The 47,173-nt window shown below is 73.2% G+C and carries 41 protein-coding genes and 1 tRNA gene; 11 read left to right on the plus strand and 31 right to left on the minus strand.

Features of this window, described 5'->3' with window-relative positions; translation table 11 throughout:
• Nucleotides 1–188 precede the first annotated feature (188 nt).
• The 8 genes from ACIPYS_RS37930 to arc all read right to left on the minus strand — a co-directional run bounded on the left by ACIPYS_RS37930 (nt 189) and on the right by arc (nt 10,229).
• Nucleotides 189–1,502 (minus strand): FKBP-type peptidyl-prolyl cis-trans isomerase, encoded by a 1,314-nt coding sequence (locus ACIPYS_RS37930; RefSeq protein WP_093862733.1) that lies wholly within the window; start codon nt 1,500–1,502, stop codon nt 189–191.
• A 323-nt stretch (nt 1,503–1,825) separates the two neighbouring features.
• Nucleotides 1,826–2,818: an FKBP-type peptidyl-prolyl cis-trans isomerase gene (locus ACIPYS_RS37935; protein ID WP_093862732.1), complete on the minus strand. Its 993-nt coding sequence runs from the start codon at nt 2,816–2,818 to the stop codon at nt 1,826–1,828.
• Between the two features lie 215 nt (nt 2,819–3,033).
• Complete coding sequence (gene pafA, locus ACIPYS_RS37940) at nt 3,034–4,395, minus strand: Pup--protein ligase (protein ID WP_093862731.1); 1,362 nt, start codon at nt 4,393–4,395, stop codon at nt 3,034–3,036.
• Between the two features lie 122 nt (nt 4,396–4,517).
• Nucleotides 4,518–5,285 carry a proteasome subunit alpha gene (gene prcA, locus ACIPYS_RS37945; protein WP_093862730.1) on the minus strand — a complete coding sequence of 256 codons (768 nt, stop codon included), beginning with the start codon at nt 5,283–5,285 and terminating at the stop codon, nt 4,518–4,520.
• A gap of 31 nt (nt 5,286–5,316) precedes the next feature.
• The gene (prcB, locus tag ACIPYS_RS37950) at nt 5,317–6,156 is read right to left on the minus strand and encodes a proteasome subunit beta (RefSeq protein ID WP_093862729.1); all 840 of its coding nucleotides are present in this window, start codon (nt 6,154–6,156) and stop codon (nt 5,317–5,319) included.
• 184 nt (nt 6,157–6,340) lie between these two features.
• Nucleotides 6,341–6,559, minus strand: a complete 219-nt coding sequence (locus tag ACIPYS_RS37955; RefSeq protein WP_030299936.1) for a ubiquitin-like protein Pup — start codon at nt 6,557–6,559, stop codon at nt 6,341–6,343.
• 174 nt (nt 6,560–6,733) lie between these two features.
• Nucleotides 6,734–8,245, minus strand: coding sequence for a depupylase/deamidase Dop (gene dop / locus ACIPYS_RS37960; protein ID WP_093862728.1), 1,512 nt, complete (start codon nt 8,243–8,245; stop codon nt 6,734–6,736).
• Nucleotides 8,246–8,462: 217 nt separating this feature from the next.
• Nucleotides 8,463–10,229, minus strand: coding sequence for a proteasome ATPase (gene arc / locus ACIPYS_RS37965; RefSeq protein WP_400754932.1), 1,767 nt, complete (start codon nt 10,227–10,229; stop codon nt 8,463–8,465).
• 290 nt (nt 10,230–10,519) lie between these two features.
• Between arc and ACIPYS_RS37970 the strand changes: the two genes are divergently transcribed.
• Nucleotides 10,520–10,816 (plus strand): ferredoxin, encoded by a 297-nt coding sequence (locus ACIPYS_RS37970; RefSeq protein WP_375983339.1) that lies wholly within the window; start codon nt 10,520–10,522, stop codon nt 10,814–10,816.
• Between the two features lie 217 nt (nt 10,817–11,033).
• Here ACIPYS_RS37970 and ACIPYS_RS37975 read toward each other — a convergent pair whose 3' ends face one another.
• The 3 genes from ACIPYS_RS37975 to ACIPYS_RS37985 form a co-directional block, all read right to left on the minus strand.
• A complete protein-coding gene (locus ACIPYS_RS37975; protein ID WP_400754936.1) occupies nt 11,034–11,639 on the minus strand; it encodes a hypothetical protein in 606 nt (201 codons plus the stop codon).
• 130 nt (nt 11,640–11,769) lie between these two features.
• Nucleotides 11,770–12,729, minus strand: coding sequence for a tRNA (adenine-N1)-methyltransferase (locus ACIPYS_RS37980; protein WP_093862724.1), 960 nt, complete (start codon nt 12,727–12,729; stop codon nt 11,770–11,772).
• Between the two features lie 137 nt (nt 12,730–12,866).
• Nucleotides 12,867–14,087 carry a site-2 protease family protein gene (locus ACIPYS_RS37985; protein WP_400754940.1) on the minus strand — a complete coding sequence of 407 codons (1,221 nt, stop codon included), beginning with the start codon at nt 14,085–14,087 and terminating at the stop codon, nt 12,867–12,869.
• A 182-nt stretch (nt 14,088–14,269) separates the two neighbouring features.
• Between ACIPYS_RS37985 and ACIPYS_RS37990 the strand changes: the two genes are divergently transcribed.
• Together ACIPYS_RS37990 and ACIPYS_RS37995 are read left to right on the plus strand one after the other, a co-directional pair.
• On the plus strand, nt 14,270–15,178 hold the full coding sequence (locus tag ACIPYS_RS37990) for a RecB family exonuclease (RefSeq protein ID WP_400754943.1): 909 nt from the start codon (nt 14,270–14,272) through the stop codon (nt 15,176–15,178).
• Nucleotides 15,179–15,850 (plus strand): response regulator transcription factor, encoded by a 672-nt coding sequence (locus ACIPYS_RS37995; protein WP_030299918.1) that lies wholly within the window; start codon nt 15,179–15,181, stop codon nt 15,848–15,850.
• A gap of 91 nt (nt 15,851–15,941) precedes the next feature.
• Here ACIPYS_RS37995 and ACIPYS_RS38000 read toward each other — a convergent pair whose 3' ends face one another.
• The 3 genes from ACIPYS_RS38000 to metH form a co-directional block, all read right to left on the minus strand.
• Nucleotides 15,942–17,549, minus strand: a complete 1,608-nt coding sequence (locus tag ACIPYS_RS38000) for an ABC transporter substrate-binding protein (protein ID WP_159425042.1) — start codon at nt 17,547–17,549, stop codon at nt 15,942–15,944.
• Between the two features lie 284 nt (nt 17,550–17,833).
• Nucleotides 17,834–18,541, minus strand: coding sequence for an HAD family hydrolase (locus ACIPYS_RS38005; RefSeq protein WP_400754947.1), 708 nt, complete (start codon nt 18,539–18,541; stop codon nt 17,834–17,836).
• A 141-nt stretch (nt 18,542–18,682) separates the two neighbouring features.
• A complete protein-coding gene (gene metH, locus ACIPYS_RS38010; protein ID WP_162497196.1) occupies nt 18,683–22,192 on the minus strand; it encodes a methionine synthase in 3,510 nt (1,169 codons plus the stop codon).
• Between the two features lie 145 nt (nt 22,193–22,337).
• Between metH and ACIPYS_RS38015 the strand changes: the two genes are divergently transcribed.
• Nucleotides 22,338–23,438: a hypothetical protein gene (locus ACIPYS_RS38015; RefSeq protein ID WP_400754951.1), complete on the plus strand. Its 1,101-nt coding sequence runs from the start codon at nt 22,338–22,340 to the stop codon at nt 23,436–23,438.
• A 10-nt stretch (nt 23,439–23,448) separates the two neighbouring features.
• On the opposite strand, the gene ACIPYS_RS38020 is transcribed toward ACIPYS_RS38015, so the two are convergent.
• The gene (locus ACIPYS_RS38020; RefSeq protein ID WP_159425041.1) at nt 23,449–23,982 is read right to left on the minus strand and encodes an SRPBCC family protein; all 534 of its coding nucleotides are present in this window, start codon (nt 23,980–23,982) and stop codon (nt 23,449–23,451) included.
• Between the two features lie 316 nt (nt 23,983–24,298).
• Between ACIPYS_RS38020 and ACIPYS_RS38025 the strand changes: the two genes are divergently transcribed.
• Entirely contained in the window at nt 24,299–25,249 is a 951-nt protein-coding gene (locus ACIPYS_RS38025; RefSeq protein WP_045939655.1) for a PAC2 family protein, read from the plus strand.
• A 107-nt stretch (nt 25,250–25,356) separates the two neighbouring features.
• Here ACIPYS_RS38025 and mshC read toward each other — a convergent pair whose 3' ends face one another.
• The 6 genes from mshC to ACIPYS_RS38055 all read right to left on the minus strand — a co-directional run bounded on the left by mshC (nt 25,357) and on the right by ACIPYS_RS38055 (nt 31,415).
• Complete coding sequence (gene mshC / locus ACIPYS_RS38030; RefSeq protein WP_093862719.1) at nt 25,357–26,586, minus strand: cysteine--1-D-myo-inosityl 2-amino-2-deoxy-alpha-D-glucopyranoside ligase; 1,230 nt, start codon at nt 26,584–26,586, stop codon at nt 25,357–25,359.
• 294 nt (nt 26,587–26,880) lie between these two features.
• Entirely contained in the window at nt 26,881–27,765 is an 885-nt protein-coding gene (locus ACIPYS_RS38035) for a carbohydrate-binding protein (RefSeq protein ID WP_093862718.1), read from the minus strand.
• A gap of 143 nt (nt 27,766–27,908) precedes the next feature.
• Nucleotides 27,909–28,826: a helix-turn-helix domain-containing protein gene (locus ACIPYS_RS38040; protein WP_093862717.1), complete on the minus strand. Its 918-nt coding sequence runs from the start codon at nt 28,824–28,826 to the stop codon at nt 27,909–27,911.
• Nucleotides 28,827–29,034: 208 nt separating this feature from the next.
• Nucleotides 29,035–29,880 carry an SCO1664 family protein gene (locus tag ACIPYS_RS38045; protein WP_400754988.1) on the minus strand — a complete coding sequence of 282 codons (846 nt, stop codon included), beginning with the start codon at nt 29,878–29,880 and terminating at the stop codon, nt 29,035–29,037.
• A gap of 26 nt (nt 29,881–29,906) precedes the next feature.
• Nucleotides 29,907–30,476 carry a DUF3090 domain-containing protein gene (locus ACIPYS_RS38050; protein WP_093862715.1) on the minus strand — a complete coding sequence of 190 codons (570 nt, stop codon included), beginning with the start codon at nt 30,474–30,476 and terminating at the stop codon, nt 29,907–29,909.
• A gap of 192 nt (nt 30,477–30,668) precedes the next feature.
• Nucleotides 30,669–31,415, minus strand: a complete 747-nt coding sequence (locus ACIPYS_RS38055) for a histidine phosphatase family protein (RefSeq protein WP_400754959.1) — start codon at nt 31,413–31,415, stop codon at nt 30,669–30,671.
• A gap of 276 nt (nt 31,416–31,691) precedes the next feature.
• Between ACIPYS_RS38055 and ACIPYS_RS38060 the strand changes: the two genes are divergently transcribed.
• A complete protein-coding gene (locus ACIPYS_RS38060; protein WP_400754962.1) occupies nt 31,692–32,684 on the plus strand; it encodes a magnesium and cobalt transport protein CorA in 993 nt (330 codons plus the stop codon).
• A 63-nt stretch (nt 32,685–32,747) separates the two neighbouring features.
• On the opposite strand, the gene ACIPYS_RS38065 is transcribed toward ACIPYS_RS38060, so the two are convergent.
• Nucleotides 32,748–33,806, minus strand: coding sequence for an LLM class F420-dependent oxidoreductase (locus ACIPYS_RS38065; protein ID WP_093862713.1), 1,059 nt, complete (start codon nt 33,804–33,806; stop codon nt 32,748–32,750).
• 323 nt (nt 33,807–34,129) lie between these two features.
• Between ACIPYS_RS38065 and ACIPYS_RS38070 the strand changes: the two genes are divergently transcribed.
• The 3 genes from ACIPYS_RS38070 to ACIPYS_RS38080 all read left to right on the plus strand — a co-directional run bounded on the left by ACIPYS_RS38070 (nt 34,130) and on the right by ACIPYS_RS38080 (nt 38,501).
• Entirely contained in the window at nt 34,130–35,107 is a 978-nt protein-coding gene (locus tag ACIPYS_RS38070) for an aldo/keto reductase (RefSeq protein ID WP_093862712.1), read from the plus strand.
• A 152-nt stretch (nt 35,108–35,259) separates the two neighbouring features.
• Nucleotides 35,260–37,614, plus strand: coding sequence for an ATP-binding domain-containing protein (locus ACIPYS_RS38075; protein ID WP_400754967.1), 2,355 nt, complete (start codon nt 35,260–35,262; stop codon nt 37,612–37,614).
• Between the two features lie 248 nt (nt 37,615–37,862).
• Complete coding sequence (locus ACIPYS_RS38080) at nt 37,863–38,501, plus strand: ester cyclase (RefSeq protein WP_400754970.1); 639 nt, start codon at nt 37,863–37,865, stop codon at nt 38,499–38,501.
• 51 nt (nt 38,502–38,552) lie between these two features.
• Here the strand turns inward: ACIPYS_RS38080 and ACIPYS_RS38085 are convergent, their stop codons facing one another.
• Nucleotides 38,553–39,158 carry a hypothetical protein gene (locus ACIPYS_RS38085; RefSeq protein WP_093862709.1) on the minus strand — a complete coding sequence of 202 codons (606 nt, stop codon included), beginning with the start codon at nt 39,156–39,158 and terminating at the stop codon, nt 38,553–38,555.
• Between the two features lie 336 nt (nt 39,159–39,494).
• Between ACIPYS_RS38085 and ACIPYS_RS38090 the strand changes: the two genes are divergently transcribed.
• Complete coding sequence (locus ACIPYS_RS38090; protein ID WP_286158661.1) at nt 39,495–39,689, plus strand: DUF5703 family protein; 195 nt, start codon at nt 39,495–39,497, stop codon at nt 39,687–39,689.
• Nucleotides 39,690–39,887: 198 nt separating this feature from the next.
• On the opposite strand, the gene ACIPYS_RS38095 is transcribed toward ACIPYS_RS38090, so the two are convergent.
• From ACIPYS_RS38095 to ACIPYS_RS38105, 3 genes are all read right to left on the minus strand, one after another.
• Entirely contained in the window at nt 39,888–40,766 is an 879-nt protein-coding gene (locus ACIPYS_RS38095; RefSeq protein ID WP_400754973.1) for a chaplin, read from the minus strand.
• Nucleotides 40,767–41,010: 244 nt separating this feature from the next.
• A complete protein-coding gene (locus tag ACIPYS_RS38100) occupies nt 41,011–41,253 on the minus strand; it encodes a chaplin (RefSeq protein ID WP_400754991.1) in 243 nt (80 codons plus the stop codon).
• 223 nt (nt 41,254–41,476) lie between these two features.
• Nucleotides 41,477–42,799 carry a M20/M25/M40 family metallo-hydrolase gene (locus tag ACIPYS_RS38105; RefSeq protein ID WP_043471987.1) on the minus strand — a complete coding sequence of 441 codons (1,323 nt, stop codon included), beginning with the start codon at nt 42,797–42,799 and terminating at the stop codon, nt 41,477–41,479.
• A gap of 252 nt (nt 42,800–43,051) precedes the next feature.
• Here ACIPYS_RS38105 and ACIPYS_RS38110 point away from each other — a divergent pair.
• A tRNA-Leu gene (locus tag ACIPYS_RS38110) sits at nt 43,052–43,139 on the plus strand.
• A 135-nt stretch (nt 43,140–43,274) separates the two neighbouring features.
• On the opposite strand, the gene ACIPYS_RS38115 is transcribed toward ACIPYS_RS38110, so the two are convergent.
• The 5 genes from ACIPYS_RS38115 to ACIPYS_RS38135 form a co-directional block, all read right to left on the minus strand.
• Nucleotides 43,275–44,033, minus strand: coding sequence for a methyltransferase domain-containing protein (locus ACIPYS_RS38115; RefSeq protein ID WP_400754977.1), 759 nt, complete (start codon nt 44,031–44,033; stop codon nt 43,275–43,277).
• An 84-nt stretch (nt 44,034–44,117) separates the two neighbouring features.
• Nucleotides 44,118–44,423, minus strand: coding sequence for a hypothetical protein (locus ACIPYS_RS38120; RefSeq protein ID WP_400754980.1), 306 nt, complete (start codon nt 44,421–44,423; stop codon nt 44,118–44,120).
• Nucleotides 44,424–44,553: 130 nt separating this feature from the next.
• Complete coding sequence (locus ACIPYS_RS38125) at nt 44,554–45,879, minus strand: chloride channel protein (protein ID WP_400754983.1); 1,326 nt, start codon at nt 45,877–45,879, stop codon at nt 44,554–44,556.
• A gap of 299 nt (nt 45,880–46,178) precedes the next feature.
• Nucleotides 46,179–46,943: a TetR family transcriptional regulator gene (locus tag ACIPYS_RS38130; RefSeq protein WP_231977866.1), complete on the minus strand. Its 765-nt coding sequence runs from the start codon at nt 46,941–46,943 to the stop codon at nt 46,179–46,181.
• Between the two features lie 136 nt (nt 46,944–47,079).
• Nucleotides 47,080–47,173, minus strand: a 94-nt coding sequence (locus tag ACIPYS_RS38135; RefSeq protein ID WP_350554586.1) for an acyl-CoA dehydrogenase family protein, incomplete at its 5' end; no start/stop codon positions are given.

A 47,173-nucleotide genomic window follows, 5' to 3' on the forward strand; every position in this document is an offset into this window, starting at 1 on the left:
TCCGGCAATCCCCAGCTCCGCTTTCCACGCTGCCCCATCCCCCGGGTGGGGGGGGCCCCCCCCCGCGGGGGGGCGCCCCCCCCCCCGCCCGGCCCCCCCCCCCCGCCGGGCCCCCCCCCCCCCGTCCGGGTCCGGCCACGCGGCCGGACCCGGAGGTCACACGCACACCATTGTCACCCGAAAGTGGATCAGCCCTGACCGGCGTCGAGGATGTCGACGACGAAGACCAGCGTGGAGTTGGCCGGGATGTCGCCCTGGGCCTGGTCCTTGTAGCCGAGGGAGGCCGGGATGACCAGCTCGACCCGGCTGCCGATGGTCTGGCCCTCCAGGCCCTGGTCCCAGCCGGCGATGACCTGGCCGCCGCCGAGCGGGAAGGAGAACGCCTGGCCCTTGCTGAGCGAGGAGTCGAAGACCTTGCCGTCCTTGAACAGCGCGCCGGTGTACTGGACGAGGATCTTCTCGCCCTTCTCGACCTTGCGGCCCTCGCCCTTGATCAGGACGTGGCTCTTGAGCTCGGTCGGGTCGGCGGCGCCGGGCACCGGGGTGATGTCGGCGGGCTTCTTGCCGTTGTCCTTGACCTGCGGGAAGTCCGCGGGCGGCGGGGTCACGGTGCCGCTGACCACGGCGTCGGGGGCGTTGCTGTTGCGGATGTCGATGACGAAGACCAGGTTGTCCTTCGCCCCGATCGACATGCTGGGGTTGCCCTGGGCGCCGAAGGCGGCGGCCGGCGGGGCGACGACGAGCAGCCGGGAGCCGGCCTTCTTGCCGACGACGGCCTGGTCGAGCGCCGGGATGAGGGCGTCGGTGCCGGCCTGGAAGATCTGCGGCTTGCCCTTGTCGTCGTACGAGGACGGGATGTCCTTGCCGGTGTTCCAGTCCTTGCCGGTGTAGTCGACCGAGGTCCAGGAGTTCTTCTCGACCTTGGGGCCGCTGCCCTCGGAGAGGACCTTCACCACGAAGCTGCCGTCGGCCTGGTCGGCGGGCGGCACCTCGATGGTGGCCTTCTTGCCGAACTCGCCGGTGACGGTCGGCAGCACCTTGGCGCTGTCCTTGATCGGCGGGACGGGCTCGGCGCTCGGCGTGGCCGGGGCGGACTTGGCGGTGTCCGGCTTGGCGGCGGCGCTGTCGTCGGAGGAGCCGTCCTTGTTCACCAGGTACAGGGTGACGGCGCTGCCGATGAGCAGGACACCCAGGACGGTGCCGAGGATCACACCGAGCCGGCCGACGTTGCCGGGGTTCTCGTCGTACCCGGCCTCGGAGCCGTCCTGGCGGCGGACGGTGGACGCGAAGATCTGCGGGACGTCGTCGGTCTTCGTCCCTGCCGTCCGCGGCGCCTCGTCGGTGCCGCCCCAGCCGGCCTGCTGCCGCAGGATCGCCGGGGGGACGATGATCGACTCGCCGTCGCCCGGGAGCGGGCCGCCGGGCCGCGAGTCGGCCGGGTCTCCGACGGAGTTACCGTGCGCGGTGCCGGACCCGCCCGGGCTCGACTCTTTCTCAGACATGACTCCCCATCCATCTCGCCACGAGGTATTCGAGGTCTACGGCCGGCGTGGTGGCGCCGGGGTGCTGTCGCACTGCCCGCCCGGACCCCGGACGCCGGCGGCGCCTACCACAGTGCGAGGGCAGTATGACAGGTCAGGATGAGGGCGGGCGCTTCCGTGTGCGAGCGCCCGCCCAAGCGTACGGAATCCCCCCGGGCCGGAACCAGCCCGGGGGAAGGATCTCCGCGTTCCCCGCGTCGGCGCGGTCCGGCGGAACGTCCGGCGGAACGTCCGGCAGAAGGTCCGGGAAGCGTCCGCCGAGAGGCTCCCGGACCTGACGGACGCTAGACCGCTTCCAGGATGTCGATCACGAAGACCAGGGTGGAGTTCGGCGGCACGGCGCCCTGCGCCTGGTCCTTGTACCCGAGGGCCGGCGGCACCACGAGTTCGACCCGGCTGCCGACGGTCTGCCCGACCAGCCCCTTGTCCCAGCCCTCGATGACGCTGCCGGTGCCGATCTGCAGGGCCTGCGCCCCGCCGTGGCTCCAGGAGGAGTCGAACTGCTGGCCGTTGGCCCACAGCACCCCGGTGTACTGCACGACCAGGGTCTGCCCGGACTTGACCTGCTTGCCCTCGCCCTTGATCAGCACGGCCTGCTGGAGCTCGGTCGGCGGCTCCTGCCCGGCCGGCACGGTGATGGTCACCGCGGCCTTGCCGTTGTCCTTGACCTGCGGCAGGTTGGCCGGCGGCGGCGTCATGGTGCCGGACAGCGTGGCGTCCGGCGGCAGGCTCTCCATGATGTCCAGCACGAAGACCACGGTGTCGCCCCCGGCGACGCCGAGCTGGGTGCTGCCCTGGCTCCCGAACGCGGCGGCGGGCGGTGCGACGACCAGCAGCCGGCTGCCGACCTTCTTGCCGATCACGCTCTGGTCGAAGGCCGGCACCAGCTGGCCGCTGCCCGCCTGGTAGAGCTGCGGCTTGCCGCCGGAGTCGTAGGAACTGGGCAGGTCCTTGCCGGTGGTCCAGTCCTTCGCGGTGTAGTTGACCGTCACCCAGTCGCCCTTGTTGACGGTGGAGCGGTCGCCCTCGCTGACGGTGTTCACCACGAACTGCCCGCTGGGCTGCTGGCCCTCGGGGATGGTGATGGTGGCCTTGCTCCCGAAGCCCCCGCCGGACAGGGTCGGCATCGGCGAGGCCTCGTTCACCGGGGCGGGCACGGTGGGCGCCGCGCTGGGCGACGCGCTGGGCGTGACCTGGCTGGCGGGCTTGGTGGAACTGCTGCAGGCCACCGCCAGCAACAGGGGCAGGGTGACAAGCAACCCGGCGGTGCGGCGCACGGCTTTCCTCACTGTCGGTCAAAGTCGGCTCTCCGGAACCGGCTCCGGACTCGACGGACAGCGTATGCGCAGACGGTGTCCGGTCCCGGGAGGCACCACCGGGACCGGACACCGCGAAGATCACATCGGCGGGGGCACCGCTCCCCCGCTCCCGCACGACGGCGGCGCAGGCCGGACACCGGCACCGCGCCGGCCACCGACCGGCCCTCCCGCCGTCACATGCCGGCGATGAGCTTCTCCACCCGCTCGTCGACGGAACGGAACGGGTCCTTGCACAGCACCGTTCGCTGGGCCTGGTCGTTCAGCTTGAGGTGCACCCAGTCGACGGTGAAGTCGCGGCGCTGCTCCTGCGCCCGGCGGATGAAGTCGCCGCGCAGCCGGGCCCGGGTGGTCTGCGGCGGGATCGACTTGGCCTCGAAGGTCTTGAGGTCGGTGGTCACCCGCTGCGCCTGGTTCTTGGCCTGGAGCAGGTAGAACAGGCCGCGGCGACGGTGGATGTCGTGGTAGGCCAGGTCGATCTGGGCGATCCGGGGGTTGCTCATGCTCATCTGGTGCTTCTCGCGGTAGCGCTCGATGAGCTTGTACTTCATGATCCAGTCGATCTCGTCGGCGACCCCGTCGAGCCGCTCGCTCCGGACCGCCTCCAGGGTGCGGCCCCACAGGTCGAGGACCCGGGCGATGGTGCCGGTGTTGATGCCCTTGCGGTCGGCGAACTCCAGCGCCTTGGTGTAGTACTCCTCCTGGATGTCCAGGGCGCTGGCCTCCCGGCCGTTGGCGAGCCGGACCTGGTGGGTGCCGGTGAGGTCGTGGCTGACCTCGCGGATCGCCCGGATCGGGTTCTCCAGGGTGAGGTCGCGCATGACCACGCCGGCCTCGATGAGCCGGAGCACCAGGTCGGTGGAGCCCACCTTGAGCAGGGTGGTGGTCTCCGACATGTTGGAGTCGCCGACGATGACGTGCAGCCGGCGGTAGCGCTCGGCGTCGGCGTGCGGCTCGTCGCGGGTGTTGATGATCGGGCGGGAGCGGGTGGTCGCGGAGCTGACGCCCTCCCAGATGTGCTCGGCCCGCTGGCTGACGCAGTAGACCGCGCCGCGCGGGGTCTGCAGCACCTTGCCGGCGCCGCAGATGAGCTGCCTGGTCACCAGGAACGGGATCAGCACGTCCGCCAGCCGGGAGAACTCGCCGTGCCGGGCCACCAGGTAGTTCTCGTGGCACCCGTAGGAGTTGCCGGCCGAGTCGGTGTTGTTCTTGAACAGGTAGACGTCCCCGGCGATGCCCTCCTCGTGCAGCCGCCGCTCGGCGTCCACCAGGAGGCCCTCGAGGATGCGCTCGCCCGCCTTGTCGTGCGTCACGAGCTCGGTGACGTCGTCGCACTCGGGGGTGGCGTACTCGGGGTGGGAGCCCACGTCGAGGTAGAGGCGGGCACCGTTGCGCAGGAACACATTGCTGCTGCGGCCCCAGGAGACTACGCGGCGGAAGAGGTACCGGGCCACCTCGTCCGGGGACAGCCTGCGCTGCCCGCGGAACGTACAGGTGACGCCGTACTCGTTCTCCAGCCCGAAAATTCGGCGGTCCATGGGCCATCCATTCTCTGATGGGAGCTGTCCGAAACCGCCTCCGCGGCGCCGTCGGGGCCGCCGCAGGGGCACCGGGGTCCCCGCGGCGGACGTCGCCGGCCGCCGCGGGGACCCCGCAGGCACTACTGGTCGGAGTCGCCCGGCGGGGTGGCCGCCGGCTTCTCCTCGTCGTCCGTCTCGGCGGACTGGTCGCCGTCGAGCAGCCGGGCGAGCTGACCGCCCAGGATCCGCTTGAACTTGCGCTGCTGGAAGCGCTCGCGGTCGAGGACCGCCACCTCCAGCTGGTCGGGGGTGAGGGTGCGCGGGCTGCCGCCGTTGGGGTCGCGGGCGAGCGAGTCCACGGCGACCTTGATGGCCTCGGTGAGCGAGAAGCCGGCCCGGTGGCGCTGGCCGAGGTAGTTGCCGATCGAGTCGGCGTTCCCGCCGACCACCACGTAGTTCTTCTCGTCGACGACCGAGCCGTCCGGGGTCAGCCGGTAGATCTGGTCGTCCTCGGTGCTGCGGCCGACCTCGGCCACGATCAGCTCGACCTCGTAGGGCTTCTCGCCGACCGAGGAGAAGATCGTGCCGAGCGTCTGGGCGTAGACGTTGGCCAGGCCCCGGGCGGTGACGTCGGCCCGGTCGTAGGTGTAGCCGCGCAGGTCGGCGTAGCGCACGCCGCCGATGCGCAGGTTCTCGAACTCGTTGTAGCGGCCGACCGCCGCGAACGCGATCTGGTCGTAGATCTCGGACACCTTGTGGAGCGCCCGGGAGGTGTTCTCGGCGACGAAGACGATGCCGTCGGCGTAGGTGAGCACGACCACGCTGCGGCCACGCGCGATGCCCTTGCGGGCGTACTCCGCGCGGTCCGCCATGGCCTGCTGGGGGGAGACGTAGAACGGTGTCGACACCGGCGGTCGTCCCTTCCTTCTCGGTTGACGGCTAGAGCAGCGGGGCCTGGGGCCCGTTGGGCTGGGTCAGGCGCTGGTCGGTGATGGAGACGGCGATCTCGGTCACCTCGGCCTCGGTGAGCCGGCGGAAGCCGTCCTCGGTGATCAGCGAGACGATCGGGAAGATCTTGCGGGCGAGGTCGGGGCCGCCGGTCGCGGAGTCGTCGTCCGCCGCGTCGTAGAGGGCCTGCACGACCATGGTGGACGCCTGCTGGGCCGTCAGGTCGGCGCGGTGGAGCTTCTTCATCGAGCCGCGGGCGAAGACCGAGCCGGAGCCGGTGGCGGCGAAGCCGCGCTCCTCGGAGCGGCCGCCGGTGACGTCGTAGGTGAAGATCCGTCCGCGGCCGTGGTCGAGGTCGTAGCCGGCGAACATCGGGACGACCGCGAGGCCCTGCATCGCCATGCCCAGGTTGCCCCGGATCATGGTGGTCAGGCGGTTGGCCTTGCCCTCCAGGGAGAGGACGGTGCCCTCGATCTTCTCGTAGTGCTCCAGCTCCAGCTGGAACATCCGGACCATCTCGATCGCGAGGCCGGCGGTGCCGGCGACGCCGACCGCGCTGTACTCGTCGGCGGGGAAGACCTTCTCCATGTCGCGCTGGGCGATCACGTTGCCCATCGTCGCGCGGCGGTCACCGGCCAGGACCACGCCCTTGTCGAAGACCGCGGCGACGATGGTCGTCCCGTGCGGGGCCTCGACGACGCCCTCGGGCAGCCGCTGCCGTCCGGGGATCAGCTCGGGCCGGTAGGCCTCCAGGAAGTCGAGGAACGACGAGGACCCCGGGGTGAGGAAGGCAGCCGGTAGACGCCCGGTGCCACGAGTGTTGGCTTCCACACGATTCCTTCCAGGTAGCTTGAAGCGCGCACTGCCCGACCCTATCGGCCGGGCGATCACTGTCCAGCGGACCCGTGCGCCGGGACCGGGCGGACGGGCGGCTCGCGCCGCCCGTCCGCCGTCATCGGCCGCGACCGTGAATTCCCGGAATGCCCACCGGGCGCCCGGCCGGTTTCCGGTCCGGTTACTGTCCGCCCTTTTGCACGAACTGCCGCACGAAATCCTCGGCGTTCGATTCCAGGACCTCGTCGATTTCGTCCAGAACCGCGTCGACGTCGTCGCTCAGCTTTTCCTGGCGTTCCTTGAGCTCGTCGGAATTCTGCGCTTCCGCGGCCTGCTCCTCGACCTCCTCGGAGGAGCGGTTCGCCCGCTGCTGGCCGCCGCCGGTGTCCTTGCTCGCCATTTACCTCACCCCGCTCGATCATCTGGCACGGTTTGGTCGCTGCTTGCTGCATCGACCCTATACACAAGCTGCGACAATCCGCTTCCGGTTTGCCGGTGGCGCTTCCTGTCCAACACCCGCCGTCCCCCCGGATGATTCCCATTTGCCCGGGCTTCACCCGTGGTGATCGAAAAGTTACCCGCCGGAGAGCACCCGCAGCAGGTCCTCCGCCGTGCGGCAGCGGTCCAGCAGTGCCTTGACGTGGTTGCGGGTGCCGCGCAGCGGCTCCAGGGTGGGGACCCGCTGCAGCGAGTCCCGGCCCGGCAGGTCGAAGATCACCGAGTCCCAGGAGGCCGCCGCGACGTGCTCCGCGTACTGCTCGAGGCAGCGCCCCCGGAAGTACGCCCGGGTGTCCTCCGGCGGCTTGGTGACGGCCCTGACGACCTCTTCCTCGGTCACCAGCCGGTCGAACCGGCCACGGGCCACCAGGCGGTTGTAGAGGCCCTTCTCGGGCCGCACGTCGCTGTACTGGAGGTCGACCAGGGCGAGCCGCGAGTTGTCCCACTCCAGCCCGTCCCGGTTGCGGTAGCCCTCCAGGAGCTCCCGCTTGGCGATCCAGTCCAGCTGCCGGGAGAGCGACATCGGGTCCCGCTCCAGCCGGCCCAGCACGTCCTCCCAGCGGGCCAGCACGTCCACGGTCTGCTCGTCGGCGTCGGTGCCGAAGCGGTCCTCGACGTACTTGCGGGCCAGCTCGAAGTACTCCAGCTGGAGCTGGACGGCGGTGAGCCGGCGCCCGCTGCGCAGCGTGACCAGGTGCTTCAGCGAGGGGTCGTGGGAGATCCGGTGCAGGGTGCGCACCGGCTGGTCGACGGCCAGGTCCGAGGTGATGAAGGCGTCCTCGATCATGGCCAGCACCAGCGAGGTGGTGCCGAGCTTGAGGTAGGTGGAGATCTCGGAGAGGTTGGCGTCCCCGATGATCACGTGCAGCCGGCGGTATTTCTCGGCGTCGGCGTGCGGTTCGTCGCGGGTGTTGATGATCGGGCGCTTGAGGGTGGTCTCCAGTCCGACCTCGACCTCGAAGAAGTCGGCGCGCTGGCTGATCTGGAAACCGTGCGCGGAGCCGTCCTGCCCGATCCCGATCCGGCCGGCGCCGGTGACCACCTGGCGGGACACGAAGAACGGGGTGAGGTGGCGGACGATGTCGGCGAACGGGGTCGCCCGCTTCATCAGGTAGTTCTCGTGGGTGCCGTAGGAGGCGCCCTTGTTGTCGGTGTTGTTCTTGTACAGGTGGATGGTCTGCCCGTTGGGCAGTTCCAGGGCGCGCTGCGCGGCCGCCGCCATGATCCGTTCGCCGGCCTTGTCCCAGAGCACGGCGTCGCGCGGGTTGGTCACCTCGGGCGAGCTGTACTCGGGGTGCGCGTGGTCCACGTAGAACCGCGCGCCGTTGGTGAGGATGACGTTGGCGAGGCCGATGTCCTCGTCCGTCAGCTGGCTGGCGTCGGCGACGTCCCGCGCGAGGTCGAAGCCCCGGGCGTCGCGCAGCGGATTCTCCTCCTCGAAGTCCCAGCGGGCCCGCCGGGCCCGGTGCATCGCCGCCGCGTACGCGTTGACGATCTGGGACGAGGTGAGCATGGCGTTGGCGTTGGGGTGTCCGGGCACGGAGATCCCGTACTCGGTCTCGATGCCCATCACGCGCCGTACGGTCATGCGGCCCTCCTTGCCCCGGTGCGCCGCCCCCGACGGACGGCACACGCTGACGTACCGCTGATCAACACCGACGCCGGGCCGTCTGCCCGCGAACGGTGGGTCGAGCCTAGAACGCCGTACCGACCGGCGGGCCCCGAGACGCGCCGTCCGGCTGCGGGGCCGCGAGGCGCCACAGCCGGACGGGGTGCGTGCGTTCCGGAGGTCCGGAGCGGAGCGGTTACAGGTACTGCCCGGTGTTGGCGACAGTGTCGATGGAGCGGCCGGACTCGGCGCCCTGCTTGCCGGTGACCAGGGTGCGGATGAAGACGATCCGCTCGCCCTTCTTGCCGGAGATCCGGGCCCAGTCGTCCGGGTTGGTGGTGTTGGGCAGGTCCTCGTTCTCCTTGAACTCGTCCACGCAGGCGTTGAGCAGGTGGGAGACCCGCAGACCGCGCTGGCCGTGGTCGAGGTAGTCCTTGATGGCCATCTTCTTGGCCCGGTCGACGATGTTCTGGATCATCGCGCCGGAGTTGAAGTCCTTGAAGTACAGGACCTCCTTGTCACCGTTGGCGTAGGTGACCTCCAGGAAGCGGTTCTCCTCCGTCTCGGAGTACATCCGCTCCACCACGGACTGGATCATCGCGGCGACGGTGGCCTCGAGCGAGCCGTCGTGCTCCTTGACGTCGTCCGGGTGGAAGGGCAGCGAGCCCTTGAGGTACTTGGAGAAGATGTCCTTGGCCGCCTCGGCGTCCGGGCGCTCGATCTTGATCTTGACGTCCAGGCGGCCGGGCCGCAGGATCGCCGGGTCGATCATGTCCTCGCGGTTCGAGGCGCCGATGACGATGACGTTCTCCAGGCCCTCCACGCCGTCGATCTCGGCGAGCAGCTGGGGAACGATGGTGTTCTCCACGTCCGAGCTGACGCCGGAGCCGCGAGTGCGGAACAGCGACTCCATCTCGTCGAAGAAGACGATGACGGGCGTGCCCTCGCTCGCCTTCTCGCGGGCCCGCTGGAAGACCAGGCGGATCTGCCGCTCGGTCTCGCCGACGTACTTGTTGAGCAGCTCGGGGCCCTTGATGTTGAGGAAGTAGCTCTTCCCCTGGGGCCGGCCGGTGACCTCGGCGACCTTCTTGGCCAGCGAGTTCGCCACCGCCTTGGCGATCAGCGTCTTGCCGCAGCCGGGCGGGCCGTAGAGCAGGACGCCCTTGGGCGGGCGCAGCTCGTACTCCTTGAAGAGGTCGGCGTGCAGGTAGGGCAGCTCGACCGCGTCGCGGATCTGCTCGATCTGGTTGGCGAGGCCGCCGATCTGGCGGTAGTCGATGTCCGGGACCTCTTCGAGGACGAGCTCCTCGACCTCGGCCTTGGGCACGACCTCGTAGACGTAGCCGGAACGCGGTTCCAGCAGGAGGGCGTCCCCCGCCCGGAGGGTGGCCTCGCGCAGCGGTTCGGCCAGCCGCACCACCCGCTCCTCGTCGGTGTGGCCGACGACCAGGGCCCGCTCGCCGTCCTCGAGCACCTCCTTGAGGGTGACGAGGTCGCCGATGCTCTCGAAGGCCATCGCGTCCACGATGTTGAGGGCCTCGTTGAGCATGACTTCCTGGCCGCGCCGCAGTTCGTCGAGGGCGACGTTGGGGCTGACGTTCACGCGGAGCTTGCGGCCGCCGGTGAAGATGTCGGCGGTGCCGTCCTCGTTGGAGCTGAGGAACACGCCGAATCCGGCCGGGGGCTGTGCCAGCCGGTCCACTTCCTCCTTGAGGGCCACGATCTGGTCGCGGGCCTCGCGCAGGGTGGAGGCGAGCCGTTCGTTCTGGGCGGTCACGCCGGCCAGGTTGGTCTGGAGCTCGACGATCCGCTCTTCGAGGATTCTCGAATTGCGCGGCGAGTCGGCGAGCTTGCGGCGCAGTCCGGCGATTTCCTGCTCAAGGTACGAGACCTGAGCGGCCTCGTCGGAACCACGAGCGGGCCTGCCGGTGCTGCGGTTGTAGTCGTCATCGTGGGCTGCCACGGTCCTCACCTCCTCCGGGGAGCTGGACGCTTCCAGACCCTACCTGGGACCAGGGGTCCGTAAACCCCTAGATCAAGAAAGATGGAACGGGCGTGTCCGATCTTCGCCCTCGCGTGCTTCCCCTCTGCTAGGGGGATACCCACCGCGCACCGGCCAAAGCGGACCAGATGTATCGTCGATCGAGTCGATATCCGATCGCGACCGACGCCCCAGGTCCGATCGTTGTACGAATGGCGGGAATGCCCCAGGACGGGGCGTCCCGGGACAGAAACGGCGGACGAAACATGTCGGTGAACGGGACGACGGAGGCGGCCGAGCCGCTGGAGGTCTGGATCGACCAGGACCTGTGCACCGGCGACGGCATCTGCGCGCAGTACGCCCCCGAGGTCTTCGAGCTGGACATCGACGGCCTCGCCTATGTGAAGGGCGAGGACGACGAACTGCGCCAGCAGCCGGGCGAGAGCGTGCCGGTGCCGCTGACGCTGCTTCAGGACGTGGTGGACTCGGTGAAGGACTGCCCCGGCGACTGCATCCACGTGCGCCGGGTCAACGACCGGGTCGAGGTCTTCGGACCCGACGCCGAGTAGGCCGGTACGCGCCATAGGGCGTGTCTTCAAACCCCCGCCGTCCGCCCGAAGGGCGGGCGGCGCGGCGTTGGGGTGCGTGCATCGGCGGCGCCGAGGAGAGAGTCCATGCGGTGGGGGCACCTCCCGGCCGAAGGCTGGGGGCCATCGGGGACCGACGAGAAGCCGGCGAGGTGCGTGCCCCGGCGTCGCCCCGCAGGCGCGGGTTTGAAGACACGCCCTAGGTGAGGGCCAGTGGGGCGGCGGTCTGGGAACGGTCCCAGGCGCCGCCCTTGTGCGTCCAGGTGAGGTCGAGCGAGATGTCGGGGGCGAAGCGCGGCACCTCGTCGCTCGAATACCCCTGCGCGTGGCCGGTGATGGCGCCGTCCGAACGCAGCGCGAGCCGGCTGACGATCAGGTTCTCGCGCTCCGAGAGCAGGGTGGCGAGGACGGCGGGACGGCCGCCGGGGCCGGGGCCGAGCAGGAAGACGCCGTCGGGCGGGGTGCCGTTCCCGGCCGCGCAGTGGGCGGCGGCGACGGTGCCGGGCCGGCCGTCGCCGAGGTCGGCGGCGAAGCTGACGGCTATGGTCACCGGGAACGGCCCGCAGTCGAGCGGGAGTTCGGCCCGGGCCGGATCGGGCGCGGCGGCCGCGGGCAGGGCCCTGGGGGTGGGCCGGGCGGGCCCGGTGGTGCCGCCGGCGGGACCGGCGGCGAGCGCGGCCGCCACAACGGCGGCGCAGCCGCCCACCGTGACGCCCCAGTGCCAGGGGGTGGTGCGCTCCCGACCGGGGCCGGTGCGGCCCGTCGCGGTGCGCTGTCCAGCCGTCGTCCCGACCGCGGTCTCCACCAGGCGTCCCCTCCAGTGGTCTGTGTGAGCGAGCATCGTCCCACACCGGGGCGGCCGCGAGGTGTCACGGGTGTGCGGGAACGCGGGAGGGGTGGTACGGCATCGCCGTACCACCCCTCCGGACGGTGTCTCAGCCGAGGTCGACCTGGTCGGCGCTCTCGGCGCGGGCGGCGGCCCGGGCGGCCGCGCGCTCCTGCAGGGTGGGCTCGGGCGCCCCGTTGTCGTACTCCTCGCCGTAGGCGCCCTTGGCCGGACGGCGGCGGCGCAGCGGCGGCTCGACGCCGTCGGCGAGGCGCCGGGCGGTGAGCAGGAAGCCGGTGTGGCCGATCATCCGGTGGTCCGGGCGGACGGCCAGGCCCTCCAGGTGCCAGGTGCGGACCATGGTCTCCCAGGCCTGCGGCTCGGTGTAGGTGCCGTGCTCGCGCAGCGCCTCGACGGTCCTGGACATCTGCGTGGTGGTGGCGACGTAGCAGCAGATCAGGCCGCCGGGGACGAGCGCCTTGGAGGCGACGTCCAGGCACTCCCAGGGGGCGAGCATGTCCAGGATGACGCGGTCGACGTCGTTCTCGACCAGGTTGTCCTGGAGGTCGCCGACGGTGAGCTTCCACGCCGGGTGCGGGCCGCCGAAGTAGCGCTCGACGTTGGACTGCGCGATGTCGGCGAAGTCCTGGCGGCGCTCGTACGAGGCGAGCAGGCCGGTGTCGCCGACCGCGCGCAGCAGGTACGTGGACAGCGCGCCGGAGCCGACGCCGGCCTCGACCACGCGGGCGCCCGGGAAGATGTCGGCCATCGCCAGGATCTGCCCCGCGTCCTTGGGGTAGATCACGGCGGCGCCGCGCGGCATGGACAGGACGTAGTCGGGGAGCAGGGGGCGCAGCGCGAGGTACGGGACGTTCCCCGTGGTGCGCACGACCGTGCCCTCGGGGGCGCCGATCAGCTCGTCGTGGGGGAACGCACCCTTGTGGGTGTGGAACTGGTTCCCGGCCTGGAGCGTGAACGTGTAGTGGCGGCCCTTGGGGTCGGTCAGCTGGACCTGGTCCCCGACCTGGAAGGGCCCGCGTCGGCGGGTGGCACCGGTCGGTTCGGACATGCGGACAATCCTAAGGGAAGCGCGCCGTCCGCCCGACCAGGTGATCGTTCCGGCGGTGCCGGAGCGTCGCCGCCGGGGCGCCGGAGCGTCGCTCCCGGGGTGCCGGAGGGCCGCCCCCGCCCCGCCGGACGGCCGTCTCAGCGGCCGCTGACGGCCGCCGTCAGCCGCTGTTCGATGTCGGTGAGCGTGGCGACGCCGAACACCCGTCCGTCCGCCTCGACCACCAGGTACTCCCCGGCGGGAGTGGCCCGGACGGCCCGCAGCAGGTCCTCGCCGGCGAGGTCGGCGGGGAGCCGCAGCCCGGGTTCGAGGTCGCGGGCGAGCGGGCCGACGGCGACCCAGGGGCGGCGGTGCTCGGGGACGGCGCGCACGGCGGACTCGCGGACCAGGGCGATCGGCTCGCCGCGCCCGTCGACCACGACGACGGCGCCGGCCTCGGCCTCGTGGGCGCGCCGCATGGCCTCGCCGAGCGGGGTGTCGGCGGTGACCTCGACGGCCCGGCGGGCCAGGTCGCGCAGCCGCAGGCCGGGCAGGACCTCCTTGAGCCGGGCGTTGCGCAGGGCGTTGGTGGCGCCGTTCCAGATGATGGCGGCGAGCACGGCGGCGAGCACGGCGTCGACCAGGGTGTCGGTGCGGCTGCGGTCGAGTTCGCGGGCGGAGCTGACCAGCGGCAGGCCGATCAGGACGGCGACGGCGAGCGCCCGGCCGGCCCAGGCGGCGGCGACGGTGCCGGTCATCGGCCGGCCGGTGACCGCCCAGACCACGGCGCGCAGCATCCGGCCGCCGTCGAGCGGCAGACCGGGCAGCAGGTTGAAGGCGGCGACGACGAGGTTGGAGACCATCAGGCCGGTGAGCAGGACGCCGGGGACGGTGGACAGCTCGACGGCCTGGAGGGCGAGGTAGAACACGCCGCCGAGGACCAGCGAGAGCAGCGGGCCGACGAAGGCCAGCCAGAACTCGCGCCAGGGGCGTTCGGCCTCGTTCTCGATCTCGGAGACGCCGCCGAAGAACTGCAGCTGGATCCGCCGCACGCCGAGCTCGTAGCGCAGCGCGACCAGGGTGTGGGCGAGTTCGTGGATCAGTACCGAGCCGTAGAAGGCGACGGCGAAGAAGAAGGCGAGCAGGTAGCGGGCGGCGCCGAGCTCGGGCAGGACCCGGTCGAGCTGGCCGCCGAAGACCCAGGTGATGAGGGCGGCGATGACGAACCAGGACGGGGTGACGTAGATCGGCACGCCGAAGGGGCGGCCCATCAGGATGCCGCCGCGGGGCTCCGGGTCCTCGGGCGGCGGGGTCCCGGGCCGGGTGCCGCTGTCGTGCGGTGGCTGGTCGGAGGTCCGCCGGCCACTGGAGTCGCTCACCGTGTTCCCTTCGTCCGTCTGCCACCGGCGCGCGCCGCGCGCCGGTGCGCCCACGCTACGTGATCGGGGCGGTCGTCCGGCGCGCGCCCCTCGCCTTCCCACTGCCTTCATACCCACCCGCGGGCGGCTTGCGGCAGCACCGTGGCAGCGGGATGACAGCGCAGGGCAATAGGGTCTGGGGTATGCAGCAGACCGAGACCAGCAGCGCCGTCGTGGCCCCGGTGCGGGCGGCGGCGGCCCCGACCGGGCTCTCCCCGTCGCGCGCGGGCGACTTCCTGACCTGCCCGCTGTTGTACCGGCTGCGGGTGATCGACCGGCTGCCGGAGCCGCCGAGTCCGGCGGCGACCCGGGGCACGCTGGTGCACGCGGTGCTGGAGCGGCTGTTCGACTCCCCGGCGGCGGACCGTACGCCGGAGCGGGCGCTCGGGCTGCTGCGCCCGCAGTGGGAGCGGCTGCTCGGCGAGCGGCCGGAGCTGGCCGGGCTGTTCCCGGAGGACCCGGACGGCGCCGCGCTGACGCGCTGGCTGGGGGACGCGGAGAAGCTGGTCGCCCAGTGGTTCCGGCTGGAGGACCCGACCCGGCTGCATCCGGTGGAGCGGGAGCTCTACGTGGAGACGGCCCTGGAGTCGGGGCTGCTGCTGCGCGGCTACATCGACCGGGTCGATGTCGCGCCGACCGGCGAGGTCCGTCTGGTGGACTACAAGACCGGCCGGGCCCCCTCGAGGGATTTCGAGGGCAAGGCGATGTTCCAGATGAAGTTCTACGCGCTGGTGGTCTGGCGCTGGAAGGGCGTGCTCCCCCGGCGACTGCAGCTGGTCTATCTGGGCGGCGGCGGGGACGTGGTCAGCTACGACCCGGACGAGGCGGACCTGCTGGCGGTGGAGCGCAAGCTGCTGGCGCTGTGGGAGCGGATCGGCCTGGCGGTGGCGACCGGCGACTTCCCGGCGACCCGCAACCGGCTCTGCGACTGGTGCGATCACCAAGCCAGCTGTCCGGAGTTCGGCGGCACGCCGCCGCCGTACCCGCTGCCGCTGGCGCGTACGCCCGACGAGGACGATCCCACGGGGGATCCGACGAGCAAGGAGTCCTAGGTGACGATCCGAGTGCTGCTGGTCGACGACCAGCCGCTGCTGCGCACCGGTTTCCGGATGATCCTGGAGGCCGAGTCCGACCTGGTGGTGGTCGGTGAGGCCGGCGACGGCCAGCAGGCGCTGGACCAGGTGCGGGCGCTGCAGCCCGATGTGGTGCTGATGGACATCCGGATGCCGCGGATGGACGGGGTGGAGGCGACCCGCCGGATCGCCGGTCCGGGGCGGGACGGCCCGGCCAAGGTGCTGGTGCTGACCACGTTCGACCTGGACGAGTACGTGGTCGAGGCGCTGCGCGCGGGCGCGAGCGGCTTCCTGCTGAAGGACGTGCCGGCGGAGGAGCTGGTGCAGGCGATCCGGGTGGTGGCGGACGGCGCGGCGATGCTGGCGCCGTCGATCACCCGGCGGCTGCTGGACATGTACGCCACGAAGCTGCCGTCGGGCGAGGAGGCGCCGCCGCAGGCGCTGAACGCGCTGACCGAGCGGGAGCTGGAGGTGCTGAAGCTGGTGGCGCGCGGGCTGTCGAACGCGGAGATCGCGGCGGAGCTGTTCGTCAGCGAGACGACGGTGAAGACGCATGTCGGCCATGTGCTGACGAAGCTGCAGCTGCGGGACCGGGTGCAGGCGGCGGTGTACGCGTACGAGAGCGGCCTGGTGCGGCCCGGCGCGCTGTAGCGGACGACGGAGCGGCCCGCCCGCCCCCACCCCGGTCCGGGGTGGGGGCGGGCGGGCCGCTCCGTCGTGTTCGGGGCGCCGGCCCCGCGGGTCACTTGCCCTTGCCGACCCGGCCGATCTCCCAGAAGCGGAAGAAGCCGGTGGTGTCGACGGTCGACTCCACGCCGGTGATGTTGGAGCGGGAGGTGTAGAACGCCTTGTTCTGGAACAGCGGGATCAGCGGGGCGTTCTCGGCCACGATGCCCTGGATCTGGGCGTAGAGGCTGCTGGCGGTGGCCCGGTCGGTCTGCTTGAGGGTGTCGGGCACCAGCTTCTGGCTGATCCGCTGGTCGTCCCAGCCGTGGTGGTAGGCGCCACCCTCGACGATCAGCGGCGCGACGTAGTTGTCCGGGTCCGGGTAGTCCGCGAACCAGCCGATCAGGTACATCTGGTACTTGCTCTCGTTCCAGCCCTTCTTGAAGGCGTCCCAGTCGGGCTCCTGCTGGACGGTGACCTGGAACAGGCCGCCGGCCTCCAGCTGCTTCTTCAGGGTCTCGGCCTCGACGGCCTCGGCGCGCGAGCGCGACCAGGTGAGGTTGAGCTTGACCGGGGTGGCGACCTTGGCGGCGGCGAGGATCGCCTTGGCCTTGGCCGGGTCCTGGTCGCCGTAGCGGTCGAAGAAGGCCGTGTTGTGGCCGGTGACGCCCGCCGGGACCATGGAGTACAGCGGCTGGACGGTGCGCGCGAAGACGTCGCGGGCCAGGGCCTTGCGGTCGACCAGCTGGGCGGCGGCCTGGCGGACGGCGACGTTGCCGGCGGTGGCGTCCTTGGTGTTGAACACCAGGTAGCGGGTGTCGTTGCTGTCGCCCTCGACGACGCGCAGGTCGGTCTTGCCGCCCTGCTGGTCGGAGAGGATCTGCGCGGCGGTGTTCGGCTCGAGGCTGTTGTCGGCCAGGTCGACCTCGCCGTTGTCGATCGCGGTCTTGAGGTCGGCCGGCTTGTCGAAGTAGCGCAGCACGAACTTCTTGTTCCGGAGCTTGGCGTCGCCGGTGTACTTGTCGTTGGGCAGGAGCACGACCTTGGCCGGGCCGCTCTTCGGGGTCGCCTCGATGGAGTCGATCTTGTACGGGCCGGAGCCGACCAGCTTGTCGTTCGCCAGCGCCTTGTCCGCCGGGAAGACCTCCTGGTCGACGATGGCGCCGGCCGGGCCGGCCAGCTTGGCCGGGAGGGTGGCGTCGGGCTGGGCGAGGTGGAAGAGCACCTCGGTGTCGTTGACCGCCTCGACCGTCTTGATCGACGACAGCAGGCCGGCCGGGCCGTTGGCGTCGTTGATCTTCAGGGTCCGCTGGATCGAGAAGACGACGTCGGCGGAGGTCAGCGCGTGGCCGTTGGAGAACTTCAGCCCGCTCCGGAGCGTGCAGTGGTACTGGGTGGCGTCGCCGGCGGTGAACTCGCAGGACTGGGCGGCGTCCGGGGTGGGGGCGCTGGACGCGGCCGGGTAGCTGAGCAGCGACTGGAAGGTGTTGCGCAGCAGCAGCCAGGAGCCGGCGTCGTAGGCGACGGCCGGGTCCAGGGCGTTGGTCGTCGCGGTGGTGCCCAGGGTGATCGCCTTGTCGCCGTCGCCCTTGACGGCGTCGGTCACCGAGCCGCAGCCGGCCACCGTAACGGCCACGATTCCGGCGCAGCCGAGCACGGCCAGTCGTTCAGCGGAAGTCTTCACGGGTCGCGTCCTTCTGGGTGCGGGGCTGCGACCGCGGGCACGACGGGGGTGCCCGTCAGCGGCGGTGCCTGGGCTCGGGGGTGGAACGAACTGGAGTAGCGTGCCATATCGAACAGACACCCCCGATACCCGCACAGGTGACAGTTGGGACACGGGCGGGTGCGCTGGACTGGCCTCTCCTACGAGTTGTCAGGCAATGCCCGTTTTCTCCCCGGGGAGTCCCCCGGCCCGGCCCGGTCCGTCCGCTTACCGGTCGGTACCGACGGTCCGCAATGAGACGACAATCACACTCGCGAGGCGACCAGCGAGCGCAGCAGTTCCAGGTCGACCTGCTCCAGCGAGGACAGCACCAGGCGCCCCGGAGCGGGCTCGATCGGCGCCACCGAGGGGACGGCGATCACCGGGCAGCCGGCCGCCTCGGCGGCCCGCACGCCGGTCGGCGCGTCCTCCACCACCACGCAGCGGGCCGGGTCGGCGCCGAGCCGGCGGGCCGCCTCCAGGTACGGGTCCGGGTGCGGCTTGGTGCGGGCCACCTCGTCGCCGGCGACCGAGAAGGCGAAGTGCTCGGCGCCGAGCGAGCGGAGCACGATGTCGATGATGTGCCGGTGCGAGGCGGACACCAGGGCGGCCGGGACCCCGTGCGCGGCCAGCGTGTTGAGCAGCCGCTCGGCGCCCGGCATCAGCGGCACGCCGCCGTCCAGCAGGTCGACGAAGCGCCGGTTGATCAGCACGGTCAGCTCGGCCGGCGAGAGGTCCACCCCGGTACTGGCCAGCAGGTGGTCGATGACCCGGGTCATCGGGCCGCCGACCACGTGGGCGCGGTCCTCGGCGGTCAGCTCGTGGCCCAGCTCGGCGAAGAGCGAGGCCTCCGCCTGCCACCAGAAGTCCTCGGTGTCGACCAGCGTCCCGTCCATGTCCAGCAGCACCGCCTGCAGGCCCCGGTCGTCGTCGCCGCGGCCGAGGGTCGGGGTGGCGGTGGAGATGGTGGTCATTGGCGGGATCCTTCCGTCCGTGCCCGGATCGGACCCGGGGATGGCACGGGCCGGCCCGCTTTTGAGCGGACCGGCCCGTTCAGGATCATCAAGGATACGCCCGGGGACCCCGAATGAAGCGAACGCTGCGCAGCGTGGGCGTTACCGGGCGTTGAAGTACTTGGCCTCCGGGTGGTGGATCACGATCGCGTCGGTGGACTGCTCGGGGTGCAGCTGGAACTCCTCGGAGAGCACCACGCCGATCCGCTCGGGCTTCAGCAGCTCGGCGATCTTGGCGCGGTCCTCCAGCTCCGGGCAGGCCCCGTAGCCGAGCGAGAACCGGGCGCCGCGGTACTTGAGCGCGAACATGTCCTTGACGTCCTGCGGGTCCTCGTCGCCGAAGCCCAGCTCGTAGCGGACCCGCGCGTGCCAGAACTCGGCCAGCGCCTCGGCCAGCTGGACGGACAGTCCGTGCAGCTCCAGGTAGTCCCGGTAGGAGTTGTCGGCGAACAGCTCGTTGGCGGCCTCGGAGATCCGGTTGCCCATGGTGACCACCTGGAGGCCCAGCACGTCGCGGACCCCGGACTCCTCCGGGCGGAAGAAGTCGGCCAGGCAGAGCCGGCGCCCGCGCCGCTGGCGCGGGAAGGTGAACCTGGTCCGCTCGCTGCCGTCCTCGTGGAAGACGATCAGGTCGTCGCCCTTGGAGTTCGCCGGGTAGAAGCCGTAGACGACCGCCGCCTCCAGCCAGCCCTCGGTCTGCAGCCGGTCCAGCCACATCCGCAGCCGCGGCCGGCCCTCGGTCTCCACCAGCTCCTCGTACGAGGGGCCGTCGCCGTTCCGGGCGGCCTTGAGGCCCCACTGCCCCTTGAACAGCGCGTCCTCGTCCAGCCAGGAGGAGTAGTCGGCGAACGGCACGCCCTTGACGATCCGGTCGCCCCAGAACGGCGGCTCGGGCACCCGGTTGTCGACCGCGACGTCGGAACGGATCTGGCCGAGGTTGACCTCCTCCGGCTCCTCGACCTCGACCCGGGCGTGCCGGCGCTGCTTGAGCTCCGGCAGGGTGGCGCCGGGCACACCGCGCTTGACCGCGATCAGCGCGTCCATCAGCCGCAGGCCCTCGAAGGCGTCCCGGGCGTAGCGGACCTCGCCCTCGTAGATCTCGTGCAGGTCCTGCTCGACGTAGGCACGGGTCAGCGCGGCGCCGCCGAGGATCACCGGGTAGTCGGCCGCCAGCTTGCGCTGGTTCAGCTCCTCCAGGTTCTCCTTCATGATCACGGTGGACTTGACCAGCAGGCCGGACATCCCGATGACGTCCGCCCGGTGCTCCTGGGCGGCGTCCAGGATCGCCGAGACCGGCTGCTTGATGCCCAGGTTGACCACGGTGTAGCCGTTGTTGGACAGGATGATGTCGACCAGGTTCTTGCCGATGTCGTGGACGTCGCCCTTGACGGTGGCCAGCACGATGGTGCCCTTGCCCTCGTCGTCGGACTTCTCCATGTGCGGCTCCAGGTGGGCCACCGCGGTCTTCATGACCTCGGCCGACTGGAGCACGAACGGCAGCTGCATCTGGCCGGAGCCGAACAGCTCGCCGACCACCTTCATGCCGGCCAGCAGCGTGCTGTTGACGATCTCCAGGGCCGGGCGCTCCGTCAGCGCCTCGTCGAGGTCGGCCTCCAGGCCGTTGCGCTCGCCGTCGATGATCCGGCGCTGGAGCCGCTCCTCCAGCGGCAGCGCGGCCAGCTCCTCCGCCTTGGACGCCCGGACCGAGGACGAGGAGACGCCCTCGAACAGCTGCAGCAGCTTCTGCAGCGGGTCGTAGCCCTCGCTGCGGCGGTCGTACACCAGGTCGAGCGCGACCTCGCGCTGGTCCTCGGGGATCCGCGCCATCGGCAGGATCTTGGAGGCGTGCACGATCGCCGAGTCCAGGCCCGCGTCGACGCACTCGTTCAGGAAGACCGAGTTGATCACCATCCGGGCGGCCGGGCTGAGGCCGAAGGAGATGTTGGACAGACCGAGGGTGGTCTGCACGTCCGGGTGGCGGCGCTTGAGCTCGCGGATCGCCTCGATGGTCTCGATGCCGTCCCGGCGCGACTCCTCCTGCCCGGTGCCCAGGGTGAAGGCCAGGCAGTCGACCAGGATCGAGCCCTCGTCGACGCCGTACTCGCCGGTCAGCTGGGCGATCAGCCGCTCGGCGATCTCGACCTTCTTGGCCGCGGTGCGGGCCTGGCCGTCCTCGTCGATGGTCAGCGCGATCAGCCCGGCGCCGTGCTCGCGGGCCAGCGAGGCGATCCGGCCGAAACGGGTGTCCGGGCCGTCGCCGTCCTCGTAGTTCACCGAGTTCAGCACGGCGCGCCCGCCGAGCGACTCCAGGCCGGCCCGCAGCACCTCCGGCTCGGTGGAGTCCAGCACGATCGGCAGGGTGGAGGCGGTGGCCAGCCGACCGGCGATCTCCTTCATGTCGGCGACGCCGTCGCGGCCGACGTAGTCCACGCAGAGGTCCAGCAGGTGGGAGCCGTCCCGGATCTGGTCGCGGGCGATCTCCACGCAGGCCTGCCAGTCGCCGGCCAGCATCGACTCGCGGAACTTCTTCGAGCCGTTGGCGTTGGTGCGCTCGCCGATCGCCAGGTAGGAGGTGTCCTGGCGGAACGGCACCGACTGGTACAGCGAGGACGCGGACGGCTCGGGGCGCGGCTCGCGCGGCGCGACCGGGCGGCCCTGCACCCGCTCGACCACCTGGCGCAGGTGCTCGGGGGTGGTGCCGCAGCAGCCGCCGACCAGCGAGAGCCCGTAGTCGCGGGTGAACACGTCGTGCGCGTCGGCCAGCTCGGACGGGCTCAGCGGGTAGTGCGCGCCGTCCTTGCCCAGCACCGGCAGGCCCGCGTTGGGCATGCAGGACAGGCCGATCCGGGCGTTCTTCGCCAGGTAGCGCAGGTGCTCGCTCATCTCGGCCGGGCCGGTGGCGCAGTTCAGGCCGATGTAGTCGACGCCGAGCGGCTCCAGCGCGGTCAGCGCGGCGCCGATCTCCGAGCCGAGCAGCATGGTGCCGGTGGTCTCCACCGTCACCTGGACCAGCACCGGCAGGTCCAGGCCCGCGTCGGCCAGGGCCTGCTTGGAGCCCAGGATCGCGGCCTTGGTCTGCAGCAGGTCCTGGCTGGTCTCCACCAGCAGGGCGTCCGCGCCGCCGGCGATCAGACCGGCCGCGTTCTCCCGGAAGCCCTCGCGCAGGACCTCGTACGGGGCGTGGCCCAGGGTCGGCAGCTTGGTGCCGGGGCCGATCGAGCCGAGCACCCAGCGGGTCCGGCCGTCCTCGGCCGCGTGCGCGTCGGCGGCCTCGCGGGCCAGTCGGGCACCGGCCTCGGAGAGCTCGAAGATCCGGTCGGGGATGTCGTACTCGCCGAGCGCGGAGAAGTTGGCGCCGAAGGTGTTGGTCTCCACACAGTCCACGCCCACCGCGAAGTAGGCGTCGTGGACGGAGCGGACGATGTCGGGCCTGGTCAGGTTGAGGACCTCGTTGCAGCCCTCCAGGTTCTGGAAGTCCTCCAGCGTCGGGTCCTGTGCCTGGAGCATGGTGCCCATCGCTCCGTCGGCGACCACCACCCGGGTGGCCAGTGCCTCACGCAGCGCGTTCGCGCGGCTCTGCGGGGTGACGGACGGGCTGGCGGCAATGGCCATGGGGCTTCTCCCTGGGTGCGACGGCTGTCGGCTTTGCGAACCCGCTGAGTCGGGGACGCACGTGGCCAGGGTATCCGGACCCCGCCGGGAGGAGACCACCTATTCCGTATCCTGAACGCTCGGCCGAACAGGGGGGAACGACCGGATGACCACGATGCGGACACTGGTTCGGGACGGCGCACGGCGGGCCGGGGGCGCCGCCGCCGCCCGGGCCCGGGCGCTCCGGTCCCGCTGGCGCGGCTGGTCGAGGTGGCGCAAGAGCCTGGTGGTGGCGCTGACGGCGCTGGCCGTGGTGCTGGTCCCGGTCGGTTCGGCGGCGCTCGCGCTGCGCCTGCAGTACGTCGGCGACCCCTCCCCCGAGGCGCGCAGCCGCGGCCGTGACGCGCTCTGGCTCGGCCACGCCTGGGTGGACGGCCGGAAGGGTGACGCGGACGTCGCGGCCCTCGCCGAACGGCTGGCCGGCACCGGCGTGCGGGACCTCTACGTGCACACCGGCCCGCTGGAGCACGACGGCTCGCTGCCGCCCGCCGTGCACCCCCGGGCGGCCTGGTTCACCGGGGCCGCGCACCGGGCGCTGCCCGGGGTCCGGGTGCAGAGCTGGCTCGGCGACGAGGTGAAGCCGGAGAAGGACGGCCTGGACCTGGAGGACGCCGCCACCCGCGACCGGGTCACCGCCTCCGCCCGCCAGGTCCTGGACCTCGGCTTCGACGGCGTGCACTTCGACATGGAGCCGATCCGGCCGGGCTCCGACGGCTGGCTCGCCCTGCTCGACCAGGTCCGCCCGGTCACCGCCGGGCGCGGCGCGAAACTGTCCGTCGCCGCCCCGCAGATCGACCCGCTGCCCTACCAGCACGACGTCGCCATCGCGCTCACGGACCACGGCAAGTGGTGGGACCAGGCGTACTTCACCGCCACCGCCCGCCGGGTGGACCAGATCGCGGTGATGACCTACGACTCCAGCATGCCGACCGAGGGGTTCTACGGCGCCTACAACGCCTACCAGACCGAGCTCGCCCTGGAGGCCACCCCGGCGGAGGTCGACCTGCTGATGGGCCTGCCGTTCTACTGGGAGGACGAATGGGGCCACTGGGGGCGTGCCGAGACGGTCACCGCCGGGATCCGGGGCATCCGGCTGGGCCTGGGCCGGCAGGACCTGCACCGGCCGAACTTCGGCGTCGGCCTGTACGTGGACTTCGCCGCCACCGAGCAGAACTGGGCCGACTACCGGCGCGACTGGGTGCGATGAGGGCCGGTTCTCAGGGCGCGGCCAGCCGGTGGGCGAGCGCGCTCAGGTAGCGGTGGACGGTGGCGTCCTCTCCGGTCAGGTAGTGCGAGACGGCCCGGTACAGCGGCTGGTAGACCTCGCCGTGCTCGGTGACGGTGAGCGTGCAGCCCCGGCCCGCCGGTGTCAGCACGTACGTCCAGGTGCCGCCGTACGGCAGGTCGGGGTCCGCGATGCCGGTCACCAGGCGGTGTGGGGCGGCGCTCTCCACGACCTCGTAGGTGGTGTGGCCGTGCTTGCCGTACTCGCGCCACCGGGGGTGCCCGGCGGCGGTGGCGGGCAGCCGTTCGACGTGCGCCAGCCCCGGGCGCCAGGCCGGGAAGAGGTCGACGGCGGTCAGGACGTCCCAGACCTCGTCGGGCGGCCGGTCCAGTTCGAGTCCGCCCTCGCTGACGTGTTCCACCGGCAGTCGCCGGCCCGCGGCCAGCAGCGCCACCGCCAGCCCGGCCGTGGCTCCCGCCGCCACCACGGCGGTCGCCCCGACCGCCGTCCACCGCCGTCCGCTCATCCGCCGGCTCCTCACACCCTGTGCACCCGGCCCCATCACCCATCATCGCGCCGTCCCGCCGCGCGGGCGCGGCCGGGCCCGGGGCGGTCCCCCGGGGCCCGCCCGGATAACCGCTGGATCGCGGCCGTCCCCTCGCCCAGACTGTCCCGGTGGCCCGGCGGAACGGCGCTTCAAAGCCCGTAGGCTGGGCAGGTAGGGACCATGGAGCGCGGCGTTCCATGGGTGACGAGAGGTTCGACCGTCGGCTTCCGGCCGCCGGCACCCGGGCATTCCCGGCCGGGTGGCGCGGTGGACGCCGACCGGAGGGAGACGCTGGGTGATCGAGCTGGAGGAAGTTCCCGAGTTGATCGACCCGGTGATGGTGTGCGCCTTCGAGGGGTGGAACGACGCGGGTGACGCCGCCTCGGCCGCGCTGGCGCACCTGGACGAGACCTGGGGCGGCAAGGTGTTCGCCGCGCTCGACGCGGAGGAGTACTACGACTTCCAGGTCAACCGGCCCACCGTGTGGCTGGACGGCGGGGTGCGCCGGATCACCTGGCCCACCACCCGGCTCTCGGTGATCCGGGTCACCGAGCCGACCACCCGGGACGTGGTGCTGGTCCGCGGCATCGAGCCGAGCATGCGCTGGCGCTCGTTCTGCAACGAGCTGCTCGGCTTCGCGCACGAGCTGGGCGTCGAGCTGGTGGTGATCCTGGGCGCACTGCTCGGCGACACCCCGCACAGCCGCCCGGTGCCGGTCAGCGGTGTCACCTCGGACCCGGAGCTTGCCCGCCGGCTGGAGCTGGAGGAGAGCCGCTACGAGGGACCGACCGGGATCGTCGGGGTGCTCCAGGAGGCGTGCACGCACGCCGGGGTGCCGGCCGTGACGCTGTGGGCGGCGGTGCCGCACTACGTCGCCCAGCCGCCGAACCCCAAGGCCACCCTGGCGCTGGTCAACAAGCTGGAGGACCTGCTGGACCTGCGCATCCCGCCGGGCGAGCTCGGCGAGGACGCCCGGGCGTGGCAGCTGGGCGTGGACCAGCTGGCCGCCGAGGACAGCGAGGTCGCGGAGTACGTCCAGCAGCTGGAGGAGGCGCAGGACACCGCGGAGCTGCCGGAGGCCTCGGGCGACGCGATCGCCCGGGAGTTCGAGCGGTACCTGCGGCGCCGGGAGAACGTCGGGCCGACCGGCGAGAAGCCGGTCTCCGGGCACGCCACCGCGGAGCGGCCGGCCGAGCCGGAGCCTCCGACGGCCCGGGAGAGCCAGGACGGCGCCGAGGAGGACTGAGCGGACCGGAACCGCCGTACCGACGCCGTGGGGGCGTCGAGGCCAGTGGCCTCGACGCCCCCACGGCGTTGACGGGACTCCGCGCGGACTCCCTGGGGCGCGACGCCCTAGAGCGCGACGCCGAGCAGCGCGTCCACGGTGCGGGTGACCAGACCGGGGGCGCCGATCACGGTGCCGCCGTCGCGCTCCTGCGCGGCGGCCCAGCGGTCCACCGCGGCCAGCGCGGCCGGGGCGTCCAGGTCGTTCGCGAGCGCGGCGCGGACCTCGGCGAGCAGCTGCTCGGCGGCCGGGCCGTCCGGGCGGGAGACCGCGGCGCGCCAGCGGGCGAGCCGCTCGACGGCCTCGTCCAGGGTGCCCTTGGTCCACTCCCAGTCCTCGCGGTAGTGGTGCGAGAGCAGGGCCAGCCGGATCGCCGCCGGGTCGACGCCCTCGCGGCGCAGGGCCGAGACGAAGACCAGGTTGCCGCGGGACTTGGACATCTTGTGGCCGTCCAGGCCGACCATGCCGGCGTGCACGTACGCCTGGGCGTACGGGTGGGCGCCGGTGGCCACCTGGGCGTGCGCGGCACCCATCTCGTGGTGCGGGAAGGACAGGTCGCTGCCGCCGCCCTGGATGTCGAAGGACATGCCGAGGAACTGCAGGGCGATCGCGACGCACTCGATGTGCCAGCCGGGGCGGCCGTGGCCGAGCTCGGTGTCCCAGGCGGGCTCGCCGGGACGGGCGGCCAGCCAGAGCAGGGCGTCCAGCGGGTGGCGCTTGCCGGGGCGGTCCGGGTCGCCGCCGCGCTCGGCGAAGACCGGGAGCATGGCCTCGCGGGTGAGGCCGGAGACCTCGCCGAAGGTCGGGTCGGCCTCGACCGAGAAGTAGATGTCGCCGTCCAGCTCGTAGGCGGCACCGCTCGCGAGCAGCTTCTGGACCAGCGGGACGATCCACGGGATGGACTCGACGGCGCCGATGTAGTGGGCCGGCGGGAGCAGCCGCAGCGCGGTCATGTCCTCGCGGAACAGCGCGGTCTCGCGCTCGGCGAGGGCCACCCAGTCCTGTCCGGTCTCGACCGCGCGCTGGAGCAGGGGGTCGTCGACGTCGGTGACGTTCTGCACGTAGAGGACGTCGTGTCCGGCGTCCTTCCATACCCGCTGCACCAGGTCGAAGGCGTTGTAGGTGGCGGCGTGGCCCATGTGGGTCGCGTCGTAGGGCGTGATGCCGCAGACGTAGATCCGGGCGGTGCCGTCCTGCGGCACGACCTCCCGGATGCCTCCCGTCGCGGTGTCGTGGATTCGAAGGGGGAGCCCCTGACCAGGCAGGGCGGGAACCTCGGAGGCGGGCCAGGCATGCATGGGATCGACTTTAACCTTGAGAACATTTGAAAGCCTAACCAGTCGGCAAGATCGACTGGATTCGTCTGCTTTCGCGGCCCGGGCGCTTCCTGACCGATCGTGTCCGGAAACCTTCGCCGGAGCGCCGGGGCGAAAGCGGCGCGAAGGCGGACCGGAAGCGGAACGGCGGCAGGCCGGAACCGCGCCGGAACCGCCCCGTGCACGGCCACACGGGGCGGTCCGGGCGGACGGGCGCCCGGTCGGCCCTGCCGCCGACCGGGCGCCCGCGACCCTGCGGGCAGACGGCCGGAGCCGCTACAACCGCTGCCAGAGGGCCGGCACGTTCGGCGGCTCCCACCCCGCGATGGCGGTGTGCCCCTGGAGGCACCGGTAGGAGACGCCGCCGTAGGTGACGCGGTCGCCCGCGTTGTAGAAGGTGCCCGCGGTCCAGGTCCCGCCCGGCGCCGTGGTGGGCGGCGTGGTGGGGGGTGTGGTGGGCGGCTTGGTCGGCGTGGTGGGGGTGGCGGTCGGGGTCGGGGTCTGCGGCACGTTGAGCACGAAGTCGTACGTGCCCTCCTTCGCCGAGCCGACCTGGCGGACGTTCATCAGCAGCCGCGCGTCGTAGATGGTGTCGGTGCTGTTGCGCGGCTCGTTCGGGAAGTACAGCTGGGTGGTGAGCACCGGCCGGCCGGGCGCCTGGAGCTTGACGTGGATGTGCCGGGTGCGACCCGGGTAGAGGCCGGGCACGATCGTGGTGAGGCTGAACGCACCCTGGGCGTTGGTGAACTGGTGGCCGCGGAAGGTGAACCCGACGTTGTCGTAGGCACCGTTCACGTCGGCCTGCCAGAAGTCCAGCAGGACGCCGGACAGGGGCAGGCAGGCGCGGCCGAAGACGTAGCCGCTGACGGTGAGCCTGGTGCCCGGGGTGCTGTCGGTGATGAGCGAGGTGCGCAGCGGCGAGTTGGGCTTGAAGTACGGCCCCTCGGTCTGCTCGATGGTCGGGGCGTCGCCGTCGTGGCACTCGGGCGTGAAGTCCGGCATCTCGCCGGTGCCGACCCGGTCGCGGGCCAGGGCGACGCCGCCGCCGACCAGCAGGGGGGCGGTGCCGAGAACGGCGGCTGCCCGGAGGACGGTCTTGCGGCTTATCCGGCGGTCGGTGGGACCGTCCGTCCCGGTGACGGGCTCTTCGGACGCGGGCATGCGCCGACTCCTTCGCTGTGGGTGTGGGGGATCTGCCGGTGTCGATGGGAATGACGGCCCTTGCCATGGTGGGGGCATGACAAGGACCGGGCCGGCGGGCCGCCCGCTCGCGCCGGGCGGTCCGCCGGTGGCCGACAGTCAACCTACGGGCCGTCCGGACCTGCCGCGATGGACGTGATCCGGGGATCGTGGTGATTTCCTCCGACCTTGGCCCGGAACTCCCCGGGCGTCATCCCGGTCTCCCGGCGGAAGAACCGGCAGAAGTACGCCGGGTCCCCGAACCCGGCCTCCCGGGACACCTGACGCACCGTCAGTTCGGTGCAGGCCAGCAACCGCTTGGCCTCCAGCGTCTGCTGCTGGCGGATCAGCCGCCCCGGCGTCCGGCCGGTCGCCTGCTTGACCGTCGCCTGGAGGTGCCCCGGGGAGACCCCCAGCTCCTGGGCGCAGGAGGCGACCGAGCGTTGCACTCCGCCCGGGTCGGCGATCAGCCGGGTGAACGCGGCGGCGAGGTCGCCGGTGCGGCCCGGCAGCGCCCCCGGGCCGACCGGCGCGCAGGCCCGCAGGGCGCGGACCACCAGGATGTGCAGACTGGCCCGCAGCACGCCCGGATAGCCCGCCGGCCGCGCCCGGTACTCGGCCTCCATGTCCGCCAGCAGCGCGGCGATCGGCCCGGCCTGCTCGCCCAGCCGCACCGCCGGGCGACCGGCCAGGACGCGCAGCGCGGCGAGGTCCTGCGGATTGGTCAGGAGGAAGTCCTCGTTGAACAGCACGACCTGGCCGGTGAGGTCGTCCGCGTCCACCCAGTGGTGCACCTGGCCGGGCGCGATCACGCACAACTGCGGCGGCTGCAACGGTCGCTGGACCAGGTCCAGGACGTGGGCGCCGCGGCCGCCGGTGACGTAGACGATCTCGAAGAAGGAGTGCCGGTGGGGGAAGCCGGCCCGGGACAGCGGGCCGATGGTGTCGAAACTGCCGATCGCGAACGGGAGCAGATGCGGCAGCGGGACCTGGAGGCGGTGCAGCGGCAGGTCCAGGTGGGGGGTGGTCCGTCGCTCGTCCATCGTCGCAGTGTGCGGCCGGGACCTGGCACCGGTCCAGACCACTGTCCGGTGGAAGGACTTCCGGACGGGTGGTCCGGCGGGCCGGACGGCCCCGGCTTCGAAGGCGGGAGGCCCCGCCGGACCGTCGGATCGGGGGAGGCCGCACCGGACCGGCGGATCGCGGGAGGCGCCGCCGGACCGTCCGATCGCGGGAAGCCCCGCCGGACCGTCAGATCGGCGGCCAGGGGATGGACGGCCAGTCCTCGGAGGGCAGCGGATGGGTACCGGCGGCGAGCAGCGCCGCCACCCGGGCCCGGGTGGCGTCCAGTTCGGCCGCCGTCAGGTGCGGGGCCAGCCGCTCCCCCAGCGCGCCGTCCAGCTGGCCGGCCAGGCCGGCCAGCACCGCCGCCGCCTCCTCGGGCAGCGGGCTCCCGGCCCAGCCCCAGAGCAGGGTGCGCAGCTTGCCCTCGCTGTGGAAGGTGACGCCGTGGTCGATGCCGTAGATCCGGCCGTCCGCGGCCGGGATCAGGTGGCCGCCCTTGCGGTCGGCGTTGTTGAGGACGGCGTCCAGTACGGCGAGCCGGCGCAGCCGCTCGTCGTCGGGGTGGACCAGCAGCGCGGTGCGCCCGTCGCCGACCTCGGCCCGGACGATCGGCAGCCAGCCGTCCTCGGGGCCGTCCGGGTCCTGGAGCGCGAGCAGCGGGTCCGCGTCCGGGTCGGGCTCGACCCACAGCTGCACCATGCCGGGGCCGTGCGGGCCGTCCCGCAGCACGGTGGGCGGGACCAGCCCCCAGCCGGTGGCGGCGGACAGCTCGTAGGCGGCGACCTCGCGGCCGGCCAGGGTGCCGTCCGGGAAGTCCCAGAGCGGGCGCTCGCCGGCCACCGGCTTGTAGACGGCCTGGGCGGCGAGGCCTTCGGTGCCGTCGATGCCGACGGTGCAGTAGAGGGCCGCGTTGGAGGCGTCGGTGAGCCGGCCGTGCACGGTCAGCGCGCCCTCCCGCAGCAGCCGCAGCGCGGTCGGCGGGTCGGCGGCGAGGGCGGCGGCCCCGGCGGGGTCGGCGCGCGGCGGCTCGATCCCGCCGGCCGGGGCGGACGAGGTGTTCAGCGCCGGTACCCGTTCGCGCGCGGGCACAGGTGGCCCTCCGGGTCGAGCGGCAGGTTGCAGAACGGGCAGGGCTTGCGGCCGGCCGCGACGAGGTCCAGCGCGCGCCTGGCGAACACCCGGGCCATCGCGCCGGACAGCCGCACCCGGAGCATGTCGGGGCCGTTCTCGTCGTCCTCGAAGACGGCGGCGCCCTCCTCCTCGCCCTCCTCCTCCTCGATCAGCGCCTGTGCCTCGACGACCAGGCAGCTGTCCACGGTGTCCCACGCCAGCGCCATCGTGCCGACCCGGAACTCCTGCTCCAGCGGCAGGTCCAGCGGTGCGGTGTCCAGCAGCTCCTGCGGGGCACCGGCCGGGATCGCGGCGTCGCCGCCGCTGCGGCGCAGGGCCTCGTCGAGGACCTCCTCGATCCGCTCGGCGAGCGCGGCGACCTGGGTCTTCTCCAGCAGCACGCTGGTGATCCGCCCCCGGGCGCTGGCCTGGAGGTAGAACGCCCGGGCGCCGGGCTGGCCGACGGTGCCGGCCACGAACCGTTCGGGCTGGTCGTAGAAGTAGACCTGACGGGGCACGCTCTCGCTCCGGATCGTATCGATCGTCGTGGACGTCGGGGACGTCACGGGGTTCGGGGTCGGGCTCGGTGGTCCCGGGGTGCGCGGCGGGGTGCACCGGGGCCCACTGGTCACCCTACGACCTCCCGGGCCGGGCCGGGGAGCCGAGCCCCGGGGCCGGCCGCCGGGGGCCGTTGCGCGGGTCCGGCCCGATCAGGCCGCGCCGGTGGACCCGCCGACCACGGCGTCCCCGCTCGGACCGGCCTGGCCGGTCTGCCCGGGGTGGGCGGCGGGCCGGGGCGCGAGGGAGGCGAGGTCGCCGGTGTCGCCCATCCGCAGCACGAACGGGCGGCGCGCGGTGTAGCGGATCGCGGTGACCGAGCAGGGATCGACGTTGATCCGCTGGAAGTGGTCGAGGTGCAGGCCCAGCGCGTCGGCCACCACGGCCTTGATCACGTCTCCGTGCGAGCAGGCGATCCAGACCGCGTCCTCGCCGTGCTCGGCGGCGATCTTCTCGTTCCACTCGCGGACCGCGTCGACGGTTCGGTGGCTCAGCTCGCGCAGCGACTCGCCGCCCGGGAAGGCCGCGGCGGCCGCGTGGTCCTGGACGGTGCGCCAGAGCGGTTCCTTGGCGAGTTCGGCCAGCGGGCGGCCGGTCCACTCCCCGTAGTGGCACTCGCCGAGGCGCTCGTCCAGCGCGGGCTCGCCCGGCGCGGTGCCGCCGTGCTCGGGACCGGCCAGCCCGGGGCGGGCGGCGAGCAGCGGCTCCAGGGTCTGCCGGCAGCGCTCCAGCGGGCTGCTGACCGCCTGGACCAGCGGGACCGGGGCGAGCCGGTCGGCGAGGGCGGCGGCCTGGGCGCGCCCGGTGTCGTCGAGCTCCACGCCCGGCGTCCAACCGGCCAGGATTCCGGCGGTGTTCGCGGTGGAGCGGCCGTGGCGGACGAGCAGCAGGGTGGGCATGGGCCCACCCTACGGCCTCCCGGACCGGGGCGGGAGGGCTTCCGGATCTTGGTCGGGGCGCCGTGGCGGCGGCGGAGCGGGCCGTCACGGCGGGGCGGGGGCGGGACGTCGCGGCGGGCACCGGGGCGGGGGCGGGCCGGACGGGCGGCCGGGGCGGGACGCCGGGGCAGTACGGGTGGGGTGCACAGGACGCGGGGAACGCGGGGAGCACGGGAGAACGGTGCCGGGGCGAACCGTCGTCGCGGCGGATGTTTCGGAAGGGCGCCAGGGGCGAGAATGGCGCGCATGATCGTCCACTGCGCCATCTACCGGGACGGCCGCCCGGTCGCGACGCCCTCCGGTCCGGCCGGCTCCCTCGCCGCCGCCCGGAAGGCGGGGCGCGGCGGCTTCGTCTGGATAGGCCTGTTCGAGCCGACCGCCGAGGAACTCGACCAGGTCTCGGAGGAGTTCGGCCTGCACCCGCTGGCCGTCGAGGACGCGGTCGGCGCCCACCAGCGGCCCAAGGTGGAGGCCTACCAGGACTCGCTGTTCGTCGCGCTCAAGACCCTCGGTTACCACCCCGGCGGCCACGCGGTGACCAGCGGCGAGGTGATGCTCTTCGTCGGCGAGGACTTCGTGATGACCGTCCGGCACGGCGCCGACAGCCCGCTCGGCGACCTGCGGGCCGAGCTGGAGGAGCAGCCGGAGGTGCTCAAGTACGGCCCGAGTGCCGTGCTGCACTCCGTCTGCGACGCGGTGGTGGACGGCTACGTGGACGTGGTGGTCGGGCTGCAGGCGGACCTCGACGAACTGGAGGCCGATGTCTTCGCCCCCGGCCGGGTGGGCCGGGACGTCGCGAGCCGGATCTACGGCTACAAGCGGCAGCTGGTCACCGTCCGCCGGGCCACCGGCCCGCTGGTCGAGCCGATGGTACGGCTGGACCGCGGCGGGGTGCCGTTCGTCCGTGCCGAGGCGCGGCCCTATCTGCGGGACGTCTCGGACCACCTGGCCCGGGCCAACGACCAGGTGGAGGGGATGGACCGGCTGCTCTCGGACATCCTCGCCGCCAACCTGGCACAGGTCAGCGTGCAGCAGAACAACGACATGCGGAAGATCTCGGCCTGGGCGGCGCTGGCCGCCGTGCCGACGATGATCGCGGGCGTGTACGGGATGAACTTCGAGCACATGCCGGAACTGCACCAGGCCTGGGGCTACCCGGCGGCGGTGTCGCTGATGGTGGTGGTCTGCGTGCTGCTGCACCGGGTGTTCAAGCGCTCCGGCTGGCTGTAGGCCCGGCCCCGGCGCGCCCGGGTGGCACCGCCGCCCTCGGGACGGTGCCACCGGGCCCGGTGATCAGGCCAGGCCGGCCCGCTCCAGCGCCGCGACGCCGGTGCGCAGCGCGGTGATCCGCTCGTCCAGGGTGAAGCCGGCCGGGGCCAGGGTGAGCGTGGTGACGCCCGCGTCGGCGTACGCCTGCATCCGGTCGGCGATCCGGGCGGTGTCGCCGATCAGCGAGGTGGCGTCGATGAGCTCGTGCGGGACGGCGGCGGCCGCGCCCGCGTAGTCCCTGGCCAGGTAGCGCTCCTGGACCTCGTCGGCGGCCTGCTCGTAGCCCATCCGCCGGGCGAGCTGGTTGTAGAAGTTCTTCTCCTTGCTGCCCATGCCGCCGATGTAGAGCGCGGTGTACGAGCGCTGCGAGTCGACGCCCGCCTTGATGTCCTCGCCGACCGCGATGGCGACGGTCGGGCAGACGTCGAATCCCTCGAACTCCCGGCCGGTCTCGGCACCGGCCCGGACCCGGCCGGCCTTCAGCGGGTCGAGCGAGAGCGCGGCGTGCTGCGGGTCGAAGAAGATGCCGAGCCAGCCGTCGGCGATCTCGCCGGTCTGCTCCAGGTTCTTCGGGCCGATCGCGGCGATGTACAGCGGGATGTGCTCGCGCACCGGGTGCACGGTGAGCTTGATCGGCTTGCCGGGGCCGCCGGGCAGCGGCAGCGTCCAGTGCTCGCCCTCGTGGACCAGCCGCTCGCGGGACATCGCCTTGCGGATGATCTCCACGTACTCGCGGGTGCGGGCCAGCGGCTTGTCGAACTTCACGCCGTACCAGCCCTCGGAGACCTGGGGGCCGGAGACGCCGAGGCCGAGCCGGAAACGGCCGCCCGAGAGGGTGTCCAGGGTCGCGGCGGTCATCGCGGTCATCGCCGGGGTGCGGGCCGGGATCTGGAAGATCGCCGAGCCCACGTCGATCCGCTCGGTCCGGGCGGCGACGAAGGACAGCACGGTGGCCGCGTCCGAACCGTAGGCCTCGGCCGCCCAGCAGACCGAGTAGCCGAGCCGGTCGGCCTCCTGGGCGACGGCGATGTTGTCGGCGTCCATGCCGAGTCCCCAGTAGCCGAGGTTGATGCCGAGTCGCATGGGCACTGCCTTCCAGTCGGTTGTGTCGTGAGGGTAGCGGCGCGTCCGGCGGACATGCTACTGGCCGGTAGGAGTGGTCCGGGTCACATTCCGGCCGCGTGGCGGGGGCCGGGCGCGACCGGCCGCGGGGGCGGCTCCGTCCCGCCGCGGGGGCGGGGGCGGTCCTGCGGGTCTGCGCACCTGCCCGGGCACCGGCCGCTACGCTCAGCCGACGTGGGGGCGCCTCGCCCCACCTGCGTGTTCGTCCCCGTCGTCCCGGCCGCGCTGCCGGCCGGTGGCGCCGCGCCGCCACCGCACCTACGGCCAGTAAGAGGGCACGTCCGATGGAAAAGCGTCACCTCGGCCGCACCGGGCTGCAGGTCTCCCGGCTCGGCCTCGGCACCATGACCTGGGGCCGCGCCACCGACGAGCAGGAGGCCGCGGAACAGCTCAAGGAGTTCGTCGACGCGGGCGGAAACCTCGTCGACACCGCCGACGTCTACGCCGACGGCGACGCCGAGTACCTGCTCTCCCGGCTCACCGACAGTCTCGTCCCCCGCTCCGAGCTGGTCATCGCCACCAAGGCCGGCAGCGTCCCGGCCGCCCGCCGCTTCGACGGCTCGCGCGGGCACCTGCTCGCCGCGCTCGACGCCTCGCTGCGCCGGCTCGGCACCGACTACGTCGACCTGTGGCAGGTGCACGCCTTCGACCCGGCCACCCCCGTCGAGGAGACCCTCAGCGCGCTCGACATCGCCGTCTCCTCCGGCCGGGCCCGTTACGTCGGGGTCTGCGACTTCAGCGGCTGGCAGCTGGCCAAGGCCGCCACCTGGCAGAACGCCCACCACGGGCGGGTCCCGCTGGCCGGGGCGCAGCTGGAGTACTCGCTGCTCCAGCGCGGCATCGAGCGGGAGGCCCTGCCCGCCGCCCGGGACACCGGGGTCGGGCTGCTCGCCGCCTCCCCGCTCGGGCGCGGTGTGCTGACCGGCAAGTACCGGCACGGCCTCCCGCAGGACTCGCGCGGCGCCTCGCCGTACCTGTCGGGGTTCGTCCAGCCCTACCTCGGGGAGCGTCCGCGCCGGATCGTGGACGCCGTCGCGACCGCCGCCGACGGCCTCGCCAGCAGCCCGCTGGCGGTCGCGCTCGCCTGGGTCCGGGACCGCCCCGGGGTGGCGAGCGCGCTGGTCGGGGCCCGCACCGTGGGGCAGCTGCAGGCGGCGCTGTCGGTGGAGGCGCTTACGCTTCCGGAGGAGATCCGCGGTGCGCTCGACGACATCTCGGCGCCGGTCCACCGCTACCCCGACCAGGGGTGGAGCGAGCTGTAGCGGTCGCCCCACCCCGCACCCGAGCCTGCCCGAACCGACCGACCGCCGACCCGACCGCCCCGCGCGGCCCCGGACCGGCCCGAACAGCCGACCGCCCGCAGCCCGGGGTGGCCGGTGCCCAGCAGTGGAGTTGAGCTTTTGTGGAGCGGACGATGACTGACGCGGAGAACGGCGCCCCGGAGGAGTCCTCGACGGGCCCGGACACGGGCGGCGCCGTGCCCGCGCAGGCGTCGGCGGAGCGGGACGCGGCGGAGCCGGCGGCGGGCGCCGACGCGGTGGCCACGGACTCGGAGGCGGACCCGGGCGCGGGCTCCGACAGTGACTCGGGCTCGGACGCGGGCTCTGCCCCGGACGGGGAGGCGGCACGCGCGGGGGCACCCGACGCGGCCGGGCCCTCCGGCGGCGCCGCGGACCGGGCGGCCGCCGTCGCGGCGCTCGCCGAGCGGGTCCGCTCGGTGGGCCGCTCCGGCCCGGGTTCCGCCGCGCCCTCGGCGTCCCCCGCCGCCCCGGGCGCCCCCGCGCCGGCCGACGGGACGGCTCCCGCTTCACCCGCCGACCGCGGCGGCACCGACCGGGTGGTGACCGACGAGCAGCGGGCACAGGCGCTCCGCGCGACCGCCGAGGTGCTCGGCGCGGGCGGCGCCCCGGCCGGGCTGGCCGGCGCCGCCGTGTCGGTGTTCGGCGACGGCGCGGCCGAGCAGCTCCGCGAGGACCCGTGGGCCGTGCTCTCGCTGCCCGGCGTCCGCCCGGAGCACGCGGACGGCTTCGCCCGCGGCCTGCTCGGCCCGGCGGCCGGCCCGGGCGACCCGCGGCGCGCGCAGGCACTGGTCGGCTGGCTGCTGGAGCAGGCGGCGCTGCGCGGCCACTCCGCCCTGGAGATCGGCGAGGTGACCGCCGGGCTGGAGCGCCTCGGGGTGCCGGACTCCGCCGCCGCCGTCCAGGCCGCGGTGCTCGACGGCCGGGCGATGCCCTTCCAGGAGGAACTCACCGGCGCCGAGGCGCACGCGGCGGGCGGCGACGACGAGGACGAGCCGCCGACCCGGACCCTGCTCGCCCTGGAGCGCCTCGCGCTGGCGGAGGAGAGCCTGGCGGACGGCCTGGTCCGGCTGATGTCCACCTTCGTGCCCGGCGAGGACCAGGAGGAGTCCGCCGAGGAAGCCGCGGCCGACAGCGTCCCCGAGACTGCCGACGAGGACTCGGCCGACGACGCGGACGGCTCGGACGGCTCGGACGACGACGCGGACGGCTCGGACGGCTCGGACGCGGAGGACGGCACCGAAGCCGCCCCTCAGGCACCCGCCGCGCCCGGTCCGGCCGCCTGGGAGGCCGCCGCCGAGGCCGCCCCGTCCTCCTCCGCGGCCGCCCTGGTCCGGGCCGCCGCCGCGAACGCGCTCGTCCTGCACACCGGCGGCGAGGCCGCCCGCGCCGAGCCGGCCGCCCTGCTGGCCACGGCCACCGGCCTCGGGCTGCGCGCCTGGGCCGCCACCTGGACCGACCACGGCCGGACCGCCTTCGCCGCCCTCGCCCCGCTCGCCGACGTCCCGGCCCCCGCCCCCGTCGCGACCCTGGCCGAGCTGCTCGCCGGCGCCGCCGGCCCCGGCCGCTCCCCCGACGGCACGCTCGCGCTCGACCTGCTGGTCGTGCTGGACGCGCCGCTGCTGGACGTCGAGCTGGCCGCCACCCTGCTGGAGTCGCTGGCCGACGGCACCCGGCTGGTGCTCAGTGGCGACCCGGGCCAGCTGTGGTCCGCCGGTCCGGGCCGGTTCTTCGCCGACCTGCTCACCGCCAAGGTCTGCCCGGCCGTCGCCTCCCGCACCCCGGACTTCGGCCCGATCGGCGAGCTGGTCTCCGGCGTCGGCATCGGCGAGCTCCAGCCGGTCGACGCACCGGACAAGGAGGTGGTCATCCTGACCGCCAAGGACAGCGGGGAGGCCGTCCACCGCGCCGTCCAGCTGCTCACCGACTCCATCCCGCGCGCCCTCGGCATCCCCTCCGAGCAGGTCGTCCTGCTCACCCCCGGCCACGGCGGCGGGGCCGGCACCCGCGCGCTGAACGCGGCCGCCAAGGCCCGGCTCAACCCGGGCCCGGGCCGGTTCGCCGGCTTCGACCCGGGCGACCGGGTCGCCGACTCCCCCGCGCCCGGCCACACCCGGCCGGCCCGGGTGGTCGACGGCGACGCCGCCGGCCTGCACCTGGAGTACCCGGACGGCACCCGCCGCACCGTCCCGCCCGCCGAGGCCCAGAAGCTGCGGCACGGCTGGGCGCTGACCGTCCACCAGGCGGTCGGCCGGCACTGGCCGGGCGCGGTGGTGGTGGTACCGGACGACGCGGCTCCGGCGCTCAGCCGGCAGTGGGTGTACACCGCGTTCGGCCGGGGCGAGCGGCACCTCTCGGTGGTCCACGCCGCCGGACCGGCGCTCCCCCAGGCCGTCGCTGAGCGACCGGCCGCGCCGCGCACCACGCGACTGCGCGCGATCCTCGCCGAGAACGCCGCGCAGGAGTACTGACGGGCCCGGACGGCGTCCGGTCCGCACGGAGGGCCCCGGGTACGTCCTCGGACGTACCCGGGGCCCTCCGGCCTTCGCGCGCGCCACCGGCCCGGGGCGCACCCTCCCGACCCTCGCGGCATGAACAGGATTCATCGTTCCGGTAGAAAGCAAGCCTTGGACGCATGGCACCGGGCCGACGGAGGGTGAGGACGTCCCCCGGCGCGCACCTGCGCGCCGGCCGCGCCCCGAGAGGAACGTCCGAAATCATGCGTCCGAAGCGCCGCTTCCGCCCCGCCTCCGCCACCCTCGCCGGCTCCCTGGCCGCCCTGCTCGCCGCCGGCGCCGTCCTCGGCGGTGCGACCGCCGCCACCGCCCGCGACTCCGCCGACCGGGGTTCCGCCGCAGCAGCGGACCGGGCCCGGCGGCTGGTGGACCGCTCGCCCGACCTCGTCCGGCCCCTGGCTCTCACCGTGGACGGCTCGCTGGGGACCCGCCGGGCCGCGCAGGAGGTCCGGCTGGCCCAGCAGCTCTACACCTTCTGGAACACCGGGGAGCAGCGCTACCTGGACGCCGCCGTCGACCGGGACTTCCGGGACAACACCCTCCCGGCCGGGCGGCCGCAGGGGCCCACCGGCCCGGCCGTCGCCTCGCGCGCCTTCCGGGCGGCCGTGCCCGACCTGCGCTGCGAGCTGGCCGACCTCCTGGTCACGGGGGACAAGCTCACCGCCCGGCTGGTGTTCCGAGGGCACTTCACCGGGGTGTTCCAGGGGCGGGCCGGCCGCGGGCAGGCCGTGGAGTTCACCGCGATCGACATCCAGCACGTCGGCGCGCGGCGGATCACCGAGGACTGGCACATCGAGGACAACACGACCCTCCTCGCCCAGCTCGGCGCCGCCACCGGCTGAGCGGCCCCGCCCCGCGCGCGCCGGGCGCGCGGGGCGGACGCGGGACGGCTGTCAGTCGTCGAGGTCCTCGTCGTCGTACACCTCGCTGACGTCGAAGCGGCAGATCAGCAGCTGCGGGTCCGCGTGCTCGAACGGCTCCGGCAGCCACTCGCCCGGCTCGCTCGGCTCGGCCGCCGCCACCCAGAGCGTGGAGTCGCCCTCCTCCAGTCCGAACTCCTCGCTGCGGGCGGCGATCTCGTCCGGCTCGAACTCGCCGAACAGCACGCCGATCGCGGCGTTCACCCCGTCGCCCGCGGCCCCCTCCGGGGTCAGCGAGTCGTCCAGCCGCTCGGCCTGGGCACGCAGCCGCTTCGGGTCGACGATGTGGTAGTCGCGGCGGATCAGCACGCTGATCGCCTCGGGCTGTTCGGGTCCGTGGTACCCGCCCGGGCCCTCGTCGCCGGGGACCTCGAAGGGGGTCACCTCGTCGTAGACCTCGTACAGGAGTTGGTCGTACGCGATGGCCGCCGTCGCGAGCTGCTCGTAGGCGGTGGACACAGCGGAATCGTCCGCTGCGCTGGGGCTTGACACCGCTTCCAGATGACGGTCGATGGCGGCCTTGACCGCCTCGGCGGCGGCGCGTACCTCGGCAATGGTGGGCTGCGCGGCATCAGACATGGTGCAGACGCTATCTCCCCCCGGTGCCGGTACGCACAGCGGTTGTCACCTACACCCGCGATTTCACCGCAACTTCCCCCCTGATGTCCGTTCCGCATGCATCTGTCCCCCGCCGGCAGGCGCTCGACGGCGCACGCCGGGCGCACACTCGGGCCCGTCCCGGGGTCGCTTCACCCGGCGCACCCGGGGTATGCCGACCACAGGAGCAACGGAACTGATGTCCAGTCAGCCAGGTGCGGGCCGGGGCGGCCGAAAATACCCGGGCCCGCTGTCGGAAGCAGGCCGTAGGCTTGCTCGGAGGCGTCCCACAGGAGGAGCATTTTGACCCCACCGAAGCTGGTCCGGCAGCCGGAGTACGAGTACCAGTCGCTGCGCATGCCGCGCGGGACGTCCCGCAACGCGGCACGCCAACTCCTCACCGATCATGCCGAGTACGGGCACTGGGAGCTCGACAGACTCCGACTGTTCCCGGACGGCAGCCGGACGGTGCTGCTGCGTCGGCGGATCATCCGGCAGGTCCGGAGCTGGTGACGGTCCGGGGCCGGTGACGGTCCGGGGCCGGATCCTCCGGAGGCGGTGACGGCGGCCGAACGGGAGCCGGGACGTCGCCGGGTGCCGCGCCCCGCCCCTTGGCCCGCCTCCGGACCCCGGACCTGCTGTGAGCACGCCACCGGCCCCGGGCCGTGGGGCCCGGGGCCGGTGTGCCGGGAGATCCGGCGCCGGGAGTGCTCAGCGAGCGCCGGCGCGGGAGCGGCGGTACAGGACACCGCCGCCGATCAGCAGGGCCAGACCGGCCGCGCCGAGCAGTTCGGTGTCACCGGCGCCGGTGGAGGCCAGCTGGCTGCCCGCGGCGGCGGTCGGCGCCGCGGACGGGCTCCCGGTGCGCGCGGCCGCCGGGCGGGCCTGGCCCGCCGAGCCGCCCTGCTGCGTAGCGGCGGCACTGCCCGGAGTGGCGGCCGCCGCGCTCGCGGAACCCGTCGCCCCGCTGCCGGACGGCGTGCCCTCGGACGGGCCGCCGTTCCTGGGCGTGCCGGTGCTCGGGGTCTGGGTGACCGGCGGGGTGGAGGGGTGGGCGGTCGCGGGCGGCGGCGGGTTGTGCGGGCCGTGCTCCTCCGGGCAGTCCTCGTCGGGCGTGACGGGCGGAGCGGTGTGCGCGGGCGCGGCCGTGGCGGCGCAGTCGTTGCCGAACGCCGGGTTGGCGGCGCCGACCACGTCGACCGAGTTCCCGCAGGCGTTGACGGGGATGTGCACCGGCGCCTGGACGCTGTTCCCCGCGGCGACACCGGGTGAGCCGGTGGCCGCACCGGAGGCGCTCGCGCCCGGGGCCGACTTGCCGCCGCCCGTGTGCGCACCGCCGTGGTGCCCGGAGGCGTTGGCGCAGTTGTTGCCGTACGCCGGGTTCAGCGCGCCGACCACGTCGACCGTGTTGCCGCAGGCGTTGATCGGCACTTCCACCGGCACCTGCACCGAGTTGCCGGAGGCGACACCCGGCGAACCCACTGCCGCGCCCTCCGCCCCGGCGGTCGCGCTGGCATAGCCGGCTGTCGAGGCCAGCACACTGCCGGTGGCCACGGCCGTGAGGAGCCCCTTCTTGGCTGCGTTCCTCATATTTTCCCCTGACATTTCGAGACGACGTGACGACCTTCCGAAAGTCGGAATTTCCGATTGGGCGGAGAGGTCCTCGGCTGCATGGGAGAAAACGAAGCAACCCACAAGGAGGTTGAGCCGTGCGGCCCCCATTCACTCTTTCGAGGGATGTCATGGGTCGCGCCGGGGGCGGCCCCGGAAACGCAGGCGCCCCCGGCGCGGCGCGTCCGCCGCCCGGGGGCCCGACTCAACGACCGATCGAGGATCAGACGTTCGCGCAGTGGTTGCCGAACGCCGGGTTCAGCACGCCGATCACACTGATGGTGTTGCCGCACAGGTTGACCGGGATGTGCACCGGGATCTGGATCTGGTTGCCGGCCACGACGCCCGGGGAACCGGCGGCCACACCCTCGGCACCGGCCCCGCCGTGGGCGGAGGCGACACCGGCAACGGCGAGCACCAGGCCGCCGGTGGCGGCGGTCACGGCGGCGATCTTCTTGACCTTCATCATTCCTCCTGTATGAACACCCGGATATCGGCTCCGGGCCGTCACAGTGAGGAACGAGATTGCGGCAAACGGGGTACGGAACAGACGTTGCATTCACCCGGACCGGTGATACGACGAACATGTCATCGAACTTCCCGGATCCGCGTCCGTCAGGAAACGCGGGAGCCGCACGGTGGACCACCGTGCGGCTCCCGTGCGGCTCCCGCCCCGGTCGGCGGGCCGCTCAGCAGGCGTCGAGGAACCGGTCCAGCACCCGCACGCCGAACTTCAGGCCGTCCACCGGCACCCGCTCGTCCACCCCGTGGAACATCCCGGCGAAGTCGAGCTCCGGCGGCAGCTGGAGCGGGGCGAAGCCGAAGCAGCGGATCCCGAGGTCCTGGAAGGACTTGGCGTCCGTCCCGCCGGACAGGCAGTACGGCACCGCGCGGGCGATCGGGTCCTCGGCACGCAGCGCGGTCTGCATCGCCTCCACCAGGGCCCCGTCGAAGCTCGTCTCGATCGCCTTGTCCGAGTGCAGGCTCTCCCGCTTCACCCGCGGGCCGAGCACGCTGTCCAGCTCGGCCAGGAACTCCTCCTCGTAGCCGGGCAGGAAGCGCCCGTCCACGTGCGCGGTGGCCTGGCCGGGGATCACGTTCACCTTGTACCCGGCGCCGAGCATGGTCGGCTGGGCGGTGTTGCGCAGCGTGGTGCCGATCATCTTGGCGATGCCGCCGAGCACCCGGAGCGTCTCGTCCATGTTCTCCGGGTCGAGCTCGACGCCGAGCGCGTCCGACAGCTCGTCCAGGAAGGCCCGGACGGTCTTGGTGATGCGCAGCGGGAACTCGTGCCGCCCGAGGCGGGCGACCGCCTCGCACAGCTCGGTGATGGCGTTGTCGTTGTTCTCCATGGACCCGTGCCCGGCCCGGCCCTCGACCGTGAGCCGCATCCAGTGCATGCCCTTCTCGGCCGTCTCGATCAGGTAGAGCCTGTTCCGGTCGTTGACCGTGAAGGAGAAGCCGCCGACCTCGCCGATCGCCTCGGTCACGCCCTCGAAGAGCCCCGGGTGCTTGTCCACCAGGTACCGCGCGCCGTAGGTGCCGCCCGCCTCCTCGTCGGCGAGGAAGGCCAGCACCAGGTCGCGCGGGGGCTTGCGGCCGGTGCGCAGCCGGTCGCGCACCACGGCCAGGGTCATCGCGTCCATGTCCTTCATGTCGACCGCGCCGCGCCCCCAGACGCAGCCGTCCGCGATCTCGCCGGAGAACGGGTCGTACGTCCAGTCCGCGGCGTTGGCCGGCACGACGTCGGTGTGCCCGTGGATCAGCAGGCCCGGGCGCGACCGGTCCTCGCCCTCGATCCGGACGACGGTGGAGGCCCGCCCCTTGGCGGACTCGATGATCTGCGGTTCGAGGCCGAACTCCGCGAGCTGCTCGGCCACGTACTCGGCCGCCTTCCGCTCGCCCGGACCGGAACCGTCACCGTAGTTGCTGGTGTCGATCCGGATCAGGTCGCGGCAGATGTCGGCGACCTCGGACTCCCCCGTCACCTTCGACTCGCTCCGCTCGCTCACGGTCACTCCTCGTCTCTGGCCCGCACCGGCACCCCGGCGCCGCCCCAGGACCTGCACCCGGGTCGCGCGAGCACGTCCACCCATCCTCTCCCAGCCCCGGACCCGGATCCACCCCCAGGAAACACGCCGACACACCGCCGCAACCCCCACTCCCCCGCCCCGGGCCGTTTTGGGACCGACAGCCGATCACTGCTACAGTTACATCTGTCAGCGCGGCCGACGAACAGAAGGAAGCCGCGAGGACAACACCTCGTCCGGGTGGCGGAATGGCAGACGCGCTAGCTTGAGGTGCTAGTGCCCTTTATCGGGCGTGGGGGTTCAAGTCCCCCCTCGGACACCACGGAAAGACCCCAGATTCGTCTGGGGTCTTTTTCGTTTTCCGCACCGCTCCTGTCACGCTACGCCGCGCCGTGGCGTGACAGGAGCGGCCTCGGGCCGGACCGCCCCGGCGAACGGCGCACCGGGCGATCGCCGGTCAGTCCGCGTGGGCGGTGACGGCGACGGCGGTCTCGGCGAGGAAGAAGCGTCCGTGGGCGGCGGCGAGGCGGACGGCGGTGTGCCAGGCCTCGATCTCCGCCGGGGAGAGCGGGCCGCGTCCCTCCGCGGCGGCGGTGGCCAGGGCGTGGCGGATGCCCTCGATCCGGCGGGCGGCGTGGCCGGTCAGCTCGGTGGAACCGGTGACGACCGGGTGGACCCGTCCGAGCCGCAGTGGGGAGTCCCGGACCAGGCCCGGGAGCTTGCGGCCGATCCGCCCGTCCGCGTGGTCCATCCAGGGCTGCTGGTCGTCGGTGAAGGCGTGGCAGATCCGCCGGTCGAGGTCGCGGTCGGCGCCGGCGATCACCAGTGAGTCGAAGTCGACGTGGGCCAGGACCGCCCGGCCGCCGGGCCGCAGCACCCGGGCGGTCTCGGCGAGCAGCGCGGCCGGGTCCGGCAGGCATTCGAGCACGTTGTAGGAGACCGCGGCGTCGAGATCGTGGTCGGGCAGCGGGAGCGGCCGGGCCAGGTCCGCGGTCCCGATCCCGACGCCTCCGGGGTGGTCCGCCAGCAGGCGGCGGGCGGCGGCGACGCTGTCGGCCGAGTGGTCGAGGCCGAGCAGCCGGGCATCGGGGTGGCGGCGGGAGAAGACGGCCAGGGTGGGACCGGTGCCGCAGCCGAGGTCGAGCACCCGCCCGCCCGGGCGCAGCGCGGCCTCGTCCACCAGGTGCTCGTGTATCGGCTCGTCGGCTTCCGACATGTGCGTCCCCCTCGGCGTCCGACCCGTTCTACCAGCGGGCGGCGACCGCGGGCACGGGGTTTTCGGCGGGCGGCGGCGGGGTTCTCAGCGGGCGGCCCAGACCGGGCAGCGGGGGTGGTGGCGGTGGGTACGGATGACCGTCCCGCCGAGCGAGCGGCGCTCGGTGGTGGAGACGGCGCAGCAGGCGGCGGCCTGCGGGGCACCCGGCGCCGGTGCGGACCCGGGCGCGATCGGACCTGATCCGCCCGGCCCGGACCTGCCGGGCGCGCCGGGCTGGTTCGGCGGAGGCGTGGGGAGCGAGCGGCGGGGGCGGCCCTCGGTGGACCGGCGGCCGGCAGCGCGGCGGTCGGTGGAGCGGCGGCTGCGGCGATGGGGTGAGGAGGTGGTCATGGGAGCGGGATTGCCCGGGGCGGCGGCCGCGAATCCCGGATTAATTCGAAGGAGTGGAGAAGATGGATCGGTATTGACGCGGGCGCCACCGGTCCCCCAGCCATCGGCCGGTGGACCGGTGGCCGGTCCCTCAGCCGGCCCGTGCCTCCGCCGGGGCCGTGCGCCGCTCGATCCGACCGCGCAGCAGTTCGCCGACCACGAAGGAGGTCACGGCCGTCACCAGCAGCAGGGGGAGCGAGTCGGGTGCGTCCGGCCCGAGCAGCTCGGCCGCCAGTACCGTGCTGGTCACCGGCAACCGGGTGACCGAGGTGGCCGCGGCGGCCAGGCCGACGGCCAGCCCCGACTCGATGCCGAGGCCCGGCAGCGGGCCGCAGGCCACCCCCAGGGCCGCGCCGATCAGCACCGCCGGGAAGATCGGGCCACCGCGCAGGCTGCCCAGGGCGATGCCCCAGGCGACCGTCTTGCAGAGCGTCAGCATCAGCAGCGCGAACACCGACCAGGCCGCCGGATTCGCGGCCAGGGCCCCCAGGGTGGCCTGGCCGGAGAGCGCCGCCTCCTCCGGCGAGCGGTCCGTCAGCAGCGCGTACGCGGCGATGCAGCCGCCGACCGCGACCGCGCACAGCACCGTGCGCAGAGCCGTCTGCCGGACCGTCGGCGGCGGAACCGCCCGCCCGGGGTCGCCGACGGTGAACGCCTTGACCCGGTGGCCGAGAAGCTGCCCGGACACGCAGACCACGGTGACCGCGACCGCCACCGGCAGACCCCACAGGAAGTCGCCCGGGTCGGGGACCGCGGCGGGCGGTTCCGAGGGCAGCGACAGCGCGCCGACCGAGAGCCCGGTCCAGTGGCCGAAGCCGGTGAACACCAGCGCGCCGACCCCGCTCGCCAGCAGGCAGGGCATGATCAGCAGCAGGAGCTGCGGCCCGCCCAGGCCGGCCGCCTCGATCATCATCACGGCGGCCACCAGAGGGCTGCCGAAGATGGTGGAGATCGCCGCCGCCGAACCGGCCGCGCCCAGGACCGGCACCAGCTGCGGCCGGGCCGCGCGGCGGGACGGCCGGACGGCGAGCAGCGCCAGCCCGGCGCCCATCGCCATCAGCGGCGCCTCCGGACCGAGCACGGCGCCGAGCGGCAGACAGGCGAGGGCGGCCAGCACGACGCCGGGCACGGCGCTCGGCGGGGCGGGCGGCCCGCCCAGACCGTCCACCGGGACGTGGCCGCCGCGCCCGGGCACCCGGGTGACGATCGGTGCGAGCAGCAGTCCGGCCAGCAGCAGCGCGGGCAGCGGCCACCACCACGGGGCCCGGTCGAGGCCGAGGGCGTCGGGCAGGCTCTCCCAGACCCAGTGCTGGAGCTGGTGCTCGAGGCCGACGAACCAGAAGGCGGCCAGCGAGACCGGGACGCCGACCAGGGCCGAGATCACGAGGAGGCCGAGATAGCCCTTGGTGCGCAGCACACCGTGCAGGGTGGGGGACGGTCGCGCGGGCGCCGGGTGGACGGGAGGGGACGCCGGGCCGGTGCCCGACGTCGGGCCGGATCCCGCCGTCGGGTCCTCGCTCCCGCTCGGGCCGTCGCTCGGCTCGGGCATCGTCCGCCTCCGTCGCGTTCCCCGCGCCGGTCCGGCTCCGGCCACGTCCTGCGACCGAGTCTCGCCCGCCGCCCGGGCTCGCGCACGGCAGCCGCGGGTCGGGGCCCGGCGCGTCCCGCCGGGCCTGCGCCATCAGGGTGAGAGAGGCGGGGCCGACGGGGGACGGGTCACTCCTGCGGGACCCGCCGGGGGTCGCCGAGGGCGCTCTCGATGCCCTGGACCATCCGCCAGAGCGGCGCCCGGCGGCTGGCGACCAGCACCACGACGTCGTCCTGCTCCCCCGGGCCGTCGCCGTCCGCCGCCGGGGCGCCGCCGGCGGGGCGCTCGCCCCAGGTGTCGGTGACGAAGGCCATCGCCCGGTCCACCTCGGTCACCCAGTCGCTCTCGCCGCCGGAGCGGAGCCAGGTGCGCAGGGCGTGGTTGTGCGCGGAGACCACGGCGGCGGCGACCACGTCGGCCCGCAGCGGGCCCTCCGGACGCCCGGCGAACCGGCCGCGCAGATAGTGCGCGAGGGTGTGCTCGTAGCGCCAGACGACGGACAGTTCGTAGGTGCGCAGGCCCGGCACCTTGCGGGTCAGGCGGTAGCGCTGGACGGAGAACGACGGCTGCTCGGCGTACATCCGCAGGACCAGCCGGGCGGCGTCGCAGGCGTGCCGGACCGGGTCCTCCTCGCCGCTGCCGGACTCCAGGAACTCCGTCATCTCGGCGAGGCCGCGCTCGTGGTCGGGGAAGACCACGTCCTCCTTGGCCGGGAAGTAGCGGAAGAAGGACCGCCGGCCGACGCCGGCGAGCGAGACGATGTCGTCGATCGTGGTCTGCTCGAAGCCGCGCTCCAGGAAGAGCTCGAAGGCGGCGGCAACCAGCGCCTCACGCATCGCGGGCTTCGGTTGCCCGTCGTTCATCGGTTGGTCCTGCTCTTCCTTCTCGCTCATTCCCGGAACATAGCATCGGCCTCGAACACCCGGACCGGCCCGTGCACGGCTGCGGTCCGGGTGCCCGAGGACAGCCCCCGAAGGGTCCTCAGACCGGTTCCCCGACCGGTTCCCGGACCGGTCGGGAGGGGTGGTGCTACGGCAGGTTGCGGGCCATCACGATGCGCTGGATCTGGTTGGTGCCCTCGTAGATCTGCGTGATCTTCGCGTCCCGCATCATCCGCTCCAAC

The sequence above is a fragment of the Kitasatospora sp. NPDC089913 genome (genome assembly GCF_044748625.1).
Taxonomy (GTDB): Bacteria; Actinomycetota; Actinomycetes; order Streptomycetales; family Streptomycetaceae; genus Kitasatospora.

Excerpts from the sequence above, each read along its gene's own strand:
- ACIPYS_RS38120 (WP_400754980.1), bottom strand. The coding sequence starts at position 44,423 with ATGACCACCTCCTCACCCCATCGCCGCAGCCGCCGCTCCACCGACCGC.
- ACIPYS_RS38075 (WP_400754967.1), top strand. The coding sequence starts at position 35,260 with ATGACTGACGCGGAGAACGGCGCCCCGGAGGAGTCCTCGACGGGCCCG.
- ACIPYS_RS37930 (WP_093862733.1), bottom strand. The coding sequence starts at position 1,502 with ATGTCTGAGAAAGAGTCGAGCCCGGGCGGGTCCGGCACCGCGCACGGT.
- ACIPYS_RS38095 (WP_400754973.1), bottom strand. The coding sequence starts at position 40,766 with ATGAGGAACGCAGCCAAGAAGGGGCTCCTCACGGCCGTGGCCACCGGC.
- metH (WP_162497196.1), bottom strand. The coding sequence starts at position 22,192 with ATGGCCATTGCCGCCAGCCCGTCCGTCACCCCGCAGAGCCGCGCGAAC.
- ACIPYS_RS38100 (WP_400754991.1), bottom strand. The coding sequence starts at position 41,253 with ATGAAGGTCAAGAAGATCGCCGCCGTGACCGCCGCCACCGGCGGCCTG.
- ACIPYS_RS38015 (WP_400754951.1), top strand. The coding sequence starts at position 22,338 with ATGACCACGATGCGGACACTGGTTCGGGACGGCGCACGGCGGGCCGGG.
- ACIPYS_RS38005 (WP_400754947.1), bottom strand. The coding sequence starts at position 18,541 with ATGACCACCATCTCCACCGCCACCCCGACCCTCGGCCGCGGCGACGAC.
- ACIPYS_RS38070 (WP_093862712.1), top strand. The coding sequence starts at position 34,130 with ATGGAAAAGCGTCACCTCGGCCGCACCGGGCTGCAGGTCTCCCGGCTC.
- ACIPYS_RS37980 (WP_093862724.1), bottom strand. The coding sequence starts at position 12,729 with ATGTCCGAACCGACCGGTGCCACCCGCCGACGCGGGCCCTTCCAGGTC.
- ACIPYS_RS38060 (WP_400754962.1), top strand. The coding sequence starts at position 31,692 with ATGGCGCGCATGATCGTCCACTGCGCCATCTACCGGGACGGCCGCCCG.
- ACIPYS_RS38115 (WP_400754977.1), bottom strand. The coding sequence starts at position 44,033 with ATGTCGGAAGCCGACGAGCCGATACACGAGCACCTGGTGGACGAGGCC.
- ACIPYS_RS37955 (WP_030299936.1), bottom strand. The coding sequence starts at position 6,559 with ATGGCGAGCAAGGACACCGGCGGCGGCCAGCAGCGGGCGAACCGCTCC.
- ACIPYS_RS38035 (WP_093862718.1), bottom strand. The coding sequence starts at position 27,765 with ATGCCCGCGTCCGAAGAGCCCGTCACCGGGACGGACGGTCCCACCGAC.
- ACIPYS_RS38065 (WP_093862713.1), bottom strand. The coding sequence starts at position 33,806 with ATGCGACTCGGCATCAACCTCGGCTACTGGGGACTCGGCATGGACGCC.
- dop (WP_093862728.1), bottom strand. The coding sequence starts at position 8,245 with ATGACCGTACGGCGCGTGATGGGCATCGAGACCGAGTACGGGATCTCC.
- pafA (WP_093862731.1), bottom strand. The coding sequence starts at position 4,395 with ATGGACCGCCGAATTTTCGGGCTGGAGAACGAGTACGGCGTCACCTGT.
- ACIPYS_RS37990 (WP_400754943.1), top strand. The coding sequence starts at position 14,270 with ATGCAGCAGACCGAGACCAGCAGCGCCGTCGTGGCCCCGGTGCGGGCG.
- ACIPYS_RS38130 (WP_231977866.1), bottom strand. The coding sequence starts at position 46,943 with ATGAGCGAGAAGGAAGAGCAGGACCAACCGATGAACGACGGGCAACCG.
- ACIPYS_RS38080 (WP_400754970.1), top strand. The coding sequence starts at position 37,863 with ATGCGTCCGAAGCGCCGCTTCCGCCCCGCCTCCGCCACCCTCGCCGGC.
- ACIPYS_RS38085 (WP_093862709.1), bottom strand. The coding sequence starts at position 39,158 with ATGTCTGATGCCGCGCAGCCCACCATTGCCGAGGTACGCGCCGCCGCC.
- ACIPYS_RS38055 (WP_400754959.1), bottom strand. The coding sequence starts at position 31,415 with ATGCCCACCCTGCTGCTCGTCCGCCACGGCCGCTCCACCGCGAACACC.
- ACIPYS_RS38040 (WP_093862717.1), bottom strand. The coding sequence starts at position 28,826 with ATGGACGAGCGACGGACCACCCCCCACCTGGACCTGCCGCTGCACCGC.
- ACIPYS_RS38020 (WP_159425041.1), bottom strand. The coding sequence starts at position 23,982 with ATGAGCGGACGGCGGTGGACGGCGGTCGGGGCGACCGCCGTGGTGGCG.
- mshC (WP_093862719.1), bottom strand. The coding sequence starts at position 26,586 with ATGCATGCCTGGCCCGCCTCCGAGGTTCCCGCCCTGCCTGGTCAGGGG.